Annotated in this window: 53 protein-coding genes and 1 pseudogene; 27 read left to right on the top strand and 27 right to left on the bottom strand. The window is 69.9% G+C overall.

All coding sequences use genetic code 11. The features are described 5' to 3' along the window. Positions 1 to 82 precede the first annotated feature (82 nt). The 3 genes from CS1GBM4_RS00275 (at position 83) to CS1GBM4_RS00265 (ending at position 5772) form a co-directional block, all read left to right on the top strand. Positions 83 to 2587, top strand: coding sequence for a methyl-accepting chemotaxis protein (locus CS1GBM4_RS00275; RefSeq protein ID WP_186416683.1), 2505 nt, complete (start codon positions 83 to 85; stop codon positions 2585 to 2587). Between the two features lie 124 nt (positions 2588 to 2711). Beyond that, complete coding sequence (locus tag CS1GBM4_RS00270) at positions 2712 to 4895, top strand: methyl-accepting chemotaxis protein (protein ID WP_186416682.1); 2184 nt, start codon at positions 2712 to 2714, stop codon at positions 4893 to 4895. 73 nt (positions 4896 to 4968) lie between these two features. Continuing rightward, entirely contained in the window at positions 4969 to 5772 is an 804-nt protein-coding gene (locus tag CS1GBM4_RS00265) for an RNA methyltransferase (RefSeq protein ID WP_186416681.1), read from the top strand. Between the two features lie 65 nt (positions 5773 to 5837). Here the strand turns inward: CS1GBM4_RS00265 and CS1GBM4_RS00260 are convergent, their stop codons facing one another. Beyond that, a complete protein-coding gene (locus CS1GBM4_RS00260) occupies positions 5838 to 6479 on the bottom strand; it encodes an IMP cyclohydrolase (protein WP_186416680.1) in 642 nt (213 codons plus the stop codon). A gap of 163 nt (positions 6480 to 6642) precedes the next feature. Beyond that, the gene (locus CS1GBM4_RS00255) at positions 6643 to 8913 is read right to left on the bottom strand and encodes a TonB-dependent hemoglobin/transferrin/lactoferrin family receptor (RefSeq protein ID WP_186416679.1); all 2271 of its coding nucleotides are present in this window, start codon (positions 8911 to 8913) and stop codon (positions 6643 to 6645) included. Positions 8914 to 9272: 359 nt separating this feature from the next. Between CS1GBM4_RS00255 and CS1GBM4_RS00250 the strand changes: the two genes are divergently transcribed. Next, the gene (locus CS1GBM4_RS00250; protein WP_244606983.1) at positions 9273 to 10565 is read left to right on the top strand and encodes an NAD(P)/FAD-dependent oxidoreductase; all 1293 of its coding nucleotides are present in this window, start codon (positions 9273 to 9275) and stop codon (positions 10563 to 10565) included. 18 nt (positions 10566 to 10583) lie between these two features. Here the strand turns inward: CS1GBM4_RS00250 and CS1GBM4_RS00245 are convergent, their stop codons facing one another. Continuing rightward, entirely contained in the window at positions 10584 to 11534 is a 951-nt protein-coding gene (locus tag CS1GBM4_RS00245; protein ID WP_186416677.1) for a helix-turn-helix domain-containing GNAT family N-acetyltransferase, read from the bottom strand. Between the two features lie 146 nt (positions 11535 to 11680). On the opposite strand from CS1GBM4_RS00245, the gene murI reads away from it, so the two are divergent. The 5 genes from murI (at position 11681) to CS1GBM4_RS00220 (ending at position 14790) form a co-directional block, all read left to right on the top strand. After that, entirely contained in the window at positions 11681 to 12550 is an 870-nt protein-coding gene (gene murI, locus CS1GBM4_RS00240) for a glutamate racemase (protein ID WP_186416877.1), read from the top strand. A gap of 64 nt (positions 12551 to 12614) precedes the next feature. Next, positions 12615 to 12839: a hypothetical protein gene (locus CS1GBM4_RS00235; RefSeq protein WP_186416676.1), complete on the top strand. Its 225-nt coding sequence runs from the start codon at positions 12615 to 12617 to the stop codon at positions 12837 to 12839. Between the two features lie 185 nt (positions 12840 to 13024). Continuing rightward, positions 13025 to 13642 carry a 30S ribosomal protein S4 gene (gene rpsD, locus CS1GBM4_RS00230; protein ID WP_186416675.1) on the top strand — a complete coding sequence of 206 codons (618 nt, stop codon included), beginning with the start codon at positions 13025 to 13027 and terminating at the stop codon, positions 13640 to 13642. 154 nt (positions 13643 to 13796) lie between these two features. Continuing rightward, positions 13797 to 14378, top strand: coding sequence for a LysE family transporter (locus tag CS1GBM4_RS00225; protein ID WP_186416674.1), 582 nt, complete (start codon positions 13797 to 13799; stop codon positions 14376 to 14378). Between the two features lie 166 nt (positions 14379 to 14544). Further along, complete coding sequence (locus CS1GBM4_RS00220; protein ID WP_186416673.1) at positions 14545 to 14790, top strand: hypothetical protein; 246 nt, start codon at positions 14545 to 14547, stop codon at positions 14788 to 14790. A 91-nt stretch (positions 14791 to 14881) separates the two neighbouring features. Here the strand turns inward: CS1GBM4_RS00220 and CS1GBM4_RS00215 are convergent, their stop codons facing one another. Further along, complete coding sequence (locus CS1GBM4_RS00215; protein ID WP_186416672.1) at positions 14882 to 15529, bottom strand: Spy/CpxP family protein refolding chaperone; 648 nt, start codon at positions 15527 to 15529, stop codon at positions 14882 to 14884. A 235-nt stretch (positions 15530 to 15764) separates the two neighbouring features. Between CS1GBM4_RS00215 and CS1GBM4_RS00210 the strand changes: the two genes are divergently transcribed. Beyond that, positions 15765 to 16763, top strand: coding sequence for a P1 family peptidase (locus CS1GBM4_RS00210; RefSeq protein ID WP_186416671.1), 999 nt, complete (start codon positions 15765 to 15767; stop codon positions 16761 to 16763). Between the two features lie 34 nt (positions 16764 to 16797). Next, a complete protein-coding gene (locus tag CS1GBM4_RS00205; protein ID WP_186416670.1) occupies positions 16798 to 17163 on the top strand; it encodes a VOC family protein in 366 nt (121 codons plus the stop codon). 60 nt (positions 17164 to 17223) lie between these two features. On the opposite strand, the gene CS1GBM4_RS00200 is transcribed toward CS1GBM4_RS00205, so the two are convergent. Next, a complete protein-coding gene (locus tag CS1GBM4_RS00200) occupies positions 17224 to 17481 on the bottom strand; it encodes a YjhX family toxin (protein WP_186416669.1) in 258 nt (85 codons plus the stop codon). A gap of 378 nt (positions 17482 to 17859) precedes the next feature. Here CS1GBM4_RS00200 and CS1GBM4_RS00195 point away from each other — a divergent pair, with 378 nt between their 5' ends. Further along, positions 17860 to 18648 (top strand): ATP12 family protein, encoded by a 789-nt coding sequence (locus CS1GBM4_RS00195; protein ID WP_186416668.1) that lies wholly within the window; start codon positions 17860 to 17862, stop codon positions 18646 to 18648. Between the two features lie 17 nt (positions 18649 to 18665). On the opposite strand, the gene CS1GBM4_RS00190 is transcribed toward CS1GBM4_RS00195, so the two are convergent. From CS1GBM4_RS00190 to CS1GBM4_RS00180, 3 genes are all read right to left on the bottom strand, one after another. Further along, positions 18666 to 19274, bottom strand: a complete 609-nt coding sequence (locus CS1GBM4_RS00190) for an ATP-dependent Clp protease proteolytic subunit (protein WP_186416667.1) — start codon at positions 19272 to 19274, stop codon at positions 18666 to 18668. Between the two features lie 232 nt (positions 19275 to 19506). Next, on the bottom strand, positions 19507 to 19851 hold the full coding sequence (locus CS1GBM4_RS00185; RefSeq protein WP_186416666.1) for an SRPBCC domain-containing protein: 345 nt from the start codon (positions 19849 to 19851) through the stop codon (positions 19507 to 19509). Beyond that, positions 19848 to 20162, bottom strand: coding sequence for a metalloregulator ArsR/SmtB family transcription factor (locus CS1GBM4_RS00180; RefSeq protein ID WP_186416876.1), 315 nt, complete (start codon positions 20160 to 20162; stop codon positions 19848 to 19850). Before CS1GBM4_RS00180 ends, CS1GBM4_RS00185 begins: the two co-directional genes overlap by 4 nt. Positions 20163 to 20335: 173 nt before the next feature. On the opposite strand from CS1GBM4_RS00180, the gene CS1GBM4_RS00175 reads away from it, so the two are divergent. Continuing rightward, complete coding sequence (locus CS1GBM4_RS00175; RefSeq protein WP_186416665.1) at positions 20336 to 21865, top strand: acyl-CoA carboxylase subunit beta; 1530 nt, start codon at positions 20336 to 20338, stop codon at positions 21863 to 21865. 152 nt (positions 21866 to 22017) lie between these two features. On the opposite strand, the gene CS1GBM4_RS00170 is transcribed toward CS1GBM4_RS00175, so the two are convergent. From CS1GBM4_RS00170 to CS1GBM4_RS00160, 3 genes are all read right to left on the bottom strand, one after another. After that, positions 22018 to 22425 carry a type II toxin-antitoxin system VapC family toxin gene (locus tag CS1GBM4_RS00170; protein WP_186416664.1) on the bottom strand — a complete coding sequence of 136 codons (408 nt, stop codon included), beginning with the start codon at positions 22423 to 22425 and terminating at the stop codon, positions 22018 to 22020. Positions 22426 to 22428: 3 nt separating this feature from the next. Then, positions 22429 to 22686, bottom strand: coding sequence for a type II toxin-antitoxin system Phd/YefM family antitoxin (locus CS1GBM4_RS00165; protein ID WP_186416663.1), 258 nt, complete (start codon positions 22684 to 22686; stop codon positions 22429 to 22431). Between the two features lie 66 nt (positions 22687 to 22752). Further along, positions 22753 to 23649, bottom strand: a complete 897-nt coding sequence (locus CS1GBM4_RS00160) for a LysR family transcriptional regulator (RefSeq protein ID WP_186416662.1) — start codon at positions 23647 to 23649, stop codon at positions 22753 to 22755. A 103-nt stretch (positions 23650 to 23752) separates the two neighbouring features. Here CS1GBM4_RS00160 and CS1GBM4_RS00155 point away from each other — a divergent pair, with 103 nt between their 5' ends. Next, a complete protein-coding gene (locus CS1GBM4_RS00155; protein ID WP_186416661.1) occupies positions 23753 to 24742 on the top strand; it encodes a zinc-dependent alcohol dehydrogenase family protein in 990 nt (329 codons plus the stop codon). Positions 24743 to 24799: 57 nt separating this feature from the next. Here the strand turns inward: CS1GBM4_RS00155 and fabF are convergent, their stop codons facing one another. Both fabF and CS1GBM4_RS00145 read right to left on the bottom strand, forming a co-directional pair. Further along, positions 24800 to 26065, bottom strand: coding sequence for a beta-ketoacyl-ACP synthase II (gene fabF / locus CS1GBM4_RS00150; RefSeq protein WP_186416660.1), 1266 nt, complete (start codon positions 26063 to 26065; stop codon positions 24800 to 24802). Positions 26066 to 26074: 9 nt separating this feature from the next. Beyond that, positions 26075 to 26590: a helix-turn-helix domain-containing protein gene (locus CS1GBM4_RS00145; protein ID WP_186416659.1), complete on the bottom strand. Its 516-nt coding sequence runs from the start codon at positions 26588 to 26590 to the stop codon at positions 26075 to 26077. A 144-nt stretch (positions 26591 to 26734) separates the two neighbouring features. On the opposite strand from CS1GBM4_RS00145, the gene CS1GBM4_RS00140 reads away from it, so the two are divergent. Together CS1GBM4_RS00140 and CS1GBM4_RS00135 are read left to right on the top strand one after the other, a co-directional pair. Next, positions 26735 to 27070: a DUF1778 domain-containing protein gene (locus tag CS1GBM4_RS00140; RefSeq protein ID WP_186416658.1), complete on the top strand. Its 336-nt coding sequence runs from the start codon at positions 26735 to 26737 to the stop codon at positions 27068 to 27070. Then, positions 27058 to 27588 (top strand): GNAT family N-acetyltransferase, encoded by a 531-nt coding sequence (locus CS1GBM4_RS00135; RefSeq protein WP_186416657.1) that lies wholly within the window; start codon positions 27058 to 27060, stop codon positions 27586 to 27588. Before CS1GBM4_RS00140 ends, CS1GBM4_RS00135 begins: the two co-directional genes overlap by 13 nt. A 51-nt stretch (positions 27589 to 27639) precedes the next feature. On the opposite strand, the gene CS1GBM4_RS00130 is transcribed toward CS1GBM4_RS00135, so the two are convergent. The 6 genes from CS1GBM4_RS00130 to CS1GBM4_RS00105 form a co-directional block, all read right to left on the bottom strand. Continuing rightward, the gene (locus CS1GBM4_RS00130) at positions 27640 to 28782 is read right to left on the bottom strand and encodes an ABC transporter permease (protein WP_186416656.1); all 1143 of its coding nucleotides are present in this window, start codon (positions 28780 to 28782) and stop codon (positions 27640 to 27642) included. Next, entirely contained in the window at positions 28779 to 29711 is a 933-nt protein-coding gene (locus CS1GBM4_RS00125; protein ID WP_186416655.1) for an ABC transporter ATP-binding protein, read from the bottom strand. Before CS1GBM4_RS00125 ends, CS1GBM4_RS00130 begins: the two co-directional genes overlap by 4 nt. After that, the gene (locus CS1GBM4_RS00120; protein WP_186416654.1) at positions 29708 to 30664 is read right to left on the bottom strand and encodes an HlyD family efflux transporter periplasmic adaptor subunit; all 957 of its coding nucleotides are present in this window, start codon (positions 30662 to 30664) and stop codon (positions 29708 to 29710) included. The genes CS1GBM4_RS00125 and CS1GBM4_RS00120 overlap by 4 nt, the downstream gene beginning before the upstream one ends. Then, positions 30661 to 31332, bottom strand: coding sequence for a CerR family C-terminal domain-containing protein (locus CS1GBM4_RS00115; RefSeq protein ID WP_186416653.1), 672 nt, complete (start codon positions 31330 to 31332; stop codon positions 30661 to 30663). The genes CS1GBM4_RS00120 and CS1GBM4_RS00115 overlap by 4 nt, the downstream gene beginning before the upstream one ends. 173 nt (positions 31333 to 31505) lie before the next feature. After that, a complete protein-coding gene (locus CS1GBM4_RS00110; protein WP_186416652.1) occupies positions 31506 to 31751 on the bottom strand; it encodes a hypothetical protein in 246 nt (81 codons plus the stop codon). A gap of 204 nt (positions 31752 to 31955) precedes the next feature. Next, entirely contained in the window at positions 31956 to 32663 is a 708-nt protein-coding gene (locus CS1GBM4_RS00105) for a GntR family transcriptional regulator (protein WP_186416651.1), read from the bottom strand. 170 nt (positions 32664 to 32833) lie between these two features. Here CS1GBM4_RS00105 and CS1GBM4_RS00100 point away from each other — a divergent pair, with 170 nt between their 5' ends. The 5 genes from CS1GBM4_RS00100 to dksA all read left to right on the top strand — a co-directional run bounded on the left by CS1GBM4_RS00100 (position 32834) and on the right by dksA (position 37940). Then, positions 32834 to 33808: a tripartite tricarboxylate transporter substrate-binding protein gene (locus tag CS1GBM4_RS00100; protein ID WP_186416650.1), complete on the top strand. Its 975-nt coding sequence runs from the start codon at positions 32834 to 32836 to the stop codon at positions 33806 to 33808. 36 nt (positions 33809 to 33844) lie between these two features. Further along, positions 33845 to 34921, top strand: a complete 1077-nt coding sequence (locus CS1GBM4_RS00095; protein ID WP_186416649.1) for a tartrate dehydrogenase — start codon at positions 33845 to 33847, stop codon at positions 34919 to 34921. A 95-nt stretch (positions 34922 to 35016) separates the two neighbouring features. Next, a complete protein-coding gene (locus tag CS1GBM4_RS00090; RefSeq protein WP_186416648.1) occupies positions 35017 to 36390 on the top strand; it encodes an MBOAT family protein in 1374 nt (457 codons plus the stop codon). Further along, on the top strand, positions 36365 to 37369 hold the full coding sequence (locus tag CS1GBM4_RS00085) for a hypothetical protein (RefSeq protein ID WP_186416647.1): 1005 nt from the start codon (positions 36365 to 36367) through the stop codon (positions 37367 to 37369). Before CS1GBM4_RS00090 ends, CS1GBM4_RS00085 begins: the two co-directional genes overlap by 26 nt. Before the next feature lie 148 nt (positions 37370 to 37517). Next, positions 37518 to 37940: an RNA polymerase-binding protein DksA gene (gene dksA, locus CS1GBM4_RS00080; RefSeq protein WP_186416646.1), complete on the top strand. Its 423-nt coding sequence runs from the start codon at positions 37518 to 37520 to the stop codon at positions 37938 to 37940. 123 nt (positions 37941 to 38063) lie between these two features. Here the strand turns inward: dksA and katG are convergent, their stop codons facing one another. Then, positions 38064 to 40328, bottom strand: a complete 2265-nt coding sequence (gene katG, locus CS1GBM4_RS00075; protein WP_186416645.1) for a catalase/peroxidase HPI — start codon at positions 40326 to 40328, stop codon at positions 38064 to 38066. 96 nt (positions 40329 to 40424) lie between these two features. On the opposite strand from katG, the gene CS1GBM4_RS00070 reads away from it, so the two are divergent. Beyond that, the gene (locus CS1GBM4_RS00070; protein ID WP_186416644.1) at positions 40425 to 41393 is read left to right on the top strand and encodes a hydrogen peroxide-inducible genes activator; all 969 of its coding nucleotides are present in this window, start codon (positions 40425 to 40427) and stop codon (positions 41391 to 41393) included. 175 nt (positions 41394 to 41568) lie between these two features. On the opposite strand, the gene flgH is transcribed toward CS1GBM4_RS00070, so the two are convergent. The 4 genes from flgH to flgF are packed head-to-tail and all read right to left on the bottom strand — an operon-like array spanning position 41569 to position 44941. Then, positions 41569 to 42309 carry a flagellar basal body L-ring protein FlgH gene (gene flgH, locus CS1GBM4_RS00065; RefSeq protein WP_186416643.1) on the bottom strand — a complete coding sequence of 247 codons (741 nt, stop codon included), beginning with the start codon at positions 42307 to 42309 and terminating at the stop codon, positions 41569 to 41571. Positions 42310 to 42343: 34 nt separating this feature from the next. Beyond that, the gene (flgA, locus tag CS1GBM4_RS00060; RefSeq protein WP_186416642.1) at positions 42344 to 43372 is read right to left on the bottom strand and encodes a flagellar basal body P-ring formation chaperone FlgA; all 1029 of its coding nucleotides are present in this window, start codon (positions 43370 to 43372) and stop codon (positions 42344 to 42346) included. A gap of 15 nt (positions 43373 to 43387) precedes the next feature. Further along, positions 43388 to 44176, bottom strand: a complete 789-nt coding sequence (gene flgG / locus CS1GBM4_RS00055; RefSeq protein ID WP_186416641.1) for a flagellar basal-body rod protein FlgG — start codon at positions 44174 to 44176, stop codon at positions 43388 to 43390. Positions 44177 to 44197: 21 nt separating this feature from the next. Further along, positions 44198 to 44941, bottom strand: a complete 744-nt coding sequence (gene flgF, locus CS1GBM4_RS00050) for a flagellar basal-body rod protein FlgF (protein WP_186416640.1) — start codon at positions 44939 to 44941, stop codon at positions 44198 to 44200. 287 nt (positions 44942 to 45228) lie between these two features. Here flgF and fliL point away from each other — a divergent pair, with 287 nt between their 5' ends. Genes fliL through CS1GBM4_RS00030 form a run of 4 tightly spaced genes read left to right on the top strand, consistent with a single transcriptional unit; the run spans position 45229 to position 48160 of the window. After that, the gene (gene fliL, locus CS1GBM4_RS00045) at positions 45229 to 45741 is read left to right on the top strand and encodes a flagellar basal body-associated protein FliL (protein WP_186416639.1); all 513 of its coding nucleotides are present in this window, start codon (positions 45229 to 45231) and stop codon (positions 45739 to 45741) included. Between the two features lie 31 nt (positions 45742 to 45772). After that, the gene (fliM, locus tag CS1GBM4_RS00040) at positions 45773 to 46900 is read left to right on the top strand and encodes a flagellar motor switch protein FliM (RefSeq protein WP_186416638.1); all 1128 of its coding nucleotides are present in this window, start codon (positions 45773 to 45775) and stop codon (positions 46898 to 46900) included. Between the two features lie 16 nt (positions 46901 to 46916). Beyond that, positions 46917 to 47363 carry a DUF6468 domain-containing protein gene (locus CS1GBM4_RS00035; protein ID WP_186416637.1) on the top strand — a complete coding sequence of 149 codons (447 nt, stop codon included), beginning with the start codon at positions 46917 to 46919 and terminating at the stop codon, positions 47361 to 47363. Continuing rightward, on the top strand, positions 47360 to 48160 hold the full coding sequence (locus CS1GBM4_RS00030) for a hypothetical protein (RefSeq protein ID WP_244606982.1): 801 nt from the start codon (positions 47360 to 47362) through the stop codon (positions 48158 to 48160). Before CS1GBM4_RS00035 ends, CS1GBM4_RS00030 begins: the two co-directional genes overlap by 4 nt. A gap of 67 nt (positions 48161 to 48227) precedes the next feature. Here CS1GBM4_RS00030 and CS1GBM4_RS00025 read toward each other — a convergent pair whose 3' ends face one another. Then, entirely contained in the window at positions 48228 to 49346 is a 1119-nt protein-coding gene (locus tag CS1GBM4_RS00025; RefSeq protein WP_186416636.1) for a hypothetical protein, read from the bottom strand. Between the two features lie 220 nt (positions 49347 to 49566). Here CS1GBM4_RS00025 and CS1GBM4_RS00020 point away from each other — a divergent pair, with 220 nt between their 5' ends. Next, on the top strand, positions 49567 to 52962 hold the full coding sequence (locus CS1GBM4_RS00020) for a hypothetical protein (protein WP_186416635.1): 3396 nt from the start codon (positions 49567 to 49569) through the stop codon (positions 52960 to 52962). A 102-nt stretch (positions 52963 to 53064) separates the two neighbouring features. On the opposite strand, the gene fliP is transcribed toward CS1GBM4_RS00020, so the two are convergent. Together fliP and CS1GBM4_RS00010 are read right to left on the bottom strand one after the other, a co-directional pair. Next, entirely contained in the window at positions 53065 to 53829 is a 765-nt protein-coding gene (gene fliP, locus CS1GBM4_RS00015) for a flagellar type III secretion system pore protein FliP (protein ID WP_280177668.1), read from the bottom strand. Between the two features lie 115 nt (positions 53830 to 53944). Further along, positions 53945 to 54519: pseudogene (locus CS1GBM4_RS00010) on the bottom strand (hypothetical protein); the annotation flags it as partial.

The raw sequence follows: 54519 nt of genomic DNA, 5'->3' as shown, positions 1-54519 counted from the left end.
CTGCCAAACCTGCAGGGCCCGCATCGCGCGCGGGGCCAGGGCGGCGCCCCTGTCCCGCGCCCAGTAAGCCCGGACAGACCTCGTGAACCTCTTCCCCGCCTCGATCAGGAACTATCTCGTCGCCACCATGGCGTGCCTGTGCCTGCCCGGACTCGGCGCGCTCGCCTTTCTCGCCGAGCAGGCGGCGGAGGATGTCCAGACCGGCCGCCGCCTCGTCGGGCTCGTCGCCGCCGACGAGGCCCTTCTCGTCGCGGGCAACACGATCCGCTCCAATCGCGGGCAGGCGCAGACCGCCATCCAGGTCGCGGATGATCCGGCCGCGACCCTGCGCAAGATCGAGCAGGCCAATCGCGACGAGCTGGCGCGCGCCAGGGCGCGGCTGCGGGCGACCGATCTCGCCGAGCGGGAGGCCCTGGCCGAGGCGATCGCCCAGCAGGAGAAGGCCGCCGAAGCCAGGCTGCCCGAGATGTATGCCGAGGCGGCCAAGCCGAAGGGACAGCGCAGCCTCGCCGCCACCATGCCCTGGTACAACGGCATCGGCGAGATCGAGACCGTGATGACCCGGGCCTCTGATGCGACGTCGACGGCGGTCCGCCTGTCCGATCCGGCGCTGGCCGACCTGCAGAACTTCAAGGCCGCCGCCTGGCGCGTGCGCTCGAGCTACGGCACGCAATGCTCGGTGCTGCGCCCGGTCTTCGGCAGCAACAAGCCGATGGATGCGGCGCAGCTGCGCCGGCTCGGCGAGATGCGCGGCGCCTCCGACGCCGGCGTCGCGCAGCTGAAGCAGCTCGCGGCGCGGCCGGGCGTTAGCCCCGAGCTGGTCGGCAAGGTCGGCGCCATGAATGCCGAGGTCGAAGCCGCCAACCGGCTGATGGACGAGCAGATCGGCCGCGTCGGCCAGGGCAGCGGCCCGGTCGTCGGCGCCGAGGAATGGACCAGGCAGTGCAACGGCCCGTTCAACATCATCCTCGCCGCCGTCGCCCAGTCCTTCGACGAGATGGAGAAGACGACGCAGGCGACGCTGGCGCGGGCCGGGACCCGGCTCGCCGTCACCGGCGGCCTGTTCCTCGCGCTGCTCGCCATCTGCCTGTTCAGCTGGCGCGGCCTGCAACGCCGCCTCACCCGGCCGCTGGTCTCGCTGAAGACGGCGCTCGACGGCATGCAGGCCGGCGACTTCGCCCAGAAGATCCCGGCCCCGCCCTGTCCCGACGAGATCGGTGCGCTCAGCGGCGCGCTCGAGGAATACCGCCAGAACGCGCTCGCGCTGGAGACCAACCGGCGTGACCGCGAGGTCGCCATGCTGGCCGACGCCGAACAGGCCGCCAAGGTGCGCACGCTGGTCGGCGAGGTCGCCGGCATCGTCGCCGCCGCCCGCGCCGGCGACTTCTCCGGCCGCGCCGAGGCCGGCGAGGTCGACGGCCCGCTGCGCGAGCTGGTCGAGGGCGTCAACGAGATCAACGCGGTGGTCGACGCCGCGACGACCGAGTTCGCGCAGGCGATGCAGGCGCTCGCCGCCGGCGATCTCACCCACCGCGTGACCACCGGCTATCGCGGCCGCTTCGCCGCGCTGCAGGAGGCGATCAACCGGACCGCCGAGCGGCTCTCGACGACGCTGCGCACCATCCAGGCCAATGCCTCCGATGTCGGCCTCTCTGCCCGCGAGATCTCGACCGGCGCCGACGACCTCTCGAAGCGCACCGAGGAGCAGGCCTCCTCGCTCGAGGAGAGCGCAGCGACCACCGAGGAGCTCGCCGCCTCGGTCAAGGCTTCGGCCCAGGCTTCGCAGCAGGCGGTGCGCCAGGCCGGCGAGGCGATGCAGGTCGCCCAGGACGGCGGCGCCATCGTCGGCGAGGCGGTCTCGGCCATGGCCCGGATCGAGGACGCCTCGAAGAAGATCTCCGACATCATCCGCGTCATCGACGACATCGCCTTCCAGACCAACCTGCTGGCGCTGAATGCGGCGGTCGAGGCGGCGCGGGCCGGCGATGCCGGCAAGGGCTTCGCCGTCGTCGCCTCGGAGGTTCGCACCCTGGCCCAGCGCTCGGGCGAGGCGGCCAAGGACATCTCCGCCCTGATCTCGTCCTCGAACGTCGAGGTCGAGGCCGGGGTCAAGCTGGTGCGCCAGGCCGGCGACGCGCTGACCCGCATCGTCGCCGCCTCGCAGGGCGTCCAGACGACGATCTCCGAGGTCGCGACCGCCTCGACCGAGCAGGCCAACGGCATCGAGGAGATGAGCCAGACCGTCGCCCATATGGACGAAATGACCCAGGCCAACGCGGCGCTCGCCGAAGAGAGCGCCGCCTCGGCGAACGCCCTCGCCGGCAAGATCGCCGAGCTCAACGCCCTGGTCGCGGCCTTCCGCACCGGCGACGAGATCGCGCCGGCCGCCGTCGCCAGCGCCCATTATGCGCCGTCCCGCCGCCCGGCCTCCCATATGCACGCCGCGGCCGCCGCCGGCGGCGAGCCGGAGCGCCTGCGCAAGCTCGCCGAAGCCGCCTTCGACCAGCACCGGACGGCGCCGCAGGGCGCTCCGGCCCGCAGACGCGTCAACGCCCGCTCGGACGACGCCGGCTGGGAGGAGTTCTAGCCGCACATCGTCGAGACCGATCGGAAGGGCGGGCCTCGCTTCGGGCGGGCCCGCCCTTCGCGTTTAGCGGAACGTTAAGCATGATTTCGTAGGCTCCTGCCTGCTTTCCGGCAGGCGAGAGGTCATGGCGTTGAAGTTCGCAAGCTCGCGCGCGGCCACGTCGCGCTTGACCATCCAGCTCAGGATCGCGCTGGTCAGCGTCGTCTTCGTCCTCGGCCTCGTGCTGATCGGCATCGCCTCCTGGACGGGCGGCGGCCGGCTCACCGCCGCCTTCGAGGACCACAAGGCCTATTCCGCTCTGGCTGCGCGCTCGCGCGAGGTGCGCGCCGCGAACTTCGCGCTGAAGGCCGCCAGCCGCGATGTCCGCTTCCGCCAGGAGAGCACCGATCTCGAGGATTTCGGCGTCGGCCTGGAAGCGCTGAAGCAGGCGGTCGCGCGACTGGACGCCGCCGCCGGGGCGGAGCGGGTCCGCGACGGCATCGCCGCGCTCGACGCGCCGCTGAAGGCGATCGAAGCCGATTTCGCCGTGATCGGCACGATGCAGCGCGCGCTGCGTGCCGCCGCGCCGGATGGTCTCGCCGCCCGGCTCGAAACCGCCGGCGACGCGCTGCAGACCGCGGTGCGCTCGCACAGCACCGGCTCCGACTCGCCCGACCTCGCCCGGCTTCCCGGCATCCTCGCGGCGCTGCGCCGGATCGATGCCGCCTATCGGCTGACCCTCGACGAGAGCCTGCTCGGCCAGTGGGAGGTCGAGCAGGGGCGCTTCGAGCGCGCGCTCGGCCGCCCGAGCGTCCCGGCCGAGGCGAAGGCCGAGATCGAGCCGGCGTTCAAGACCTATGCCGGGCTCGTCCCCGACTGGAGCAAGGCCGAGAAGGAGTTCATGCTCGCCGCCGAGAAGCTCTCCGGCCAGTTCGACCTGATCGCCCCGCCGCTGCGGGAGCTCGAGGGCCGGCTCTCGGCGCAGGAGGCGGAGGCCGGCACCCGCCTCGCCGAGGCGCAGTCCTGGACGCAGGCGGTTATCCTGGCGACGATCGCGGCGGCGCTCGTGCTCGGCCTGATCGCCGCCTTCATCGTCGGCCGCACCACCGCCCTGCCCCTGCGCCGCCTGCGCGACGCCATGCTGATGCTCGCGGCCGGCGATTACGAGGTCGCCATCGCCGGTCTCGCGCGCCGCGACGAGATCGGCCAGATGGCGCAGGCCGTGCAGGTCTTCAAGGAGAACGGGCTCGCCGTGCAGCGGCTCGAAGCCGAGACCAGCGCCGGCCGGGCCGAGGCCGAGCGCCAGAACCTCGCCATCGTCAGGCAGCGTGAGGAGGCCGCGGCCGCGCAGGGCGCGCTGCTCGGCGAGCAGCGCCAGGTCGTCGGGCTGCTGGCCGAGGCCCTGGCCCGTCTTTCGCAGGGCGACCTCACCGTGCGGATCGAGGACGCGGTCGCGGCCGATTACGAGGCGCTGAAGCAGGATTTCAACAGCGCGATCGAGCGGCTCGCCGCCACCGTCGATGCGATCAAGGCGACCTCCGTCGAGGTCGCGACCGCCGGCCGCGAGATCACCAGCGGCGCCGACGATCTCTCCAAGCGCACCGAGGAGCAGGCCTCCTCGCTCGAGGAGAGCGCAGCGACGACCGAGGAGCTCGCCGCTTCGGTCAAGGCCGCGGCCGACTCCTCGCGCCAGGCCGCCAGGCTTTCGCAGGAGGCGAGCGGCATCGCCCGCAAGGGCGGCGCCATCGTCGACGACGCCGTTCAGGCCATGGGCCGGATCGAGGACGCCTCCAGGAAGATTTCCGACATCACCTCGGTGATCGACGAGATCGCCTTCCAGACCAATCTGCTGGCGCTCAACGCCGCGGTCGAGGCGGCCCGGGCCGGCGATGCCGGAAAGGGCTTCGCCGTCGTCGCCTCCGAGGTGCGCACCCTCGCCCAGCGCTCCGGCGAGGCCGCAAAGGGCATTTCGGCCCTGATCCAGGCCTCGAACGCGCAGATCGGCGGCGGCGTCGAGCTGGTGCGCTCGGCCGGCGCGGTGCTGAGCGAGATCGTCGAGGCCTCGCAGCGCGTCGCCACCACGGTCGCCGAGGTCTCCGCCGCCGCGGCCGAGCAGGCCAGCGGCATCGACGAGATGAGCCAGACCATCGCCCATATGGACGAGATGACCCAGGCCAACGCCGCGCTCGCCGAGGAAAGCGCCGCCTCGGCCGCTGCCCTCGCCCAGCAGATCGCGCGGCTGAACGGCCTGGTCGCGGCCTTCCGGACGCAGCCCGGCGGCCATGCCGGCAACGTCGTCGACCTCGCCCGCGAGCGCCGCCGCGCCTGATCGAGGCAGACCGGTTGACGCAAGCCGCACGGCCGGCGCATGGCTGCGCCCTTGTTCAGGAAGCAGCCTTCTCATGACCGGATCCGGCACCGACCGCACCCGCCCTCCCGTCGCCGGCAGCGGCCCCGTCATCATCCTCGTAGAGCCGCAGCTCGCCGAGAACATCGGCATGTGCGCCCGCGCCATGGCGAATTTCGGCCTGACCGAACTGCGCCTCGTCGCGCCGCGCGATGGCTGGCCGAGTGGCGGCGGCCTCAAGAAGGGCGCGACCGCCGCCGCCTCGGGCGCCACCCACATCCTCGACAATGCCCGGCTCTTCACCGATGCCGCCAGTGCGATAGCCGACCTCAACCATGTGCTGGCGACGACGGCGCGCGAGCGCGGCCAGATGAAGCGCGTTTTCACCCCGGCCGAGGCGATGCCGAATCTCAGCGAGCGCATCGCCTCGGATGAGCGCGTCGGCATCCTGTTCGGGCGCGAGCGCATCGGCCTGACCAATGAGGAGATCAGCTTCGCCGACGCGATCCTGACCTTCCCGGTCAACCCGGCCTTCGCCTCGCTCAACCTGGCGCAGGCGGTGCTGCTCTGCGGCTATGAATGGCTGAAGGCCAGCGGCGGCGAGCCCGGCTTCCGCGAGAACAATCCCTCGCCGCCGGCGACGCGCGCCACCATCCTCTCGATGTTCGACTATCTCGAGGGCGAGCTCGCGCGCTGCGGCTTCTTCCCGCCCGGCAAGAAGCCGATCATGACCGCCAATCTGCGCGACATCCTGCACCGGCTCGGCATGACCGAGCAGGAGGCCCGCACCCTGCGCGGCGTGTTCAAGTCGCTGGCCGAGGGGCCGAAGGCGGGACGGGGCGGCGAGCCGAAAGCCTGAGGCAGCTGCGCATCCCGCGCCGGCGGGCAGAGCGCTTCAGCCCGCTTCCCCGAGCGGAAGTCCTTTCATCGGCCGGGGTTCAGCGTCCCGACCTCGATGCCGTTTTCGCGCATGACGGCAGCCGCCGCACAGACTGGTTGCTCGAACTGTTCGAAGACCGAATTCTTCATCACATGCTCGCAGATCCTGCCAGCTTCGGCTGCGCGAAAAGACCTATCAAGCTGCTCCGACGATGGCATCGGAAACTCATAGGTGGTGATATAGGCCATCTGACCCGGCTCCACCGCCACGGGCGTGACGCAGAGCGACTGCGCCGTCACGCTTCCCAGCCAAAGCCGATCTGCCGCGACGTCCAGCAACCCGCAGATGCGAGGGGTGTCGTTGTCGTCGAACTCGCGATCCAGCCCCGCCAGAACGGCCAGCATCGCGTCCCTCGGCGTATTGCCCGCCTTCAGCCTTTCGAAGACAGGCCTGGTGTGAGTGCCGTTGCTGACGACCGCGAACCGGTCGTTCCAGACGATGCATTCGTACGCGATGTAGGGACTGTCGGAAGCCTCATCCAGGCTCCCGGCATGCGGCACGATCTGGATGGAACGCCCTGACTGCCTCGCCGCCCTGTTGGGAAAGGACCGACTGGAAATGCGATAGGCAACGGCCTGTCGTCCTTCGGGAGTGCGCCCAACACCGACAATTCGACCGACGTACATGCCAAGCCCTCTATCGCTCGGCTCGGGGCTTACATGCGGCAGGATGGAGGTTCAATTGTCTGTCCGTCTCCGCACGGCAGCCATGCGCTCGCCGCGGCCCCAGCCCTCCACAAAAAAGCCGGCCCCGCAGGGCCGGCCGAAGTGAGTCTCGAAACAATGGCGCTCAGAACTGGTATTTGAGCGTCGCCTTCACCGTGCGGCCCGGCTCGCTGTAATAGTCGCGCGCCTGCGCCAGCACGCCGGTCGGGACATTGGCCGCGTCGAAATACTTGCGGTCGAAGATGTTGTAGACGCCGAGCTGCAATTCGAGGTCCGCGATCTGCGGCAGCGGCCGCCACCAGGCGCTCGCGTTGAAGATCGCGTAGCCCGGCGCCTTGAAGCCGGCATTGGTGCCGGCCGTCGCCGCGACGTGGTCGCGCCGGCCGGCGAGCTTGGTCGAGAGCTCGGCGCCCCAGACCTCCGTGCCATAGGCGATCGCGACGATGCCCTGCATCGGCGGGATCGAGTTGAGATAGGTGTGGTCCGTGGTGTTCTTGCCGCGGGTATAGGCGAAGGAGCCGCGCACCAGCCAGTTCGGCGCGAAGGCGTACTGCATCGTCGCCTCGACGCCGGAGATCTCGGCGCGCGGGATGTTGCGGTAGCTGGTGATGCCGCCCTGCGGGTAGAGGCCGCCGACGCCCGGGGCCTGGGTCTGCAGCTGCTCGATGAAGTTGCGGTAGTTCGTGTAGAAATAGGTGACCGAGCCGCCGAGCTGCTTGTCGCCGAAGCGGACGCCGGCATCGACGCCGCTGCCCGTCTCCGGGCGCAGCAGCGGATTGCCGGTGCGCAGATAGGTGCTCGGCCCGCCGAAGCGGCCGTAGAGCTCGTCCGCGGTCGGCGCCCGGAAGCTCTTCGCCCATTGCGCGAAGAGGGTGACGTCCTTGACCAGGGGCGCGTTCTTCAGCACGTCGTATTCGAGCCGGATGCGCGGCGACCAGCCGGATTCGCTCGAGGACGGCGGCAGGCCGGCCGGGCGCGAGCCGCCGAGCGAATAGGCCGGCGTCTGCTGCGGCTTCTCCTCGTACCAATCGAAGCGCACGCCGGGCGTGAGGCGCAGGCGGTTGTCGAGCAGGCCGATCTCGTCATGGACGTAGAGGCCGACGAGCCTGCCGTCGACCTTGGGCTGGTCGGCCTGGTTGGTGAACAGGTTGTTGCAGGCGGTGAACGCGCCGGTATAGGAGCCGCTCGCCGGCCGCGGCGGGCAATTGTCGACGCCGGACGAATACTGCTCCAGCGTCGACATGCGCAGCTCGGTGCCGAAGGTCAGGCGGTGCGAGGCCGGCCCCGTCTGGAAGCTCTTCACGCCATAGGCGTTGAAGCCGTAGGCGTTCTCCTCGTTCTCGTTGTCGCGGGCATAGGGCCCGACGATGCTGGTATAGCGCCAGGCGTTGACGAGGTCGTTGCGCTTCAGCCGCTGCCAGTAGAGGTTGGCGTGCGCCTCGTCGAGGAAGCCGCCGGGCTGCCTGTAATCATAGGTCAGCGAGACGCGGTTGCGCTCGACATCCTCGCCGGTCCGATAGGAGCCCGGACGGAAATTGCCGGTCAGCGAGACCGTGCTGGTGCGGGTCTGGACGCGGTCGGCGCGCTTGAACAGCTCTGCGGTCAGGCCGAAGCGATGCGCCTCGCCGAGCTGCTGGTAGAGCTTGCCCAGGAAGCTGTACTGATTGAAATCGGCCGGGTTCGGCGCCGTGCGGGTCGCGCCGATCGAGTTGAGGCTGCCCCGGTTGTCGATCTCGTGGCCGTTGCGGAAGCCGGCCTGCAGCAGCACCGAAGTGCCGCCCATGCGGGCTGCGGCCGCCGCGCTGCCGAACCAGGCCCGGTCGGTGCTGTCATAGCCGGTCTTGGCGAGCGCTCCATAGGAGCGGCCATTGCGGATGATGTCCTCGGGGTCGAGCGTCCGGACAGCGAGCGCGCCGCCGAGCGCCCCGCCGCCCAGTGTGGCGCCGCCGCTGCCGCCGCGCAGCAGGTCGAGCGACGACAATGAATCGAAGTCGAAGGCGTTGGCGCCGGCGCGGCTGAGCCGGGTGTCGATCAGGAAGGGCTGGCGGATGCCGTCGATCGTCGTCAGCACGCGCGCCCCGTCGAGTCCGCGAATGTTGAGCGAGCCGTTCTGGCGGTTGAAGGTGATGCCGGCCTCGACCCGGTTGGAGAGGTCCGTCAGGCTCTGGACCTGCTGCCGGTCGAGCTCGGTGCGGGTGGTGGTGGTCGTCGTCGGCCCCTGGACCAGCGGCGCCGCCTCGTGCTCGCCCTGCACCGTGATCTGGTCGAGCACGACCTGGTCGGTCGTGGCCGGCGGAGCCGGGCTGCGCTGCTGCTGAGCGATGGCCGGCCCTGCCGCCAGCATCAACACGCCAAGCGCCACGCCATGGCGCAGCCCGCTGCAATCAGTCCCCATCGCCCGTATCCCGTCGCTGAAGGCGTCCGCCACCAAGTGGAGAGACAATCTACAATCGTTGAAAACTAAAGCGAATGCCTTAGTTTCACCATCAGCGGTTAGTTAAATGCAATTTGACTGTCAATAGACTCCGAGAAGACGGAATAACTACTTAGATATTGGATTTCTAAACAAAGATTATCCTTATTCTAAAGCGAACCGCCGGCAGTCCTCGCCGCATCGCTCACGCTTCGATCGCAAAGCTGTGATGGCCCTGCTGCGGCCCCAATCGCGGCAGCTTATTGCAGCGCGAAGCGCGGCTGGCATCATGCCGTCACCGCCATGGATCACGCTGCATGCTCGATCGCCGGAGACTGTTGATGGGTGCGGGCGCGCTGCTGGCGAGCACCGCCGGCGCACGCTCTCCCGCCCGCGCCTCCGAACCCGACGTCATCGTGATCGGGGCCGGCGCAGCCGGCATCGCCGCCGCAAAGCAGCTCCAGGCCGCGGGCCGCCCGACCATCGTGCTGGAGGCGCGAGACCGGCTCGGCGGCCGCACCTTCACCGATTCCTCGCTCGGCCCGTCCTATGATGCCGGGGCGATGTTCATCCACTGGGCCGAGCGCAACCCCTGGACCGAGATCGCCCGCGAGCTCGGCGTGGCGACGCCGAACGAGAGCTGGGGCGGCGGCTTCCAGCTCTTCCAGAACGGCAGCCCGATGCCCGCCGGCGACCGCGCCCGGCGGCGCGGCGCCTTCGGCGAGATCGACCGGCGGCTGGAGAGCGCCGACCTGCGCCAGCGCGATCTCTCGATCGCCGACTTGCTGAGCGGCCTCGGGCCGGAGCTCGCGCCCGTCGCCTCCTCCGGCCTGCTGCTCTCGATCGGCGAGGAATCGGCGCGCATCTCGGCCCGCGACTACCAGCGGCTCTGGTCCGGCGAGGATTACGTCGTGCCGAGCGGCTACGGCAATCTCGTCGCCCGCTACGGCGCCGGGCTCGACATCCGTCTGAATCAGCCGATCACGGCGATCGACTGGAGCGGCCCCGGCGTCGCCGTCACCACCGCCGCGGGCACATTGCGGGCGCGCGCCTGCATCGTCACCGTCCCGGTCGGCGTCCTGAAGGGCGGCGCGATCCGCTTCAAGCCCGAACTCCCGGCCCGCAGCCGCGACGCGCTCGCCGGCATCGGCATGGGCGCGCTGACCAAGATCGCGCTCAAGGTCGAGGGCGACCGCTTCGGCGTGGCGCCGGGCACCACCTATTTCGAGGCCGGCGCGGCCGAGCGGCTGATCAGCTTCGAGCTGTTCCCCGACGACCGCGATCTCGTCATCGGCTATTGCGGCGGCGACTATGCCCGCGACCTGTCGCGCGCCGGCCCGGCCGCGGCGCGCGAACAGGTCGTCGATCTGCTCGCCGGCATGGTCGGGGGGGCCTTCCGCAAGGCGGCCGGCCCGGTCTCCTTCCCGGCCTGGTGGACCGACCCGTTCTCGCTCGGCTCCTATTCGGTCTGCCTGCCCGGGCACGCGGCGGCGCGCGACATCCTGGCGGAGCCGGTCGGCGGGCGGCTCTGGTTCGCCGGCGAGGCGACGGCCGGCGGCGGCGCGATGACGGCCGGCGGGGCGACGCTCGCGGGGCGGACGGCCGCCGCCGCGGTGGCGCGCCTCAAGGCGTGAGCGGCCCCGACATCCTGCTCAGGGCGAGAGATCTGCGTCCTCATGGAGCTCGCGCTCCCAGTTCTGTCCGACCAGATCCTTCCCGAAGGAATGGTGCTTCTCCTCCGCCACCAGCCTGAAGCCCTCGGCGATGTAGATGGCGCGGGCGGCGTGCAGGATGTCGTTGGTCCACAGCACCATGCGGCGATAGCCGGCGGCGCGGGCGAAGGCGAGCGCCTCCCGCACCAGGCGCTTGCCGAGCCCGAGCCCGCGCGCCCGCGCCTCGACCAGGACCAGCCGCAGCTTCGCCACCTCGTCGCTCTCGCGCACGACGAAGGCCGAGCCGACCGGCGTGCCGTCCAGCTCGGCGATGAAACAGCGTTCGCCGCCCGGCCGGAACTCGCGCAGGAACTTCGCCGCGATCTCGGCGACGAGCGCCTCGAAGCTCATGTCCCAGCCATATTCTTCCGCGTAGAGCCGGCCATGAGCGGAGATCACCCAGCCGATGTCGCCGGGGCGATGCTCGCGGATCAGCACCGCGGGCCGCGGGCTCGCCGCGCCCGACAGCAGCGCCTGCGCCCGTTCCAGCGCGCCGACCAGCGCCGCCCGCTCGCCGGCCCCGAGCCGCGCCAGGATCGCGCCGGCCTGGCGGCGCGAGGCTTCGTCGAGCGGCGCGAAGGCCTCGTGCCCGGCTTCGGTCAGCCGGAGCTCATAGGCCCGGCCATCGCCGCCGGCCTTCGCCCGCTCCAGCCAGCCGAGGGCGGCGAAGCGCTTGAGCAGGCGCGAGAGATAGGCCGGATCGAGCCCGAGCTCGCGCGCCAGCTCGCCGGCGCGCCAGCCGTCACGCTGGGCCAATTCGTAGAGCACGCGCCCCTCGGTCAGCCCGAAGCCGGAGCCGTGCAGGTCGCCACCGAGCGCGCCGACGAAGCGCGTATGGAAGCGGCCGAATCGACGGATCGTCGCAATCGCGGGCACGTCGGCGGCTGGCATGGCTGGCTTCCTTTCAATGCCAGCAGGACGCCAGTTAATGGACCAAGTCAACTAAATTCCCGCTTTGTGCTTGGCCCCGGATTCACCGCTCCTTAACCGGGCGGGCGCCCAATCGCAGACACGCGGACGCCACGAGCATGAGTGCGATGCAGGTCGATCTTCTGGCCGGAGCCGGCTATGCCGCGCCGGTGCTCTCCTTGCGAACCCCGACCGTCCTGGTCTTCGACTCCGGCCTCGGCGGCCTGACCGTGCTGCGCGAGGTCATGCGCCAGCGCCCCGATGCCGACATCGTCTACGCCGCCGACGACGCCGCCTTTCCCTATGGCCGCCTCGACGAGCCGGCGCTGATCGCGCGCGTGCTCGATGTGATGGAGCGCCTGGTCGAGCGCTTCCATCCCGATCTCGTCGTGATCGCCTGCAACACCGCCTCGACCCTGGTGCTGCCGGCGCTGCGGGCCCGCTTCGCCCTGCCCTTCGTCGGCACGGTGCCGGCGGTGAAGCCGGCGGCCGAGCACACGCGCAGCCACCTGATCTCCGTGCTGGCGACGCCCGGCACCGTCGCCCGCGACTACACCCACGACCTGATCGAGCATTATGCCGGCGCCTGCGAGGTCACCCTGGTCGGCGCGACCCGCCTCGCCGGCCTGGCGGAAGCGGCGCTGACGGGCGAGCCGGTCGCCGACGCCGAGATCGCCGCCGAGATCGCGCCCTGCTTCGTCGCCCGGGGCGGACGGCGCACCGATGTGGTGACGCTCGCCTGTACGCATTATCCGCTGCTGCTGCCGCGGCTGCAGCGTCTCGCGCCCTGGCCGGTCGAGTGGATCGACCCCGCCCCGGCGATCGCGCGGCGGACGGCGCAACTGCTCGGGCCGGCGCGGCCGCGCCCCGGGCCGGCCTCGACCCGCGCCGTGTTCACCGGCGGCGCGCGTCTCTCGGGCCCTGCGTATATCGCGCTCGCAGGCTTCGGCCTGGCGCGGATCGAGACGCTGCCGCTTCCATCCGCGCTCCCGGCCTGATCCGGAACCGTTCCGGGCCGGAGGCGTTGATGCTGCCACAATCGGCATCGAGAGGGAGAGTTCGATGAGGAAGCTGATCCTGGCCGCCATCCTCGGCTGCGGCGCCATGCTGCTGGGACCGGGCGGCATCGGCGACGCCCAGGCCAAGCCGAAGGGCTGGCACGGGCACAAGGGCCATCATTACGGACACGGCTACGGCCCACGCCGGCATTACGGCTGGCAGCGCGGCCGCCATCTCGGCTGGTACAAGCACCCGCATCATCGCCGCGGCGCCTATTGGCGCTATTGATGCCGGCTCATTGACATCCGCGGCCATTTCCCCCATAGGCACCTCCGTCGCGCGGCTCCTCACGGGGCCGCGTGGCGTTTTCCGCACCCGTGATCCGCTTCTCTTCGGAGGCCGGATCTGTCGCCCCGGAAACGGGGACAGGAGGGCGCGGTCCTCAACACTCGCGAACCAAGAGGACACGCGACATGTCGAAGCGCCATGAGGCGAAGTACAAGATCGACCGCCGGCTCGGCCAGAACATCTGGGGCCGCCCGAAGAGCCCGGTCAACCGCCGCGAATACGGCCCCGGCCAGCACGGCCAGCGCCGCAAGGGCAAGCCGTCCGATTTCGGCACCCAGCTGCGCGCCAAGCAGAAGCTGAAGGGCTATTACGGCTCGATCTCCGAGAAGCAGTTCCGCCGCTACTACGCCGAGGCGATCCGCCTCAAGGGCGACTCCGGCGAGAATCTGGTCGGCCTGCTCGAGCGCCGTCTCGACGCGGTGATCTACCGCGCCAAGTTCGTCCCGACCGTCTTCGCCGCCCGCCAGTTCATCAACCACGGCCACATCACCGTGAACGGCAAGCGCGTCAACATCGCCTCCTACCAGGTCAAGCCGGGCGACGTGATCGCGGTCAAGGAGAGCTCGCGCCAGCTCGCCATCGTGATCGAATCGGCCGCGCTCGCCGAGCGCGACGTGCCCGACTACATCGACGCCGACCACACCAAGTTCTCGGCCACCTACACCCGCACCCCGACCCTGTCGGACGTGCCCTATGCGGTGCAGATGGAGCCGAACCTGGTCATCGAGTTCTACTCGCGCTGATCCGGAACATCAGCCGGAGCGCGCAAGCCTCTGGCGGGATTCATGGAACGGGCGGCCCCGCAAGGGCCGCCCGTTTCGTTTCGCCGGCCCCGCGAACGCCGGCGGGCTGATCGAGATCAAGGCGCCTCGACGGGCTCGCAGCCATGGTCGAGCGATGAGCAGCCTCGCCTTCGTCCTCGCCACGCTCTCCCTGCTGGCCACGCCCGGCCCCACCAATACGCTGCTCGCCACCGCGGGCGCCGAGGCGGGCCTGCGCCGGTCGCTGCCGCTGCTGGCGGCGGAGCTGGCCGGCTATCTGCTCGGCATCCTGCTGCTGCGCTTCGCCCTGGGGCCCGTCGCCGCCGCGCAGCCGGTCTTCCTGCATCTCCTGCACGGCCTGGTCGCCGCCTATCTCGGCTGGCTCGCCCTCTGCCTGTGGCGGCGCGGCGCATCCCTCGCGCCGGCCGGCCGCTCCGTCACCGTCCGCCGCGTCTTCGTCACCACCCTGCTCAACCCGAAGGCGATCATCTTCGCCTTCGCCATCCTGCCGGCAGGCGGTGGGCCCGTCGCGCTCCTGCCCTGGCTCTGGGCGCTCGCCGGCCAGATCATGCTCGTCGGCTTCGCCTGGACGGCCGCCGGCAGCGTCTTCCAGGAGCGCCTGCGCAGCCCTGCCGGCAGCCGGCTCGGCTACAGGACCAGCGCCGCCCTCCTCGCCGTGATGGCCGGCGCGATGGCGACGCGCGCCTTCGCGATGTGACCGGCGCCGCCCCCCGATCGCTGGCGCTGCCCTCCCAGGCCGCGTGCGTCACGCCCTGCAGGCGTTCGCCCGCGATCAAGGAGCCGGGCATGTTCCGCAAAAGTGGTTCCCACTTCTGCGGAACATGCTCTAGCCTCCATCCTCCCGCCACTGGGATCATCGCGCCATGAAGACGCTCATCCTCGCCGTTCTCGCCCTCGGCCTCTCGGCTCCGGCCTTCGCCCAGAGTCCGAGCTGCAACCTCCAGGCCACCGAGAAGAAGCTCGCCGGTGCCGCCAAGACCAGCTTCCTGACCAAATGCGAGAAGGACGCAGGTGCGGCCTGCGACAAGCAGGCGGCCGACAGGAAGCTCTCCGGCGCCGCCAAGACCAGCTTCACGACGAAATGCGTGAAGGACGCGGTCGGCACCTGAGGATCGGCCGGAGACCGGACGAAGCCCGAGGGCCCGCAAAAAAGGGCGGCCCTGCCGGACCGCCCTTCGTCTTACCGGATCGTCCGGACCGTCAGGTCCGGTCGTCGTCCTCGTGCCAGCGGTCGCGCCAGCGGCGCGGGCCGCGATCGTCGTCGCGATCGTCGCCGCGGCCGTGCCATTCCATCCAGCGTTCGCGCATCTGCATCATCCGGCCGCGCCCATCCGACATGGCCTGGCGCACGGCCCGGCGGGCCACGGTCTTCTGCTCGTCCGACAGTGTCGACCAGAGCGGGCGCACCGCGTCCGCCATCTCCTTGCTGCGGGCGGCCCGCTCGGCCTGGCGGCTCGCCATCATGTCGAGGCGCTCCATGATGTCGGCGTCGCGGAAATTCTCGCGCTGCTCGCGCATCCTGGCGAAGCTCTCGCGGCGCTGCTCGGCATGGCGCTTGATCAGCGCCTCGACCTTCTCGAAGGCGGACACCTGGTCCGGCTTCAGCTTCAGATCGGTCCGCAGCTGGGCGAGGCGCTCGTTCATACGGGCCGTGGCGCGCTCGGCCTGGCGCTGGCGCCATTCCTCGCGGCGGTCGGCCCGGTCGCCGCGCTCGCCACGCGGTTCGCTGCGCTCCTGTGCCGGCGGGGCGCTGCCGGGCGCGGCCGGGATCGGCTGCGGCTGGGCGATCGCCAGCGTCGCGGCGACGGCCGCGGCGCCGGAAGCGGCGATGAGGGCGATGCGTTTCATGGAAGCTCTCCGTCTGCTCTTGTCGAATACGGGTCGCTGGCGGGTCTCGAAGCCGGGTCGCGATGATGCCAGGGTGCGGGAGCCGACCTGACCCGGCTGTGGCGCGAGGATGACAAGATCGTAATGTCGGCACGACGCGCCGGCGAGCGGGAAGTTCCCCGAGTCGCCCCCCTGCGCCGAATCGGCGCACGATGCCTTCAGGACCGGAAGCGGACGATCGGCAATGACTGCAGCCATGCGCAATCTCATCACCGATGTTCGTGGCGTTATCGTGGGCAATGCCGACGACGCGGCCGCCGCGACCGGGGTGACCGTCGCCCTGTTCGAGCGGCCGAGCATCGCCTCGGTCGCCGTGCTCGGCGGCGCGCCGGGCACGCGCGACACCGCCCTGCTCGAGCCGGGCATGACGGTCGAGCACATCGACGGGATCGTCCTCTCCGGCGGCTCGATCTGGGGGCTCGCCGCCGCCGACGGCGCGATGAGCTGGCTGGCGCGGGAGGGACGCGGCTTCCCGATCGCCGGCTACCACGTGCCGATCGTGCCGCAGGCGATCCTGTTCGACCTCGCCAATGGCGGCGACAAGCCCTTCGCCCGCGGCGAAAGCGAGGCGCCCTATCGTCGGCTCGCCGCCGCGGCCTGCTCGGCCGCCGCGTCCGAGTTCGCGCTCGGCAGCGCCGGTGCCGGCTACGGCGCGACCACGGCCACCCTCAAGGGCGGGCTCGGCTCGGCCAGCGCGATCGCCGCGACCGGCCAGATCGTCGGCGCCCTGGTCGCGGTCAATGCGGTCGGCTCGGCGACGATCGGCGATGGCCCGCATTTCTGGGCCGCGCCTTACGAGCACGATCGCGAATTCGGCGGCCGCGGCTGGCCGGCGGCGATCCCGGCCGAGGACCTCGCCTTGCGCTTCAAGGGCGGCCCCGGCGCCAACACCACCATCGCCCTGGTCGCGACCGACGCCGCCCTCACCAAGGCGCAGGCCAAGCGCATGGCGCTCTGCGCCCATGACGGGCTCGCCCGCGCGCTGCGGCCCGTCCACGCCCCGCTCGACGGCGACGTCGTCTTCGCCGCTGCCACCGGCCGCAGCGGCGCCCCGTCCGACGCCTTCGCCCTGACCGAACTCTGCGCCACCGCCGCCGATGTTCTGGCCCGCGCCGTGGCACGGGCGGTATACTGCGCCGGTGCCCTGCCCTTCCCGGGCGCGAAGCCGGCCTGGCGCGACAGGTTCGGCGCATAGCCGGCGACGCCGCCGCAATACGAAGGAGCGAGCGATGGCCAGCGTCCGTTATTTCGTGGTCGAGGTCGACGAGGCGGTGCGGTTCTATGTCGACCGGCTCGGCTTCGCGCTGAAGCAGCAATTCGGCCCGGCCATGGCGATCCTCGAACGCGGCGACCTGACGCTCTGGCTCGCCGGCCCCGGCGCCTCGGCCTCGCGGCCGATGCCGGACGGCGGCAAGCCGATCCCCGGCGGCTGGAACCGCTTCGTCATCGAGGTCGAGGATCTGGCCGGGCTGGTGGAGGCGCTGCGCCGCAAGAGCGTGCCTTTCCGCAACGAGATCGTGACCGGGCCGGGTGGCAAGCAGATCCTCTGCGAGGACCCCTCTGGCAATGTGATCGAATTGTTCGAACCGGCCTGAGCGCTCTCGCGGCCCCTCGCTCCAGATGGAGACGGGAGGGCTCGCGCCCTCCCGCATCCGTCAGCGGTTGTCGGCCTGCGAGCGGACGGCGAGCCGCCCCCGTCGCGAGATCCGGTAAGGCCCGCCCTGGCGCGACTCGATCAGCCGTTTCCGCCTGAGGCCGGCGAAGATGGCGAGCGTGCAATCGCTCAGGACGTAGCCTTCATGGGTGAAGCAGTCGATGTGATGGATGCGGCCGTCCTCGCCGCGAAGATGGCGGATCTGCCCGCCACGGGCCAGCACGTGCAGCACGCGCTGCTCGCCCCGCGAAATGTTCATGTTGGTAGAGCCTGTGCATGGAACCATGACAAGCGCAGGAGTGACAGCGGGCCCGAGCATGCTTCGCAAAAGTGGGAGCCACGTTTGCGAAGAGACCTTGCTCTACGTCGAGTCTGCGCGAATTCCTCTCGTTCGACCGGTCCGGTCGAACGGAATGCGCGCTGGGCTCCGCTCGTTCACACGGCGCTGGATCAGGTCTCGCCGTAGCGAAACCTCACCGGGTTCCCACAGTCTCCAACATGAAACCCTCTTGCGGATCGCGCGGACGCCTCGCATCCGGGGAGCAGGCGTTTAGGCCGCCGCCGGGCGCGCGTCAATGCCACGCGGCCGCCCGACGCCGGCTTCGCTCCGCCATGCGGATGCGCTATGGAGCTCGGCATGTCGACCGATGATTTCCTCTCCCGTTTCGGCGCCGCCGGCCAGCGCCAGCCCGACCCCGTCGCCGCCGCCCAGCAGGCGATGCGCAATCCACTGCCCAGGCGCTTCTACGAGAAGGCCGAGCTTGTCGAGCGCGACGGGCTGTTCCACGTCGCGCTCGACGGCCGCACCGCCCGGACCCCGGCCCGCAAGCCGCTCGCCGTCGCCTCCCGGGCCGTCGCGGAGGCGCTGGCCGCCGAATGGGACGCCCAGACCGAGCAGGTCGACCCCGCCCGCATGCCGCTGACCCGGCTGGTCAACTCCGCGCTCGACGGCGTCGCCGACCAGCACGAAGCCGTCCGGGCCGAGATCGTCCGCTATGCCGGCAGCGACGCGCTCTGCTACCGCGCCGGCGAACCGGAGGCGCTGGTCGAGCGACAGGATGAGGTCTGGAACCCGCTGATCGCGGCGCTGGAAGAGCGCATCGGCGGCCGCTTCGTCATGGCGCAGGGCGTCGTCTTCGCGCAGCAGCCGCAGACCGTTCTGGATGCGGTGGGCGAGCGCGTCGCTGCGATCCCCTCCCCGGTCGCGCTCGCCGGTGCCCACAACGTCATGACCCTGACCGGCTCGACCATCCTGATGCTCGCCCTCGCGGAGGGGCTGATCGACGCCGAGGCCGCCTGGGCCGCCGCGCATCTCGACGAGGACTACCAGAGCGAGATCTGGGGCCAGGATGAGGAGGCGGCCGAGCGCCGCGCCATCCGCCGCACGGAATACGACGCCGCCGTGCTGCTGCTGACGCGGGGGTAGAGCCGCCGGCTGCCCGATCATGCTCCAGCTGCCGTCGGCTCGCTCAGCACACGGTCGATCAGCCCCCACTCCCGGCCCTCCTCGGCGGTCATGAAGCGGTCCCGATCGAGCGTGCGCTCGACCTCCTCCTCGCTGCGTCCGCAATGCCCGGCATAGAGCCGGATCAGGCGCCGCTTGGTCTTCTGGATCTCCTCGGCATGGATCAGGATGTCGGAAGCCTGCCCCTGCGCGCCGCCGAGCGGCTGGTGCACATGCAGGCTGGCATTGGGCAATGCCGCGCGTTCGCCCGGTTCGCCCGCCATCAGCAGGAAGGAGCCCATCGAGCGGGCCGTGCCCATGCAGAGCGTGTGCACGGGCGAGCGGATGTATTGCATCGTATCGTAGATCGCGAAGCCGCTGGTGACGACGCCGCCCGGCGAGTTGATGTAGAAGTGAATCGGCCTTTTCGGGTTCTCGGCCTCGAGGAACAGCAATTGCGCGCAGACCAGCGCGGCGCTGGCATCGTTGACCTCGCCGTTGAGAAAGACGATCCGCTCGCGCAGCAGGCGCGAATAGATGTCGAAGGAGCGTTCCCCGCGGGTCGACTGTTCGACGACCATGGGGACGAGTTGCATCGTGCCGTGCATCGACGACCTCCTCGGTTCTGAAGGCTTGTAGACCTAGTTCGGGTGCGAGGGGCCCCCGCTCAGGACACTCCCGAGCCCTCGCCATCAATCACCGTGTCATCCCGGACGGTGCGCAGCCGAGATCCGGGGTCCCTCCCTGAGCCTTCCCGAACGAGGTTCAGGAATGGCCCCGGATCTCCCTCCGGTTGCCCGGGACGACCCGCGCCGCTTCCGAGAAAGCCCCCGAATCATTTCAAGCCGCGCGTGCCATAAGCGGCTGATTGCTGTTCGCAGGCGGCGGCCGCTGCTCGGCGAGCCTCGCATCGGTGAGGCCATGGATGATCCGCAATTCCGTCCCGCCCTCGCTCGGCGCAAGCCGGAAGGTCACGACGCTTTCGAGGAAGGGCGGCTCCTCCTCCCTCAGCCGGTAGCGCACCTCCTCGCCCGGCACGGCGGAGAGCGCCTCGGCCCGCGCCGGCAGCCAGCGCTCGCGGAAGGCCGGAATGCTGAGCGCCCGCCAGACCTTCTCGGGCGGCGCATCGAGCTGGTATTCGAAGACCAGTTGCCTGGTCGGATCCTGCGTGTCGCTCTCGCTCATTGGTCCATGTCCCGCAGCAGATCCTTGAGGGCGTCGATCCGCGCCGGCCAGTAGGCGCGGTATTTCGCCAGCCAGTGCGCGATCAGGGCGAGCCCGTCCGGATCGACCTCGTAGTTGATGAAGCGCCCCTGCCGCTCCTCCCGCACCAGCCCGGCCTGGCGCAGCACGGCGAGGTGCTGCGACATCGCCGGCTGGCTGATCGCCATGCCCTCGCGCAGGGCGCTGGCGTTCATGCCGCCGGCCGCCAGCTTCTCGAAGATCGTCCGGCGGGTCGGGTCGGCCAGCGCCCTGAAGATGTCCTGTTCCATCACGGAATAAACATAAGCATACACTTATCTGACGTGCAAGCGGTCCCGTCGCGGCTGCGTTCGCCGGGCAGACCCGCGCAGCCCGCCTTGCACCAAAGCCGCAGGCGCGCGCGATGGACAGTCCGGCCTTCCGCGCTTAATCCGGAAAGCCACATCGTTCGGCTCGCGGGGGCTCCATGAAGGACATTCTCGAACAGCTCGAAGGCCGGCGCGCAGGCGCGCGTCAGGGCGGCGGTGAGCGCCGGATCGAGGCGCAGCACAAGCGCGGCAAGCTGACGGCCCGCGAGCGCATCGAGCTCCTGCTGGACAAGGACTCCTTCGAGGAGTTCGACATGTTCGTGCAGCATCGCTGCGTCGATTTCGGCATGGACAAGGCCGAGAAGATCCCCGGCGACGGCGTCGTCACCGGCTGGGGCACGGTCAATGGCCGCACCGTCTTCGTCTTCTCCAAGGACTTCACCGTCTTCGGCGGCTCGCTCTCCGAGACCCACGCCCAGAAGATCACCAAGATCCAGGACATGGCGCTGAAGATGCGCGCGCCGATCGTCGGCCTGTTCGACGCCGGCGGCGCCCGCATCCAGGAAGGCGTCGCGGCGCTCGGCGGCTATGGCGAGGTCTTCAAGCGGAACGTCCAGGCCTCGGGCGTGATCCCGCAGATCTCGGTGATCATGGGCCCCTGCGCCGGCGGCGACGTCTACTCGCCGGCGATGACCGACTTCATCTTCATGGTGCGCGACACCTCCTACATGTTCGTCACCGGCCCGGACGTGGTGAAGACTGTCACCAACGAGACCGTGACGTCGGAAGAACTCGGCGGCGCCAAGGTCCACACCTCGAAGTCCTCGGTCGCCGACGGCTCCTTCGAGAACGACGTCGAGGCGCTGCTGCAGGTGCGCCGGCTGATCGACTTCCTGCCGGCCAACAACACCGTCGGGGTGCCGGAATGGCCGAGCTTCGACGTGCCCGACCGCGTCGACATGAGCCTCGACACGCTCGTCCCGGACAATCCGAACAAGCCCTACGACATCAAGGAGCTGATCCTGAAGGTCGTCGACGAGGGCGATTTCTTCGAGATCCAGGAAGCCTACGCGAAGAACATCGTCACCGGCTTCGCCCGCATCGAGGGCCGCACCGTCGGCGTCGTCGCCAATCAGCCCATGGTGCTGGCCGGCGTGCTCGATTCCGACGCCAGCCGCAAGGCGGCGCGCTTCGTGCGCTATTGCGACGCCTTCGAGATCCCGATCGTCACCTTCGTCGACGTTCCCGGCTTCCTGCCCGGAACGGCGCAGGAATATGGCGGTCTGATCAAGCACGGCGCCAAGCTGCTCTTCGCCTATAGCGAATGCACCGTGCCGCTGGTCACGATCATCACCCGCAAGGCCTTCGGCGGCGCCTATGACGTCATGGCATCGAAGCATATCGGCGCCGACGTCAACTATGCCTGGCCGACGGCGCAGATCGCGGTGATGGGCGCCAAGGGCGCGGTCGAGATCATCTTCCGCGGCGGTGATGCCGAGACGATCGCGCGCCAGACCAAGGAGTACGAGGACCGCTTCATGTCCCCCTTCGTCGCGGCCGAGCGCGGCTATATCGACGAGGTGATCATGCCGCACTCGACCCGCCGCCGCATCGCGCGGGCACTGGCGATGCTGCGGACGAAGTCGGTCGAGCGGCCGTGGCGCAAGCACGACAATATTCCGCTGTAGTTGCGGGCTTTCCCCGCGCGGGACTGCAGTTTAGCCGGCGAAACTGCACAATTCCTGATGACGCGCGCAGCCTGACCCGAGAGGCAGCGCACTTCGACCGGCCCTTCGCATCCCGATCAATCCGATCGGTTCCATGTCAAGCTGCCCATCGCTCAGGCGGCTGAAAACGGGTTGAGGAGAGGAACGTTCAGCCCCTCGAAATCTCGGATATTGCGCGTGACCACCGTCAAGCCGTGAACGGCGGCGGTTGCTGCGATCATCGCATCCTCGATGATCTCGTCTGACTTTCGGTGCATCAGCTTGGCCCAAGCACGAAAGACATCGGCATTCATGTCGAGGATATTATAGGTTTGCGCGACCTGCTCTAACCAAGCCTCGATTTCCGCTGCCTTTGCAGCGTCCTGCTCGCGGGTCAACTCGATACCCGCCTGTATCTCTCCCACGCTGACAGCAGAGAGATAAAGATCGGCATCCGCCACGCCTTCCAACCAAGCCAGCACGGCGCCATGTGGCCGCGGCCGTCGCAATTCGGAGACGACATTGGTATCGAGGAGGTACATGCGTCACCCGAGCTCCCCCGCCTCGCGCCGGCGGAGTCGACCGCGCCTGGGCAAATCCAGATCGACGCGGGCCTCATCTGCGAGCAGCAATTCCTTCAGTGTCGGCTTCGCATTGCGCCGAAGTCGCTCCCACTCCTTCAGTGGGACCAGAACCGCCGCGTCGGCTCCTCGCTTGCTGACAATCTGGGGACCTTCCTTGAGACAGGTCTCGAGCAACTCGCTGAAGCGCGCCTTCGCATCCTGCACCGGCCAGCTTTTCATTCGTCTCTCCACGTGCGAACCAGCCTAGTCAGATAACTAGTCTCTTCTTCTTATTGCACAAGTGCCTCACATCAGCCCCGGCAGCTCCGCCGCCAGCGCGTCGATCGCGACGCGCATCTTCGGCGGCAGATGCGGCGTCTGCAGCCAGAGCGCGTGCACGTCATAGGGCAGCCGCCCTTCCTCCGGCAGCAGCTCGACCAACTCCCCGGATCGAATCCGCCCGCGCACCAGCCATGACGGCAGCCAGGCCAGGCCCGTCCCGAATGCCGCCGCATCGGCGATCGCCCCGAGATCGTCGAGCCGCAGCCGGTGGCGCGGCATGAGTTCGGCCGGCGGCCCGCTATCGCGGGGGAACAACCAGGGCCGCACGCGGCCGGAGCGGCGATAGACCACCGCGTCGTGATCAGCGAGATCGGCAAGCTCCGCCGGGCGGCCATGGCGCTCGAGATAGGACGGCGCGGCGCAGACGACCATGCGCTGGCGCGCGAGGCGGCGCGTCACGAGGTGGGCGGCGTCGTGCAGGTCGCCGGTGCGGACGGCGAGATCGTGGCCGCCCTCGGCGAGATCGACGAATCCGTCGGCGAAGGAAAGATCGAGCTCCAGCTGCGGGTGGCGGCGCGCCAGATCGAGCAGGATCGGCAAGACGCAGTGCCGCCCGAACAGCACCGGCAGCGCCACCCGCAATCGGCCGCGCGGCTCGCCCAGCTGGTCGGCGGCAAGCGCGTCCGCCGCCTCGGCCTCGGCGAGCACGCTCCGGCAGCGCTCGTAATAGGCGCGGCCGAACTCGGTCAGGCTTTGGCGCCGCGTCGTGCGGTTGAGCAGGCGCAGGCCGAGGCGCTCCTCCAGGAAGCGGACATGCTTGCCGACCATCGGCGCCGACAGGCCGAGTTCGGCCGCGGCCGCCACGAAGGAGCCGAGATCGACCGCCCTGACGAAGACGGCCATGCTGGTGAGGCGGTCCATCATTCGAAATCAATGGTTCCGATTATCGGTGACGGAGCGCAATTTATCGCAGGGAGGCGCGCAGCCATAGCTCATTCATCCCCTTCGTTTTGGAGTTTCGAGCATGGCCCGCACGATCCGTTTTCACCGCCATGGCGGCCCCGAAGTCCTGAGGATCGAGGATATCGACGCCCCGCCGCCCGGCCCCGGCGAGGTCCGCATCCGGACCAGGGCGCTCGGCCTCAACCGGGCCGAGGCCCTGTTCCGCGCAGGGAGCTATATCGAGCAGGCGCAGTTTCCCTCCGGCATCGGCCTCGAAACTGCCGGCCTCGTCGAAAGCGTCGGCGCCGAGGTCGACTGCGTCTCTCCAGGCGACGCCGTCAGCCTGGTGCCGCCGCGCTCGATGCGGCGCTGGCCGGTGCATGGCGAACTCGTCACCGTTCCCGCCGAATTGGCGGTCAAGCACCCGCCGACGCTCGGCTGGGAGGCGGCCGCGGCGAGCTGGATGCAGTATCTCACCGCCTATGGCGCGCTGATCGACATCGCCGGGCTCGAGCAGGGCGAGCACGTCGTGATCACCGCTGCATCGAGCAGCGTCGGCCTCGCTGCGATCCAGATCGCCAACCGGATCGGCGCGATCCCGATCGCGGTGACGCGGACCTCGCGCAAGGCGCAGGCGCTGCGCGAGGCCGGTGCCGCCCAGGTCGTCGCATCGAGCGAGGACGATATCGAAGCGCGGCTGAAGGAGATCGCCGGTGAGGCCGGCATTCGCGTGGTGCTCGACGCGGTCGGCGGCCCGGCCTTCCTGCCGTTGACCGCCGCGATGGCGCGCGGCGGCACGCTGATCAACTATGGCGGCCAGAGCCGGGAGGCGACGCCCTTCCCGCTGTTCGACGTGCTCCGCAAGAGTCTGGTGCTACGCGGCTTTCTCGTCCACGAGATCACCGGCGACGCCGCGCGCCTCGCCGCCGCCAAGGCCTTCATCCTCGACGGTCTCGGCGACGGCTCCCTGAAGCCGGTCATCGCCCGCATCTTCCCGTTCGAGGAGATCGTCTTGGCGCATCGCTACCTCGAATCGAACGAGCAGTTCGGCAAGGTCGTGGTGACGCTGTGAGGCTCCCTCCGGTCGCCTGGGACGAGCCGCGTTTTCCCGACAGGCTCCAAAGGTCGCTCAGGCCCAGCGCTTGAACACCACGCTGGCATTGACGCCGCCGAAGCCGAAGCCGTTCGAGATCGCGTATTCCATCGCCAGCGGGCGTGCCGCCTTCGCCACCAGGTCGAGCCCGGCCGCCTCCTCGTCCGGATTCTCGAGATTGAGCGTCGGCGGCGCGATCTGGTCGCGCAGGGCGAGGACCGTGAACACCGCCTCCAGCCCGCCGGCCGCGCCGAGCAGATGGCCGGTCGCGGCCTTCGTGGCGCTGATCGCGATGCCGCCATCGCTGCCGAACACCGCCTTGACCGCGGCGAGCTCGCCGCGGTCGCCGACTGGCGTCGAGGTCGAATGCGCGTTGAGATGGGTCACCTCGCCGGGTTTCAGGCCCGCCTGCTTCAGCGCCGTCTCCATGGCACGGCGCGCGCCCGAGCCATCCTCGGGCCCGGAGGTGATGTGGTAGGCGTCGGCGCTGGTGCCATAGCCGGTCAGTTCGGCGAGAATCGTCGCGCCGCGCGCCTGCGCATGCTCCAGCGACTCGATCACCAGGATCCCGGCGCCCTCGCCCATGACGAAGCCGTCGCGGTCGCGATCGAACGGGCGGGAGGCCTTTTCCGGCTCGTCGTTGAAGCCGGTCGACAGCGCCCGCGCCGCGGCGAAGCCGCCGAGCGCGACGAGATCGACGCAGGCCTCGCTGCCGCCGCAGAGAGCGATGTCGACCTCGCCCGCCCGGATCATCCGGGCCGCATCGCCGATCGCCTGCACGCCGGCCGCGCAGGCGGTGACCGGCGCGCCGATCGGCCCCTTGAAACCATGGTCGATCGAGACATGGCCGGCAGCGAGATTGACCAGGAAGGACGGCACGGTGAAGGGCGAAAGCCGGCGCGCGCCGCGCTCGTCGGTGGTCCGCACCGCCTCGGCGATCGCCGGGAAGCCGCCGATGCCGGAGGCGATCACCGTCGCGGTGCGCTCGCGCTGCGCCTCGTCCTGCGGCCGCCAGCCGGCCTGGGCCAGCGCCTCCTTGGCGGCGACCAGCGCGAACTGGATGAAGCGGTCCATCTTGCGCTGGTCCTTCGGCGCGATCGCCACGTCGGGGTCGAAGCCGCCCTCATTGTCCTCGGCCTTGCCCGGCACGAGGCCCGCGACCTTGGCCGGCAGGGTCCCGGCGACGGCGTCGGGCAGGCGGCGCAGGCCCGAGCGGCCGGCGAGCAGGCGCTGCCAGGCGAGTTCGGCTCCGCAGCCCAATGGCGAGACGACGCCGAGTCCGGTGACGACGATGCGACGCATGGCGAGCTCCTAATCGGGATGGGTCGAGGCCGCGGCATTCCGCGCCGCGACGAGGGCGAGGCGCCTGTGCATGCCGGCGCTGGCGCGCGGCCCGGCGACGACGGCGACGCTCTCGGAGGTGATCGGCCGCAGGCTCGCGGCGTCGACCATGATCGGCATGAGCGGCGCCCCGGTCTCGCGCTCGGCCAGCAGCAGCGCCTCCCCCTCGGGAGCGAGATGGCGATTGCCGAAGGCGACCAGCGCCGCGACCACCGGGAAGAAATCCCTTCCCTTCCCGGTCAGGACGTAGTCGTAGCGCTTCGGCCGCTCGCTATAGAGCCGCCGCTCGAACAGGCCGCTCTCGGTCAGGTGCTTCAGCCGCCGCGCCAGCATGTTCGGCGCGATGCCGAGGCTGCGCTGGAACTCGTCGAAGCGGGTGAAGCCCTGCAGCGCGTCGCGCAGGATCAGGATGCTCCACCACTCGCCGACGGTCTCGACCGCGCGGGCGCAGGGGCATTCGGCGAGCGGAGCGAGCTTGGGCTGCATGGCCCGGGCTCGCTAGCGCAGTAACTATCGTTTTGCAAGTAACTTTGGCCGCGCTGCACTTTCGTCGATGCGCCGGCAGCCGGGCCAGGACATCGACAGAGAGCTGCATTGACGTTGTAGTTACAGCGCCCCATCTTCAGGGCCATGCCGAAGACCCGCACATCGCAGCCTCGAGGGCCGGCCGCCGTTGCGACGGCGGAGCGCCCACGCGTCTCCAGGGGCAAAGGCAGCATCAATGTCCGAATAGAGGCCCATACGCGGCAGCTGATCGACGACGCCGCAGCGGTTCTCGGCAAGACGCGCACCGAGTTCATGATCGAGAGCGCTCGCCGCGAGGCGATCGATGTCTTGCTGGACCAGCGGCTCTTCGCCCTGGATGCCGACCAGTACGAAGCCTTCACGGGCGCGCTCGACAATCCGCCGGCGCCGGGCCCGAGACTGCGATCACTGCTGCGCCGGGTTCCGGCATGGCAGAAGTAGAGAACGAGCCGGAACCGGCATCGTCTCGGCTGTCTGCGCCCGCCCCGCTTGCCGCAGCGCACGATCTTTCAATCTTCGACTGCGGCGATCAAACCTTGAACGACTGGTTGCGCAATCGAGCCGTCGAGAACGAAAGCCGCTTCTCGCGCACCTATGTGGTCTGCGAAGGCAAGATCGTAGTCGCATACTTTTGCATCTCGGCGGGGGCGATCGAACGCAAGGCCGTGCCCGGTAGACTCCGGCGCAACCCCCCGGACACGATACCTGTCTCGGTGATCGGCCGGCTCGCCGTGGATCGGCGATATGCGGGCAAGGGCCTCGGTGCCGACCTTCTATCGGACGCACTGCGCCGTATCGCGGTCGCGTCTCGGACCATTGGCATCGGCGCGGCGCTGGTGCATGCCAAGGATGAGGCCGCCAAGCGCTTCTACATGCATTGTGCCGAGTTCATCCCCTACCCGGACAACGGCCTGACCCTGTTTTTGCCGATCGAGACCATCATCGCGGCTTTTGACTGAGGCTTCAGGGCGTCATTGATGCGACCGACGCTCCCGTTGGGCGGGCTCCCGTCAATCCAGCGTGCTCCTGAACCGCATCAGCGCGATGCCGGCATAGAGCGGCACGAAGGCGGCGAGGTAGATCACCTCCAGGCCGATATCGCCGATATCCGCGCCCTTCAGCATGATCGCGCGCACCACCCGCAGGAAATGCGTCAGCGGGAAGATCTCGCCGAGCCACTGCGCCCAGAGCGGCATGCCGGCATAGGGGAACATGAAGCCGGAGAGCAGCAGCGAGGGCAGGAAGAAGAAGAAGGTCAGCTGCATCGCCTGGAGCTGCGTGCGCGCCAGGGTCGAGATCGTGTAGCCGAGCAGCACCAGCGCCAGGACGAAGATCAGGACGCAGCTCAGCAGCAGCAGGAGGCTGCCGAGAAACGGCACGCCGAAGAGCAGCTTCGCCGCGCTCAGCACCACCGCGACCTGGACGCTGCCGACGACGAGATAGGGCAGCACCTTGCCGAGCATGATCTCGCCCGGCGTCGCCGGCATGGCGAGCAGGTTCTCCATGGTGCCGCGCTCGATCTCGCGGGTCAGCGCCATCGCCGTCATCATCACCATGGTCATCTGCAGGATGACGCCGAGCAGGCCGGGCACGATGTTGTACTGGGTGATGCCCTCCGGATTGTAGCGCCGGTGCACCACGAAGGAGAGCGCGCTGTCGCTCTGCTCGCGCTTGATCTCCTCGGTGCCGAGCGCCCGCGTCAGCGCCCGGTTGGCGATGGTCTGCAGCGCGCCCACCGCATTGCTCGACGCGGCCGGGTCGGTCGCATCGGCCTCGACCAGGATGCGCGGCTCGTCGCCGCGCTCGACCCGCATGCCGAAATCGCTGGGAATGGTGACGAGGAAGGAGATCGCGCCGCGCGCCATCAGGCTCTCGGCCTCGGCCGCGCTCTCCGGCCGCCTCACGAAGCGGTAATAGCCGGAGACCTCGAGCGCCGCGACGACCGAACGCGTGTAGCGGTCCTGCCCGAGCGCCAGAACGGCCGCCGGCAAGCCCTTGGGATCGTTGTTGATCGCATAGCCGAACAGCAGCAGCTGGATGATCGGCACCACCAGCATCATCGCGAAGGTGATGCGGTCGCGCCGCATCTGCACGAACTCCTTGGCCAGCACGGCGCCGAGCCGGGCGGGAGACAGCAGGACCGCCGCGCTCATGCCGCCCGGCCCTCCGCCTGGGCCCGCGCCATGAACTGGATGAAGACGTCCTCCAGGCTGGTCGCGCCGGGCTCGACGCGGACGTCGGCACGGCCCCTCAGATGCGCCAGCGCCTGCTCCAGCCTGCCCCTGTCGGTGCCGACGACATGCAGCGTCGCCCCGAACGGCGCGACCTGCTCGACGCCTTCGGCGTTGGCGAGCGCGGCGATCTCGGCGGGTCTCAGGTCGCCGTGGACGACATAGGTCGAGAGGCCAGATCCCTTCACCACCTCCTCGACCGTGCCGGTCGCCAGCATCCTGCCATAGGCGATGTAGCCGATGCGGTGGCAGCGCTCGGCCTCGTCCATGTAGTGGGTCGAGACCAGCACGGTCAGGCCTTCGCCGGCGAGCCGGTGGATCTCGTCCCAGAACTCGCGCCGCGCCTTCGGGTCGACGCCGGCGGTCGGCTCGTCCAGCAGGAGCAGCCGGGGCTGGTGCATGATGCAGGCGGCGAGCGCCAGGCGCTGCTTCCAGCCGCCGGAGAGCGTGCCCGCGAGCTGGTCCTTGCGCGAGGTCAGGCCGAGCCCGTCCAGCGTGCGCGCCACGGCCGCTTCGACCGGCTTCAGCGCATAGAGCCGCGCCACGAAGGTCAGGTTCTCCTCGATCGTCAGATCCTCGTAGAAGGAGAACCTCTGCGTCATGTAGCCGACCTGGAGCTTGATCTGCGCGCTCTGCGTCCGGACATCGAGCCCCAGCACCGTGCCCTCGCCGGCATCGGGCGTGAGCAGCCCGCAGATCAGCCGGATCGTCGTGGTCTTGCCGGAGCCGTTCGGCCCGAGGAAGCCGACGATCTCGCCTTCACGCACGGTCAGATCGACCTCGTCGACGACGGTACGCCCGCCGAAGCGCTTGGTCAGGCCGCGCACGTCGATGACGTTGCGCTCGCTCACTTGCGGCCCCGCAACATGACATCGACGATCTGGCCGGGCTGGAGCTGCGCGGCCGGCCCGCCCTCGGGCCGCGCCTCGACGAGATAGACCAGCTTCTGCCGGGTCTCGGCCGAATAGATCACCGGCGGCGTGAATTCGGGCTCCTGCGAAACATAGGAGACGGTGGCGGAGAGCCCTTGCGGGCAGCCGGAGCAGCGCACGTCGAGCCGCGTCCCGACGGTGGTGCCCGAGAGCAGCGCCTCCGGCACATAGATCATCAGCTTGACCGCGCCGTCGGGCAGGATGGTCAGGGCCGGCGCCGAGGGGCCGGCGAGCTCGCCGGGATGGCGGATCAGATCGGTCACGATCCCCGCGGCCGGCGCCGTCAGCCTGCGCTGGCCGAGCCGCCACCTCGCCTGGTCGAGCGCGGCCTGCGCCTGCGCCACCTGGTTGCGCGCCGCCCTGATCTCCTCCTCGCGCGCGGCGAGCCGGGCGACGTTCAGATTGGCGGTGGTCTCGCGCACCCGCGCCGTCGCGACGTCGCGCGCCGTCTGCGCCTGGTCGAGATCGGCCTGGGTCGAGACACCGCGACGGAAGAGGTCGTGCCGCCGCTCCAGCGCACGCTCGGCCTCGCGCTCCTGCGCCTTGGCGGAGGCCGCAGTCGCTTCGATCACGGCGATCTCCTCCGGCCGCTTGCCGCTGAGCAGATTGGCGAGCTGCGCCTGCGCCTGCACCAGCCGCGCCTCGCTCTCGGCGACGGCGTTGCGGGCATCGTCGGCCTGCAGCTCGGCGAGGACGGCCCCCGGCGCGACCCGTTCGCCGCGCCTGACCGCGACGCTTTCGATCCGCGCCGTGTCGATCGGCCCGAGCCGGACATATTCACCCTCGACATAGCCGACGACGCGGGTCGCCGGCGGTGCGCACAGGCCGAGTGAGGCGGCGACGGCGAAGGAGCAGACGAAATCGAGGATCATGACGCCTCTCCCCTGCAGGCGAGGATGCTGGCACGAACCGAGCGCCGGACGGCGTCGGCGATGGCGCGCGCCTCCTGCGGGCCGATCCCGTCCCAGCCCATGCGCCGCGTGATCGCCGGCCGCGCGATGCGGAAATAGAAGAGCTGGCCGATCGCGGCGAAGACGGCGAGCCTGGTCGCCGGCGCCTCGGGCGCCATGCCGGTCGCCGCCGCCCAGACCTGGCAGACCCGGCGGTGCACCGGCTCGAACAGCCCGCCATAGATCGTCTCGAAGGCCGGGCTCGGCGTAAGCATCTCGCGGACGACGAAGCGCGCGATCATCTCGCTGTCCGGCACGGTCGTCAGGAAGACGACGATCCGGTCGATCAGCGACAGCAGCTGCTCGGTCGCCATGTCGCGGTCGGAAGCATCGGCCGCGATGGCGACGGCGGGGGCACCGCCCGCCAGCACGGCCTGCATCCGCGCGATGATCGCCTGGGCGCAGGCCTGCCGCAGCCCGTCCTTGCCGCCGAAATGATAGGCGATGCCGGCGCTGTTGACCTTCGCCGCCTGGGCGAGCTCGCGGATCGAGGTGGCGTCGAAGCCGTTGCGGCCGAACAGGTCGAGCCCCGCCCGGATCAGCGCCTGCCGCGTGCCCTCGGCGTCCCTGAGGATGGATGTGCGTGCCATGGCGACGGCCAATAGCACGGCTACCCGCTTCAATCAATCGATTGATTGAATAGCGCGTGAGATCCAGCGCCCGCTCGCGGTTCGCCACGGGCCGCACGGAGCCCGTCGCCGTCTTCGTCGCCCCGGCGCAGCCCCGGCTGCGGCCCGGGACAGCTTCCTGCGCCCCCTGCCTCTCAGCGGCGCCCGCTAGCTGCCGGGCGCTGGTGCCCGATGGAAAGGAACCGCATGAACCCCGGCGGAATCTCGGTGAAGCCGATATCGTGCTGGCGGATATCGAAATCCGCGATAGCCTCGGTCAGCATTTCGAATTCCCGCTCCCCCTCCGAACCTCTGGAGGACGAGATGAGCTCTGCGGCTCGCAGCACAGCAGCCTTCCGCTGTTCATAAGACGAGATCGTCACGGCGTCGGCGTTCGGCATGACACCACCTCAGCGCTACGCAACTCACGCCGGCTAAGCTAGCGCTCCGGCCGCCGGAATACGAGTCGCTTGTGATGATTGGCCGGTCTCGGCCCCGGACCTCCGGAATGTGCCGAACCGGCCCGCCGACACCAATGCGGCCGCCGTGACGAGGCCGAGACGCGCGGAGCCGGCATGACCGCGGGCACCGCGGCCGCCGGCCGCTCAAAGCTGGCGCAGGCCGATATGCTCGATCAGGGGGACGATCTCGTCGCGCGCGGCGACGCGGTGGGCGCGGGCACAGCGATGCGCCTCTCCGGCGTCGCCGGCGCGCACCGCCGCGATGATCAGGCGATGCGCCTGCGCCGAGCCCGCCGGCCGCGCCCGCAGCTTCAGGGTCAGCATGCGCGCCCGATGCGCCTGGTCCGTCACCGTCTGGGCGATGCGGCGCAGGCGGCCATTGCCGCAACGCTCGACCAGCAGGCGATGGAAGAGGTCGTCGGCCTCGGCCCAGCCTGGCAGGTCGTCGTGCGCCAGCGCCTCGTCCATCGCGGCCGCCGCGGCTTCCAGCTCGTCGGCCGCCGCCGCGCGCACCGGCTCCGGCAGCGCGGCCAGCAACTCCGCCGCCATCGACTCCACCGCGATCACGACCTCGTAGATCTCGCGCATATCCTGCGGCGCCAGCGGGCAGATCAGCACGCCGCGCTTGGACAGGACGCGGACCAGACCGTCCTCCTGCAGCCGGATGATCGCCTCGTGCACCGGCGTGCGGCTCATCCCGAGCCTGACGGCGATCTCCTGCTCCGAGCCCTGATAGCCGGGCGGGAAGACGGTGTCGCGGATTGCCCGCTTCAGCGCGGCATAGGCCTCGTCGACCAGCGAGCCGCGTCGGGCTCCGGCCTCCGACGGGTCCGCGCGCGCAAGCTCGACCATGGCTCCCTCCGACACTCGACCACAGCTGCGAGATTATTCCATGCAAGCAGGAATGGAAGCTTGACATGGCCGACCTCCGTGCAAGGATAAACCATGCAAACTTCCATGGAAGATAAATGGAAGAGTGACCCGAGGCGCCGCCGAACGGCGCCGGCTCGAGGGAGGGAACGATGAAGCGAATGCTGTTCGCGCTGGCGCTCGGGCTGGCGGCGACATCCCCGGCGGCGGCGCAGGCGCCCTATCCGGTCCGCGCGATCACTCTCGTCGTGCCCTTCGCGGCCGGCGGCACCACCGATATCGTGGCCCGGCTGATGGCCGATCACATGGGCCGCACGCTCGGCCAGTCGGTGGTTGTCGAGAACGTCGCCGGCGCCGGCGGCACGACGGGCGCGGCCCGCGTCGCCAAGGCGGCGCCGGACGGCTACACGCTGCTGATGGGCAATCTCGGCACGCAGGCGGCGAGCGTCGGGCTCTATCCCAGGCTCGCCTATGACCCCCGCACCGATTTCGAGCCAGTGATGAACTCGGCCTCGACGCCGATGCTGGTGGTCGCCAGGAAGGACCTGCCGGTCAAGGATTTCCGCGAGTTCGTCGCCTATCTCAAGGCCAATGCAGAGAAGCTGAACTACGGCTCCGGCGGCGTCGGCTCGACCTCGCATCTGACCTGCCTCTTCCTCGACTCGCTGCTCGGCACCAAGCCGCAGCACGTCCCCTTCCGCGGCTCCGGTCCGGCGCTGAATGCACTGCTCGGCGGCCAGGTCGACTATGTCTGCGACCAGACCGTCGCGATCGTGCCGACCGTGCAGGCCAGGGAAGGCAAGGGCCTCGTCGTCGCGGTGAGGGACCGGCTTTCGGTCATCCCCGACGTCCCGACCTCGGCCGAGCAGGGCCTGCCGCAATTCCAGGCCACCGGCTGGAACGCGATGTTCGCCCCCAAGGGCACGCCGAAGGAGATCGTCGACAAGCTGAATGCCGCGGCCCGCGCCGCGCTCAGGGACGGGCCGACGCGCAAGCGCTTCCTCGAGCTCGGCGCCGAGCTGCCGGACGAGGCCGGCCAGACGCCGGCCGCGCTCGGCGAGCTCGTCCGCGCCGAGATCGACAAATGGGTGCCGGTCATCCGCAATGCCGGCGTGACGGCGCAGTAATCCCACGGCAACAGCACGACAGCATTGGACGAGAGCATGCGCACGCACAGGATCGCCGCCATCGGCGGGGACGGGATCGGCCCCGAGGTCATCGCCGCCGGGCTCCAGGCCCTGGAGGTCTGCGCCGAGCGCGATGGCGGCTTTCGCCTGGCTGTCCAGGCCTTCGACTGGGGTTCCGACTATTATCGCAGGCACGGCGTGATGATGCCGGCCGACGGGGCCGACCAGCTGCGCGCCTTCGACGCGATCTATTTCGGCGCCGTCGGCGCGCCCGACATCCCGGACCATCTGACGCTCTGGGGCCTCAGGCTCGCCATCTGCCAGCCGCTCGACCAGTATGCCAATGTCCGGCCGACGCGCATCCTGCCGGGCATCACCAGCCCGCTGCGCCATGTCTCCGGCCCGGAGCTGGACTGGGTCATCGTCCGCGAGAACTCCGAGGGCGAGTATTCCGGCGTCGGCGGCCGCGTGCACAAGGGCCTGCCCGAGGAGGTCGCGACCGACGTCGCCATGTTCACCCGCGCCGGCGTGACCCGCATCATCCGCTACGCCTTCGAGATCGCCCGCTCGCGGCCGCGCAAGCTCCTGACCGTCGTCACCAAGTCGAACGCGCAGCGCCACGGCATGGTGATGTGGGACGAGATCGCCGCCGAGGTCGCGGCGGGCTTCCCGGACGTGACCTGGGACAAGATGCTGGTCGACGCGATGACCATGCGCATGACGCTGAAGCCGGAGACGCTCGACACCATCGTCGCGACCAATCTCCACGCCGACATCCTCTCCGACCTCGCCGCGGCGCTGGCCGGCTCGCTCGGCATCGCCCCGACGGCGAATCTCAATCCCGAGCGCAAGAGCCCGTCCATGTTCGAGCCGATCCACGGCTCCGCCTTCGACATCACCGGCAAGGGTATCGCCAACCCGGTCGCGACCTTCTGGACCGGTGCGATGATGCTGGAGCATCTCGGCGAGACCGCTGCCGCCGCCCGGCTGATGCGCGCCGTCGAGCGCGTCACCGCCGATCCCGCCCTGCACACCCCGGATCTCGGCGGCAAGGCGACGACGGCCCGGGTGACGGAGGCCGTCTGCACGGCGCTGCGGGGCGACAACATCTGAGGACGGAGCCATGGTGAGGGCGGCGTGCCACGCCGCCCATGACAGCGCGGCGATAATCGTCTAAGGCGCGCTCTCCCGCCGCCCGCGCCCGCCCGATGCTGTTCAACTCCTTCGCCTTCCTGCTCGGCTTCCTGCCGCTGGCGCTCGCCCTGCACTGGCTGGTCGAGCGCTTCGTGCCGGCCTGGCGGCTGCCGCTCCTGGTCGGGCTCTCCTTCGCCTTCTACGGCTGGTGGGACTGGCGGTTCGTGCCGCTGCTCGCCTTCTCGGTCCTGCTCAACTGGCTGATCGCGGAAGCCTTCCTCAAGACCAAGCGCAGGGGCCTGATCACGCTCGCCATCGCGATCAACCTCGCCATCCTGGCGCTCTTCAAATACTTCAACTTCTTCGCCGATCTCGCTGCGATGATTCCGGGATTGCCGACGACGAAGCTCGACCTCGCGCTGCCGCTCGGCATCTCCTTCTTCACCTTCCACCATGTGATGTACCTGACCGATCTGCGCCGGGGCGAAGCGCCGCGCTACGATCTCGTCCGCTACGCGCTCTACATCGCCTTCTTCCCGCAGGTGCTGGCCGGGCCGCTTGTGCGCTGGCGCGAGATCATGCACCAGCTCGACGAACGGCCCTATCTGCGGCCCGACGCCGCCGAGCGCATCGCCCGCGGCATCATGCTGCTGACGCTCGGCCTGGCGAAGAAGGTGCTGCTCGGCGATCCCCTGGCCGAATACGCCAATCCGGTCTTCGCGGCGGCCGCCGCCGGCGAGGTCCTGAGCATGGCGCAGGCCTGGCAGGGCACCCTCGCCTTCACCTTCCAGATCTATTTCGACTTCTCCGGCTATACCGACATGGCGCTGGGCCTCGCTCTGCTCTTCGGCATCGTGCTGCCGCAGAACTTCGACGTGCCCTATCGCGCCGTCAGCCTGCAGGATTTCTGGCGGCGCTGGCACATGACGCTGTCGCGCTTCCTGCGCGACTACCTCTACATCCCGCTCGGCGGCTCGCGCCACGGCCTGCCACTGCAGCTCTGGGCGCTGTTCGCCACCATGGCGCTCGGCGGGCTCTGGCACGGCGCCGGCCTCAACTTCGTCGCCTGGGGCATGGCCCATGGCGCCGCGCTCGCGGTCGGCGTGCTCTGGCGCCGCGCCGGCCTGCCGATGCCGAAGCTGCTCGGCTGGGCGCTGACCTTCCTCTTCGTCGCCTTCTCATGGGTGCTGTTCCGCGCCACCTCCTTCGACGCGGCGCTGGCGGTCTATAAGGCCATGCTCGGCCTCGGGCCGGTCGGCACCGGCTTCAAATGGCGCGCTCTGCTGCCGGCCGTCGCGGTCGCGATGCTCGGGCCGACGGCCTGGGCGGCGGTGCACCGGGCGCCGCCGGCGCGCTGGCTCGCCGTCCTCACCGCCATTCTCTTCGTGCTGGTCCTGTTCAAGATCGGCGACGACGCCAATTATGAGTTCATCTACTTCCAGTTCTGACGCACGCTGGCGCGGCTTCGGCCGCACCTTCCTCGGGGCGGCGATCCTCCTCGCCACCGCGCTGCTGGCGCTCGCCTTCCTCGTCGACCCCTATGACAGCGGCCGCTCGCCGCTGGCGCTCAAGGCCGGCGTCAGCCCGCAGGGGCCGCGCACCGCCGCCGCCAGCCGCGGCCGCGACCCGCATTTCGCCGGCGCGATCTTCGGCAATTCGCATATCCAGCTGGTCTCGCCCGAACAGCTGACGCGGCAGACCGGCATTGCCTTCGTCTCGCTGATCGCCCCCGCCACCGGCCCACGCGAGGCGCTCGTCCTGCTCGACTGGTTCCTGCGCCACCGCCGCGAGCCGGCCGGGGCGCTGGTGATCGGCATCGACGTGCGCTGGTGCACGCCCGATCCGACGCTGGCGACCGAGAAGCCCTTCCCCTTCTGGCTGTTCGAGCGCTCGACCGCGCGCTACCTCGCCGGGCTGATGCGCTTCGACGTGCTCGAGGAGACGCTGCGCCGGCTGCGCTACCTGACGGCGAAAGCGCCCGAACGCGCCAGGCCCGACGGCTACTGGGACTACGAGGCCGGCTACGAGGTCCAGGGCTTCCACAGCGACCCCGCCCGCCGGGCCAGGCTGCTCGAGCCGCTCGACACCAGCGGCGGCAATCTCGCCGGCCCCTTCCCGGCGGCCGCCGCGCTGCGCGCACTGCTCGACAGGCTGGCGCCGGACGTCCCCCTCGTGCTGGTGCGGCCGCCGAACTACGTCTCCGCCCTGCCCGTCCCCGGCACGCCCGGCGCGGTTGCCGACGCCGCCTGCCGCGACGCCTATGCGCGGCTCGCCGCGAGCCGGCCGCGCACCGCCCTGGTCGACTGGCGCATCGACCGGCCGGAGAATCGAGAGCCGGACAACTATTTCGACCACACCCACTACCGGCGGAAGATCGCCGTGCCGCTCGCCGCCGACATCGCCGCGGCGGTCATGGGATTGCGCTGATTTTCCAGCGATTTGCCGGCTCGTCCGCAGCCGCGCGAAAGCGATTGTTCCCGATGTGACCAATCGCTATAAGGGCCACCAAATCGGCGGCCTCGACACGGCAATGCCGTCGGGGCCTTCGAGCGGACGTTCATGCAGAAGGCCTGCCATGTCGAAGCAGATCAGTCTCGACCCTGACTACAAGCCCTCCGACAGCGAGCCGTTCATGAACGAGCGGCAGCGCGAATATTTCCGCGGCAAGCTGCTCGCCTGGAAGGAGGAGATCCTCAAGGAGGCCAAGGAGACCCTGGTCACCCTGCAGAGCGAGAGCGAGAACCATCCGGACATCGCCGACCGCGCCTCCTCCGAGACCGACCGCGCCATCGAGCTGCGCGCCCGCGACCGCCAGCGCAAGCTGATCTCCAAGATCGACGCCGCGCTCGCCCGGATCGAGGACGGCTCCTATGGCTATTGCGAGGAGACCGGCGAGCCGATCTCGCTCAAGCGCCTGGAGGCTCGCCCGATCGCGACGCTTTCGCTCGAGGCGCAGGAGCGTCACGAGCGCAACGAGCGGGTCTTCCGCGACGATTGAAGCCATCGCGAAAACCTTCGCCAGCAAGAAGGCCCCGCAGCGACGCTGCGGGGCCTTTTGCATCGGGACGACGGCCTCCGGCTCGACGGCCGCTGCACGCGACGGCCGTCGAGCCCTTCTCGCTCAGGCGATGTCGAAGCGGTCGAGATTCATCACCTTGGTCCAGGCCGCGACGAAGTCGGTCACGAACTTCGCCTTGGCGTCCTCGCTGGCATAGACCTCGGCCAGGGCGCGCAGGACCGAGTTCGAGCCGAAGACGAGGTCGGCGCGGGTGCCGGTCCATTTCGGCGCGCCGGTCTTGCGGTCGGTCCCCTCGAACACGTCCTTGGCCGCGGAGACCGCCCTCCACTGCGTGCCCATGTCGAGCAGGTTGACGAAGAAATCGTTCGTCAACACGCCCGGCCGGTCGGTCAGGATGCCGTGCTTCGATCCGTCCGCGTTGATGTCGATGGCGCGCAGGCCGCCGATCAGCACCGTCAGTTCCGGCGCGGTCAGGCTCAGAAGCTGCGCCCGGTCGATCAGCGCCACCTCGGCCGGCACCCCGGTGCCGGGCCTCTGGTAGTTGCGGAAGCCGTCCAGCATCGGCTCCATGACCGCGAAGGAATGGACGTCGGTCTGCTCCTGCCTCGCGTCGGTGCGCCCCGGCGTGAACGGCACCTTCACCGCCTGGCCGGCGGCCTTCGCCGCCTGCTCGACGCCGACATTGCCCGCCAGCACGATCAGGTCGGCCAGCGAGATCTTCTGGTCGCCGTCGGCCTCCTTGTTGAACTGGCGCCGGATGCCGTCCAGCACCTCGATCACCTTGGCGAGCTGGGCCGGCCGGTTGACGTCCCAGTCCTTTTGCGGCGCGAGGCGGACACGCGCGCCATTGGCGCCGCCGCGCTTGTCGCCGCTGCGGAAGGTCGCGGCCGAGGCCCAGGCGGTGCCGACCAGCTCGGAGACGGTCAGGCCCGACGCCCCGATCTTGTCCTTCAGCACGGCGATGTCGGCTTCGCCGACCAGCGGATGGTCGACCGCCGGCACCACATCCTGCCAGATCAGCTCTTCCTTCGGCACTTCCGGGCCGAGATAGCGCGAGCGCGGGCCGAGGTCGCGATGGGTCAGCTTGAACCAGGCGCGGGCGAAAGCCTCGGCGAAGGCCTGCGGATTCTGCAGGAAGCGGCGCGAGATCTTCTCGTAGACCGGGTCGAAGCGCAGCGACAGATCGGTCGTCAGCATCGTCGGCCTGCGCTTCTTCGACCGGTCGTGCGCGTCGGGAATGATCGCCTCGGCATTCCTGGCGACCCATTGATGCGCGCCGGCCGGCGACTTCTCCAGTTCCCATTCGAAGCCGAAGAGGTTCTCGAAGAAGAAGTTGCTCCACTGCGCCGGCGTCTGCGTCCAGGTGACCTCGAGGCCGCTGGTGATGGTGTCGCCGCCCTTGCCGGAGCCGAAGCTGCTGCGCCAGCCGAGGCCCTGCGCTTCGAGGTCGCTGGCCTCCGGATCGGCGCCGACATTGTCGACCGGCCCGGCGCCATGGGTCTTGCCGAAGGTGTGGCCGCCGGCGATGAGCGCGACGGTCTCCTCATCGTTCATCGCCATGCGGGCGAAGGTCTCGCGGATGTCCCGTGCGGCGAGCAGCGGATCGGGGTTGCCGTCCGGCCCTTCCGGGTTGACGTAGATCAGCCCCATCTGCGTCGCGGCGAGCGGGTTTTCGAGCTTGCGCGAATGCACGTCGCCGTCGGCATTGTCCTCGGACACGAGCACGGGTTCGTCGACGGGCTTCGCCACGCCCTCCGAGCCGTGGGCGTAGCGCAGATCGCCGGCGAGCCAGGTGCTCTCACGGCCCCAGTAGACGTCCTGGTCCGGCTCCCAGCTGTCGGCGCGGCCGGCGGCGAAGCCGAAGGTGCGGAAGCCCATCGTCTCCAGCGCGACATTGCCGGCCAGGATCATCAGGTCGGCCCAGGAGATCGCCTGGCCGTATTTCTGCTTGATCGGCCAGAGCAGCCGGCGCGCCTTGTCGAGGCTGACATTGTCCGGCCAGCTGTTGAGCGGCGCGAAGCGCTGCTGGCCCCGCCCGCCGCCGCCCCGGCCGTCGGCGAGCCGATAGGTCCCGGCGCTGTGCCAGGCCATGCGGATGAACAGCGGGCCGTAATGCCCGAAATCCGCCGGCCACCACTCCTGCGAGTCGGTCATCAGCTTGCGCAGGTCGCCCTTCAGCGCCTCATAGTCGAGCTTCGCGAACGCCGCGGGATAGTCGAAGCCCTCGCCGAGCGGATCGGACTTGGCCGAGTGCTGGCTCAGCACGTCGACGCGAAGCTGGTTCGGCCACCAGTCGCGGTTCTGGCGGGGGCTGCCGCCATGGGCGACGGGGCACTTGCCCGTGCTGTCCTCGGTCTTCGTGGTCATGTCTGTCTCCGGTGAGGCTGGCTGCTGGAGCGGTCTTAGCAAAGCGGCTTCATTATTTTAATTCCGATTTTCTGATCGCGACGATAAGTTGGGATTATGACAAATCTGACTTTCAAGCAGCTTCGCTACTTCGAGGCGCTGGCCCGGCACGGCCATTTCGGCCGCGCGGCCGACGCCTGCGCCATCTCGCAGCCGGCCTTGTCCATGCAGATCAAGGCGCTGGAGGAAGAGCTCGGAGCCGAGCTGTTCGAGCGGGACAGGCGCCGGGTTCGCCTGACCGGCTTCGGCGAGGAGATCGCTCAGCGCTCCAAGGACATCCTGCTGGGGCTCGACGAGCTCGAAGGCTATGCGCGCGCCTCGCGCAGCGGCCTCGTCGGAAAACTGCGCATCGGCGTGATTCCGACCGTGGCGCCCTATCTGCTGCCGAGTCTGATCGGCGACCTCACCCGCCTCCATGGCGGCCTCGACCTGCATGTCCGCGAGACGCTGACGCCGAAGCTCGTCGAGGAGCTGAACGACGGCCGGCTCGACCTGGCGATCGTCGCCCTGCCGGTCTCGGAGCCGTCGTTGGACGAGATCGCCCTGTTCACCGAGGGCTTCGTCCTCGTCAGGCCGCGAGCGGATGCGGGAAAGCCCGTTCCCGATCGCGAGGCGCTTCGCGAGATGCGGCTCCTGCTCCTCGAGGAGGGCCATTGCTTTCGCGAGCAGGCGCTGTCGTTCTGCAATGCCAAGCCGCGCACCATGCCGCCGCGCGACCTGCTCGACGCGAGCTCGCTGTCGACGCTGGTGCAGATGGTCGATGCCGGCCTCGGCGTCACCCTGATCCCGGACATGGCCGTCGCGGTCGAGACCCGCTCGGCCTCGGTGTCGGTGGCGCGCTTCGGCGAGCCCGAACCGTCCCGCACCATCGGCATGGTCTGGCGCAAGACCAGCCCGCTGGCGAAGCAATTGCTCGGGATCTCCGACATGGTCCGCCGGTCGGCCGGCGCGCTGCGGCAGGCCGGTGACGCCTCGGCAGCCGCTCCGGCCCGGGAACCCGCGGAAGGATCCCCGCGCCCGGAGTGAGAACGAAAAGCCCCGCGCGGGAGAGCGCGGGGCTTCTGGCCGCCAGCCTTGGATGGCTTGGGGAGCGTGGCGGGCGGCCGGGAGGAAGGGCGGCTCGGGAGAGACCGCCGGCCCGGCGCGAAGGCGTTGAACGTGGGGAGCGTCGCCGTCGCGCCGGGAGTCCGGGAAGGGCCGGTCAGAAGGGCAGCAGGATATCCATCACCTGCTGGCCGTAGCGCGGCTGCTGGACATCGGTGATCTGGCCGCGGCCGCCATAGGCGATGCGGGCCTGGGCGATCTTGGTCGACTCGATCGTATTGTCGGATTCGATGTCCTCCGGCCGGATCACGCCGGCGACGATCAGTTCGCGCACCTCGAAATTGACCCTGATCTCCTGCTTGCCCTCGATGACGAGATTGCCGTTCGGCAGGGTTTGGGTGACGACGGCCGCGACATTGGTGGCGAGCTGCTCGGCCCGGCGGACCGAGCCGGAGCCCTCGCTGGAGGAATCCGAATCCAGCTTCAGCAGCGCGCTGGGATCGGCGTTCTTCTTCCACTTGCTCTCGGTTCCGAAGAAGTTCTCGGCACCGAAATCCTCGCCGTTCTTGCGGCTGCGCTTGGTGGTGTTGTCGAGCTGGGCCCGGTCGGTGACCTTGACCTTGACGGTGACGAGATCGCCGACGAGGCGCGCGCGCTGGTCCTTGAAGAAGGCGCGCGAGCCGGTGCGCCAGAGCGAGTTGGGCGCGAAGGAGGCATGCTCCACCGCCGGCATCGGCATCTGCACCGGCTTGTAGCCCTTGACCGCGGTCGGGTCCTCGATCGGCGACAGCGCCGGCGCCTGGCCGACATTGGCGAGCCGATCGGCGGCGCCGCAGGCGCCCAGGAGCAGGCAGAGGCCGAGGGTCGCGGGGATGGCGAGAGGGTTGGTCCGGGTCATGGCTACGGTCCGCAACTGGAGCGATCGGGTGGGGTCAGCGGGCGGCGGCGATCAGGCCGCCGCCCTGCGGGCTGACATTGACGCGCCCGGGACCGGTGACGGTTCCCTGCAGCACGCGCTTCGACTGGGGGTTGGTGATCGAGATGACGTCGCCGATCGCGCCGGCCTCGTTGGCGCGGCCGCGCATGCTGATCGCGACGCCGCGTGCCTCGTAGACGATGGTGACGATCTCGCCGCGTCCGACGACCTCCTCGCGCTGGACGTCGCCGCTGCGCAGCACCGAGCCCGCGACGAGCATGCGCTTGGCGACCTTGCCGATCGCCGCCTTCGTCTCGCCGAGCGCGTCGTTGAACTGCGTATCGCGCGGGCGGCGCTCGAGGGTGACGTCGCCGGCGTTCAGCGTCTCGCCGCGGGCGATCGTGCGCAGCGGCACCACGACCTCGGCGGTCTCGACCAGCTGTCCGGAAACGCGCACCGGCTTCAGCCGCGTCGCGGCGCTGCCCGGCATGGTCAGCCGGCCGGTGACGCGGCGGCTGCGCGCATCATAGTTCAGATCGAGCGCGGTGAGGTCGCCGGTCAGCTCCGGCTCGACCACGACTGAGGGCGCGCCGCCGTCGAGCAGCAGGGCGAAGGCGCGTCCGTCGAAGCCGAAGCGCTCGAGCAGGGCCGACTTCACCGCCGCCTCGACGTCGAGCCCGGTGATCCGGCGCGCCGCCCGGGTCACCACCACCTGGGCGACGCCCTGGCTGTCGAGCTCCAGTGCGTCGCGCAGGATGCCCTGCTTCACTGCCGCGTCGACGATGCGGCCGACCTGGATGGTGCCGGTCTCGCCGAGCGCCGGCGCCCGAAAGGCCGGCAGCGCCCCGTCCTGCGGCGACAGCCCGGCGATCAGGTCGCCGAAGCTGACGATGTCGCGCGCCAGGATGAGGTCGGATTTCAGCCTGAGCTTGGCGGCGGCCGGCACCGCCGCGGAGGCGCGCTCGCCGGCCGGAGCCGCCGTCTGCGCCGGCGCCATGGCGGGAAGCGCGGTGATGGCTGCGATGAGGAGAACGGAGCGGATCATCTGGCTCATCCTTCGTCAGCGCATGATCTGCGTGGTGGACTGCATCATCTGGTCGGCGGCCGAGATCACCTTGGAGTTCATCTCGTAGGCGCGCTGGGCCGCGATCAGGGCGGAGAGCTCGGTGACGGCCTGGACGTTGCCTTCTTCGAGATAGTTCTGCTGCAGCGTGCCGAAGCCTTCCTCGCCGCCGAGCCCGTCGATCGCCGGGCCGGAGCCGGCGGTCTCGATGAACAGGTTGTCGCCGATCGATTCGAGCCCGACCTTGTTGATGAAGCGGGTGAGCTGGATCTGGCCGAGCTGCTGCGGCGCGGTCTGGCCCGGCAGGCTCACCTCGACCGTGCCCTGCGCATTGATCGAGACGCCGGTCGCGTTGTTCGGGACGGTGATGCCCGGCTGGACGACATAGCCGTCGCGGGTGACCAGGCGGCCCTGGCTGTCGAGGTCGAAGGAGCCGTCGCGCGAATAGGCGGTGCGACCGTCCGGCAGCTGGATGCGGAAGAAGCCCTCGCCACGGATCGCGACGTCGTACTGCTTCTCGGTCGGCGTCAGGTTGCCCTGGCTCATAACCCGCCCGGTCGACGAGGTCTTGACGCCCGAGCCGACGAAGGTGCCGGCGGGAAGCTGCGTGTTCTGGTCGGAGGTCTGCGTGCCGGCCCGGCGGACATGCTCGTAGAGCAGGTCCTGGAAATGGATGCGCTGGCGCTTGTAGCCGGTGGTGCGCACGTTCGCGATATTGTTGGAGATGACCTGGACGTTGAGTTCCTGGGCCATCATGCCGGTGGCGGCGGTGTAGAGGGCGCGCATGGCTTAGGGCTCCTTGCCGCGTCAGGCTTGCTGATCGGCCAGGCGGGAGATCGCCTTGGCGCGCAGTTCATCGGTCCGGCCCATCATCGCCGACAGCGTCTGATAGGCGCGCTGGACCTCGACCAGCCGGGTCATCTCGACCACGGCCTTGACGTTGGAGCGCTCGACCGCCCCGGTCTCCAGCCGCGCCTGCGGGCCGGCGGGCTGGGCCGCGGTGGCCGAGGAGAACAGGTTGCTGCCGTCACTGGCGAGAGCGGCGGGATTGTCGAAGCGCACGATGCGCAGCTTGCCGCGCTGGCCCTGGTCGGAGGACACCGTGCCGTCGGTGGCGATGCGCAGGTTGCTCTCGGTCGAGCCGAAGACGATCGGCCCGCCATCGCCCAGCACGGCGTGGCCCGCCTGCGTCGCCAGCTGGCCGCGGCCGTTGATCTCGAGGGAACCGGCGCGGGTGTAGCGCTCGCCCTGCGGGGTCTGGACGACGAGGTAGTTGTCGCCCTGCAGCGCGACGTCGAGCGGGTTGCCCGTGCGCTCGATCATGCCCTGCGACAGGTCGATCGGCGTGCCCTTGTCGATGACGTAGGAGAGCCGGCGGTCCTGCGTCGGGAAGGTGTCGGCGCGCGCCGTCGGCGACATGTATTCGGCGAAGCGCGCCGAGCGCGCCTTGAAGCCGTTCGTGCCGACATTGGCGACGTTGTTGGCGATGACGTCGAGCTCGCGCGCCAGAGCCATCTGGCGCGACAGGCTGACGAGAAGCGCGTTTTCCACGGCTCCTGCTCCCGATCTGTCCCGTGACCGCCCCGACGCTCCCCAGCGCGGTGGCCACGACAATCGGGTGGCAAGCGACATGCCAACATGGTTAATCGCGATATGTGTTTGATATCGCTCGATATCCCGCCAGATCACCCCTTGTCCGCCGCCGGGTCGGACTCGTCCGCCCGGCAGAAACGACTGGGCAAGAATTGCCCGGCTTAACGGGCCGTTAACCGTAATTGGGCAGGGTCGGCGGAGAGAGGCGGGCCCGGACGGCGCCCGCTCCGGGTGGGCGAGTCGAGATGGCCAAGAAGGCGAACAAGGACGACGAAGCCGCCGAGGGCGGCGCCGAGGAGGCGCCGAAGTCCGGCAAGAAGAAGCTCGTCATGATCGGCGGCGCCGTGGCGCTCGTCGCCATGCTCGGCGGCGGCTGGTTCTTCTTCATCAAGAAGAAGCCCGCCGAGGAGATGAGCGCCGAGGCGGCGGCCGCGGCGGCCAAGAAGCAGATCACCTTCGTCGAGATGAAGGACATGATGATCGGCATCTCGGCCGGCCCGCAGCAGGACCGCCAGCCGATCGTCAAGATCAAGGTCGTCCTCGAGATCGCCGACCCGAAGACCTCCGATCAGGTCAAGCCGCTGCTGCCGCGCGTCGAGGACGCCTTCCAGGTCTTCATGCGCGAGCTCCGCCCGTCCGATCTCGAGGGCTCCGCCGGCATGTACCGGCTCAAGGAGGAGCTGCTGCGCCGGGTGAACGTCACCGTCTACCCGGCCAAGGTCGACGCCGTCCTCTTCAAGGAACTGCTGCTGCAATAGCGGCCGCCCACCCCGTCCAGAGCAGACCGCCATGGCCAGCAACGATCTCGAAGCGCCGGACAAGGACAAGGCCCCGCTGACGCCGGAGGGCATGGCCGCCGAATGGGCGGCCATGCCCGACATCGTCGACGAGAGCAGCGAGACCGAGGCCAATATCGACCGCCTGATGACTCAGGACGAGATCGATACCATGCTCGGCTTCTCCATCGGGGATGACGGCCGGGGCGGCCGCAACGGCATCCAGGCGATCGTCGATTCGGGTTCGGTCACCTATGAACGCCTGCCGATGCTCGAGATCATCTTCGAGCGTCTGGTCCGGCTGCTGTCGACCAGCCTGCGCAACCTGTTCAGCGACAATGTCGAGGTGACGCTGGAGGGCATCCGATCGGTGCGCTTCGGCGACTACATCAACTCGATCTCGCTGCCGGCGATGCTCGCCGTGTTCAGGGCAGAGGAATGGGACAACTTCGGCCTCGTCACCATCGAGTCCGCCCTCACCTACTCCGTGCTCGACACCATGCTCGGCGGCAAGCGCGGCCAGGCGGCGTCCCGCGTCGACGGTCGCCCCTTCACCTCGATCGAGATGAGCCTGCTGCGCCGCGTCATCGGCGTCGTGCTCGGCGATGCCGAGGCCGCCTTCCGGCCGCTCTCGCCGGTGAACTTCAAGATCGACCGGATCGAGTCCAACCCGCGCTTCGTCTCGATCTCGCGCCCCGCCAACGCCGCCATCCGGGTCGAGCTGCGCTTCGACATGGAGGGCCGCGGCGGCTCGCTCCACCTGCTCCTGCCCTATGCGACCATCGAGCCGATCCGCGAATTGCTGCTCGAGAGCTTCATGGGCGAGAAGCTCGGGCGTGACCCGATCTGGGAAAACCACCTCGCCACCGAGGTCTGGCAGGCGGACGTCCCGGTCAGATGCGTCCTGCACGAATGCACCATGCCGCTGAAGCGGGTGATGAAGCTCGAGATCGGCGACACGCTGATGTTCGACGCCCGCCCCGACTCGGTCGCCTCGCTGCGCTGCGGCGACTTCATCGTCAGCGAGGGCCGGATCGGACGCGTCGACGACAAGATCGCCGTCCAGGTCGTCAGCCCGCTGCGGCGCTCGAAGACGACCATGGCGGCCTTCGACACCAGCCATCTCAATCCGGCGTCCTGAGCAGGGAGACCTCCGCATGACCATCAACCTGATCGCGGACGTGCTGGTCGCCTGCCTGCTGGTCGCCACCATCGTCACCAGCTTCGTGCTCGCCAAACGCATCGAGCGGCTGAAGGCGGACGAAAGCGCGATGCGCCAGACCATCGGCGCCCTGATCTCGGCCACCGACACGGCCGAGCGCGCCATCGCCGGCCTGAAACTGACCCTGGGCGATTGCGACCGCACCCTGGCGGAGCGCCTGCGCACCGCCGAGCGCTACGCCGCCGACCTCGCCCAGCAGATCGAGGCCGGCCAGAGTGTGATGGAGCGCATCGGCCAGATCGTCGGCGCCGCCAGCATGGTGGCTCCGAAGGCCGAGCCCGCGCCCGAGAAGCCGGCCGTCTCGCGCATGGCCGGCGCCGCCGACGCGGCCGCCGCGATCCGCGCCCGCGCCGCCCGCAGGCTGGAAGGTCAGGCCGCGTGATCCAGTCTCCCCGCCTCATTCCGGCCGTCATCCTCGGCGCCATGGGACTCCTGGCGCTGAAGCTGCTCGGCTGGGTGGCGGAACCCGCTCCGGGCAAGATCCCTGCCAGCCCCCCGGTGTTCACCGCGAAGCCGGAGAAGGAGGTCTGGGGCCTCGCCAAGATCATCGCCAAGGCCCATCAGCCCGACGTCTTCATGGACCCGGAGACCACCGGGACAATCGATCCGCCGGCGCAGAAACTCCCGCCCGAGGAACAGGCCAAGCGCGACGCAGCTCCGAACAACAAGGCTGGCCTGATGAACGGCACCGCGCAGCCGGTGTCGCCGGCCGAGAAGGCCCTGCTCGAGCGCCTCGGCCAGCGCCGCGAGGAGATCGAGGCGCGCATGCGCGAGCTCGACATGCGCGAGAAGCTGCTCGACTCGGCCGAGAAGAAGCTCGGCGGCCGCGTCGACGACCTCAAGGCGCTGGAAGAGAAGGTCGAGGGCCCGCGCAAGCAGGAGGGCGAGGAGAACCAGGCGGTCAAGAACCTGGTCATCATGTACGAGGCGATGAAGCCCAAGGACGCCGCCCGCGTCTTCGACCGCCTCGCGCTCGACATCCTGGTCCCGGTCGTCCAGAAGATGAGCCCCCGCAAGATGTCGGAGGTCCTCGCCGTCATGTCGCCGGAGGCGGCGGAGCGGTTGACCGTCGCCCTCTCCCTGCGCGGCCGGCCGGCCGCCACCCAGGGCGAGCGCGCCCCGGCTCCGGCACCGGCGGGCAGCGAGCTGCCGGCGATCGAGCCTGCGCCGCGGCGCTGACGACGACCTCGCCATCCGCTCCGCCCGGACAGGGCGGGCGGCGACAGCGCGCTCCGGGACGCCGATCTCAGCGGTACCGGATCGCACGCGCCACCATCGCGTCGGTCTCGTGGTGGATGACGAAGGCGAGCTTGTCGACGAAATCGAACTCGAACAGCATGGCCTCCCCGCCCTCGAACCGGTAGCCGCGCTTCCTGAGCGTCTCGAAACCTTTGTCCCGGATGGCTTTTTTCCATTCCAGGGACTTCGACGAACTGTACAGGAAGCCGATGTTCACCGCGTAGTTCTCATAGACCTCCGCGACCTGGAGGATGTACGGCAGCTTGAGGGTGCCTGCGGCGTCGCCCAGCCCGCGGACGCGGAAATGCGAGACCCGGTTCAGCAGGTTCGATTTGACCTCCTCCTCGGTCCAGCCCATCACGCCGGCGGCCACACCCTTCGCGAAGCCTTCCTTGATGAATTTCGTCTGGATGCGCCGGATCGCGTCCCGCACGGCGACCTTGTCTGCGATCGCCAGCACGACGTCGGGAATGAGCGAGGCGAGGCTGGGAGCCGCGAACGCATCTATCAGCCCGGTCTTGAACGCCGCTTTCGCAGCGAGCAGGCTCGCTTTCAGGCCGTTGAGCGAAAGCAGGCGCGCCGCCGGGGCCGCGTCGCGCAGCAGCTGGCGGGCGACCATCACGTCTTCCGGCCCGGGAGAGGCCGGGATCGATGATTCCGGGGCGATCCTGACGCCCTGGGCCCTGGCCCGCCGCGCCAGCGCGTCGTCGAGGGTGAAGAGCTCGGCATCGAGCGCCTTCGCTTCGGCTGCGACGAACACGTCGCCGGGCCGGCTCTTCAGGCCGGTCACCGGATCCCTTCTCCCGCCGTATTCGGTCATCGCTCCGGGCGCGTTCCTGGGCGGGTCGGCGGCGATCTGGATATTGTCGGCGTAGACGTCGCCTCTCGGCTTGATCATATCCGCCCGCCGCGAAGCGGGCGGCACCCGGATATCCAGATCCTCCAGCAACTGGCGGTACTGCTGGTTCAGCGGCGGATCGATGCCGTGGACGACCTCGTTGTAGGCCGCCGTCGCGATATAGACCTTGCGGCCGGACGCCAGCATCTTCCTCAGGGCCTCGGCCGCGCTGCGATTGCCGCGCCCGATATGCCTCAGCGTATTCGCATCGATGATGATGTCACTCATGACGGGCCCTCGGGTTCTGGCGGCCGAGCCGGTCGCGCTGTGCGCTTGCAGGCGACAGACGGGTTATTGCCGCCGCGGCGCTCCCCTCGCGCATGGCGGCGGCGAGCCGCCGCGCACGAAGGGCCCCTTAACCGCCCGTTATCCTTGGCGGGCTAGCCTCCCCGCGAGTCGGAGCGGCGCCTCGCCGCTTTCGCCAATCGCGTCGGGTTGAGTTGCGGTCTTGCGTATCCTGCGGTCCCTGAGCTTCGGCATCGGCCTGGCGGCGCTGAGCCTCGCTGCCGGCCTTTCCGCGCCGGCCGCCGCCGCCACCGCGACCTTGCGCGGCGAAGCCATGCGCGCCGGCTTCGGGCGCCTCGCCTTCACCTTCGACGAGCCGGTGACGACGCGGGTGCGCGTCGCCAACGGCGTCGTCGTGATCGGCTTCAGCCAGCCGGTGCAGCTCGATCCGAGCCGGCTCGCCGCCGAGCTTCCCAATTATGTCTCGGTGGTGCGGGTCGATCCCGACCAGCGCGGCCTGCGTCTCGCGCTCGCGCGCCCCTATCGCGCCAACCTGCTCGAGGCGGGCGACCGCGCCTTCGTCGACCTCCTGCCCGAAAACTGGACCGGCCAGCTGCCCGGCCTGCCGCCGGACGTCCTCGCCGAGCTGACGCAGCGCCTGCGCCTCGCCGAGGCGCGCGCCCGCGAGATCGCCCGCATGCCGGCGCCGGTGCCGAAGCCCCTCGGCTTCCGCAGCGCCCGCCTGCCGACGCTCGACCGGCTGATGTTCTCCGCCCCGCCGGAAGCCATGCTGACGCCCGTGCTCGACGACGGCAGGCTGACACTGAGCTTCGACCAGGCTCTGGCGGTGACGCCGTCGCAGATCCGCAGCCTGCTGCCGGCCGACTTCACGCTCGAGCAGGCGACGATCCGGCCGGATGCGACGCAGCTCGTCTTCACCGTGCCGAAGGACCGCCAGCTCCGCAGCTTCCGCGACGAAGGCGGCTGGATCGTCGACCTCTCGCACCCGGGCGCCGCCATGCCGCTCTCCCTCGCCGACCTGCAGGCCGCCCCGCCGGGCGACGGCAAGCCGGCGGAGCAGAAGCCGGCGGAGCAGAAGCCGGTCGCGCAGCCCTCGCCCGCCGCCCCGAAGGCGGAGGCGCCGCAGGCCCAGCCCAAGCCGGTCGCGGCGATCGCCGCCGACGCACCGCCGCAGGACATCCAGATCGCCGCCACCGCCGATGGCGGCGACGGCCGCATCGATTTCCGCTTCTCGCGCCCGACGGGCGCCGCCGCCTTCGCCGAACCCGGGCGCGTCACGCTCGTCTTCGATACGCGCGACCGGCTCGAGCCCGACAAGCTGAAGGACGTCCTCCCGGCCCTGATCCAGGACGTGACCGTGACGCGCGAGGCCAAGGTCACCGTCGTCAGGCTGAAGACGCGCCGCCAGCAGATCGTGCGGTTGTCCGACGACGGGCCGCAATGGTCCCTGAGCTTCGGCGACAACGGTGGCAAGCCGGCCGGAGCCTTCAGCCCGCGCCGCGACGCGGACGAGCGCGGCCAGACCATCGTCGCCGTGCCGGTGCCGGGCCTGACCGGCGTGCACTGGCTCGACAATGGCGAAGGTGGCCCCGCGCTCGCGGTCGCGACCGCGCTCGGCCCGACGCGGGCGGTCTCCAAACCCTATCGCTTCGTCGAGTTCGGCCTGCCGCAGAGCGCCCATGGTGTCGTCGTCAGCGCCGTCGCGGACGACCTGGCCGTCCGTGCCGACACCGAGCAAGTGGTGATCAGCCGCGGCAACGGCCTGCTCGTCAGCCTCGACGCCGGCACGCCGAGTGAGACGGAGCAGAAGGCTCCCCCGGCGGCCCCGCTGCTCGACAGCGCGAGCTGGACCGCCCTGCATGTGGGCGACATTCGCGACCAGGCCGCGGCCCTGCTGCGCGACGTCGCCAGCGCGTCGCGCGCCCGCAAATCCGAGGCCCGGCTGCGGCTGGCGCGTTTCCTCACCGTCAACGGCATGGCGGCGGAGGCCGCCGGGCCGCTCAACGCGCTGCTGGCCGACGACGCCGCCATGCGCGGCAATCGCGACGCGCTCTTCCTGCGCGGCGTGATCGCGACCCGAATGAACCGCAGCACCGAGGCGCTCAAGGCCTTCGATGCCGCCCCGATCCGCGACGAGGCCGAGATCGGGCTCTGGCGCGCCCTCTCCGAGCACCGCCTCGGCCGCAACGCCCAGGCGCTGGCCGGCTTCCGGCGGGCGGAAGCGATCCTCGACCGCTACCCGGCCGACCTCCAGGCCGAGTTCCGTCCGGCGATGGCGCGGGCGGCGCTCGCCATGGGCGAACCGACCGTGGCGGAGAAGCAGATCGCCCGCCTCGGCGAGATGCCGGACGAGCTGGTGAATGCCGAGGAGCTCGCGCTGCTGCGCGCCAGGCTCGACGACGTCAGCGGCCGGCCGGACGCCGCGCTGGCGGATTACCGCCCGCTCTTCGACGCCAAGAGCCGGCCGGTCGCGGCCGAGGCGCAGCTGCGCGCCGTCAAGCTCGCCCGCGCCGAGAAGCGGGCCGACCTGCCGGCCGACGAGGCCATCGCGCGGCTCGAGACGGTCTCAGCGATCTGGCGTGGCGGCGAGATCGAGATCGAGGCTCTGGCCGAGCTCGGCCGCCTCTACGTCGAGCAGCAGCGCTGGCGTGACGCCTTCCAGACCGCGCGGCGCGCCAACGAGGTCTTCCCGGAGCATCCCGCGACGCGGCTGATGCACGACGAGACCGCCCAGCGCTTCGAGGCTCTGTTCAGCGACCCCAATCTCGAGCAGCTGCCCCGGTTCGACGCCCTGGCCCTGTTCTACGACTTCAAGGAATTCCTGCCGATCGGCCGGCGCGGCGACGAGATCACGCGCCTGCTCGCCGACCGGCTGGTCGAGCTCGACCTGCTCGACCAGGCCAGCGAGATCCTGCAATATCAGATGGACCGGCGCCTGACCGGCGCCGCGCGCTCCACCGTCGCGGCGCGGCTGGCGATGATCCGGCTGATGAACGGGCAGCCGGCGGAGGCCCTGCAGGCGATCGTCTCGACCCGCCTCGCCGAACTGCCCGGCGACGTCAAGCGCGCCCGCCTCCTGCTCGAGGCCAAGGCCCTGTCCGATCTCTCGCGCACCGATCAGGCGCTCGATCTGCTGGAAGGCGAGAGCGGGCCGGAGGTCGACCGGCTCCATGCCGACATCCTGTGGAGCGGCCGGCGCTGGCGCGAGGCGGGCGAGGCGCTCGAACGCATCCTCGGCGAGAGCTGGCGCGGCCAGACGCCGCTCGGCGACGGCGAGCGCGGCGACGTAATGCGCGCCGCGATCGCCTATGTCATGTCGGACGAGGCGCTCTCGCTCGACCGCCTGCGCACCAAGTTCGCCGCCAAGATGGCCCAGGGTGCCGATGCCCGGCTGTTCGGCTTCGTCACCGGCGCGAGCCGCGCCAGCGCCGCCGACATCCGCGAGGCCGCGCGCTCGGCCGCCGGATCCGACACCATGACCGACTTCCTCAAGGAATACCGCAAGCGCTACCCGGCCTATTCCAGCACGGTGCGCGAACGCCGCAAGCCGGGCGCGACCGATGCGGCCAATGCCGGCCCGAAGCCGGGCCAGGGCTGAGGCTCGCCACAAGGGCGAGCATGACGCGCTGGACCAGCGTCAATGTGCATCGGCCTCGGGCTTGCCCCCGCGCAGCGCCCGGAACGACGTGGGAATCACGCTTCAACTGCCATAGCTCTTGACCAGCGAGCCCGCGACCAGGCCCCAGCCGTCGACCAGGACGAAGAAGATCAGCTTGAACGGCAGCGCCACGGTCACCGGCGGCAGCATCATCATGCCGACCGACATCAGGATCGAAGCGACCACCAGGTCGATGATCAGGAACGGCACGAACAGCAGGAACCCGATCTCGAAGGCGCGCCTCAGCTCCGAGATCATGAAAGCCGGCACCAGCACCTGGATCTGGATGTCCTGCGGCCGCTCCGGCCTCGGCTCGCGCGACATCTCCATGAACAGGGCGAGATCCTTCTCGCGCACATGCCTCAGCATGAAGTCGCGGAACGGCACGATGCCGCGCTCGAACGCCTCCTGCGGCTGCATCTGCCCGGCGATCAGGGGCGCTCCGGCGACGCGATAGGCCTCCTTCAGCGTCGGCGCCATCACGAATCCGGTCAGGAACAGCGAGAGCCCGACGATGACCGCATTGGGTGGCGCGGTCTGCGTTCCGATCGCCGAGCGCAGCAGCGACAGCACCACCGCGATGCGGGTGAACGAGGTCACCATGATCAGGATCGACGGCGCCAGCGACAGCACCGTGATCGCCGCGATGAGTTGCAGCGCCCGCTCGGTGACGCCGCCCTGGCCGAGATCGAGCGAGAGCGTCTGGGCCTGGACCGCGGCGGCGGCTCCGAGCACGCCGAGCCCCGCGGCGAGCCCCGCCAGCCGACGCAATCGCAATTCCGATCCGGTTGGTCTCCGCCTGCCCATCATCCGTCCCCGCCCGAATCAAGGCGCGGGCTGGCAGAACGCTAGAGCAAGGCCCGCCGGCGGGCGAAGAGGGTTTGCGGCGCTATCCCCGGCGCCTTTTCACCGGGCGACCGGCTCAGCCCTTCGGCTTGGGGTCGCGCCCGAGCAGGCGCGCGAACTCCGCCTCGATCGCGTCGACCGAGAACGGGTCGTCCTCCGGCGGCTTGGCGGCAGGCTTCGGCTCCGCGGGCTTGGCCTCGGCCGGCTTGGTTTCGGCCGGCTTCGCGTCGAGGGCGGGCTCGGCTTCGGCGGCAGGTTCGGCTTCGGCGCGACGAGCCTCGACGGGTTTGGCTTCCGCCGGCTTGCCGTCGCTCCGGGCTGCCGGCGCCTCCGGCGCATCGGTGTTGGCCGCCTTCGGCGCCTCGTCGAGCATGTCGTCGAAGACGGGCGCGAACTTGGCGGGCCTGGCTTGATCCGCGGCGGGAGCCGGCGGCGCCTGCTCCTTCGCCGGGGCGGGCTTCCTGTCTTCCGCCTTGACGGGCTCGGTCGCCGGGGGTTTCGGCGGCGCGAAGACCGGCGGGGCGACCAGCGGCGCCTCGGCGGCGGCCGGCCGGGCTGGCGCGGGCTTCAGCCCCAGCGCCATTTCGAGCTCGGCCTCCATGTCGAGCGCCGGGCGCGCCGGCGCCGGAGCGGCCGGCTGCGGCTTGGCTC

It is taken from the genome of Allobosea sp. CS1GBMeth4 (genome assembly GCF_900185715.1).
Classification (GTDB): domain Bacteria; phylum Pseudomonadota; class Alphaproteobacteria; order Rhizobiales; family Beijerinckiaceae; genus Allobosea.
This window is presented reverse-complemented; position numbering and strand designations above follow the sequence as displayed.

Excerpts from the sequence above, each read along its gene's own strand:
- CS1GBM4_RS00270 (WP_186416682.1), top strand. The coding sequence starts at position 2,712 with ATGGCGTTGAAGTTCGCAAGCTCGCGCGCGGCCACGTCGCGCTTGACC.
- CS1GBM4_RS00265 (WP_186416681.1), top strand. The coding sequence starts at position 4,969 with ATGACCGGATCCGGCACCGACCGCACCCGCCCTCCCGTCGCCGGCAGC.
- CS1GBM4_RS00260 (WP_186416680.1), bottom strand. The coding sequence starts at position 6,479 with ATGTACGTCGGTCGAATTGTCGGTGTTGGGCGCACTCCCGAAGGACGA.
- CS1GBM4_RS00255 (WP_186416679.1), bottom strand. The coding sequence starts at position 8,913 with ATGGGGACTGATTGCAGCGGGCTGCGCCATGGCGTGGCGCTTGGCGTG.
- CS1GBM4_RS00250 (WP_244606983.1), top strand. The coding sequence starts at position 9,273 with ATGGGTGCGGGCGCGCTGCTGGCGAGCACCGCCGGCGCACGCTCTCCC.
- CS1GBM4_RS00245 (WP_186416677.1), bottom strand. The coding sequence starts at position 11,534 with ATGCCAGCCGCCGACGTGCCCGCGATTGCGACGATCCGTCGATTCGGC.
- murI (WP_186416877.1), top strand. The coding sequence starts at position 11,681 with ATGCAGGTCGATCTTCTGGCCGGAGCCGGCTATGCCGCGCCGGTGCTC.
- CS1GBM4_RS00235 (WP_186416676.1), top strand. The coding sequence starts at position 12,615 with ATGAGGAAGCTGATCCTGGCCGCCATCCTCGGCTGCGGCGCCATGCTG.
- rpsD (WP_186416675.1), top strand. The coding sequence starts at position 13,025 with ATGTCGAAGCGCCATGAGGCGAAGTACAAGATCGACCGCCGGCTCGGC.
- CS1GBM4_RS00225 (WP_186416674.1), top strand. The coding sequence starts at position 13,797 with ATGAGCAGCCTCGCCTTCGTCCTCGCCACGCTCTCCCTGCTGGCCACG.
- CS1GBM4_RS00220 (WP_186416673.1), top strand. The coding sequence starts at position 14,545 with ATGAAGACGCTCATCCTCGCCGTTCTCGCCCTCGGCCTCTCGGCTCCG.
- CS1GBM4_RS00215 (WP_186416672.1), bottom strand. The coding sequence starts at position 15,529 with ATGAAACGCATCGCCCTCATCGCCGCTTCCGGCGCCGCGGCCGTCGCC.
- CS1GBM4_RS00210 (WP_186416671.1), top strand. The coding sequence starts at position 15,765 with ATGCGCAATCTCATCACCGATGTTCGTGGCGTTATCGTGGGCAATGCC.
- CS1GBM4_RS00205 (WP_186416670.1), top strand. The coding sequence starts at position 16,798 with ATGGCCAGCGTCCGTTATTTCGTGGTCGAGGTCGACGAGGCGGTGCGG.
- CS1GBM4_RS00200 (WP_186416669.1), bottom strand. The coding sequence starts at position 17,481 with ATGAACATTTCGCGGGGCGAGCAGCGCGTGCTGCACGTGCTGGCCCGT.
- CS1GBM4_RS00195 (WP_186416668.1), top strand. The coding sequence starts at position 17,860 with ATGTCGACCGATGATTTCCTCTCCCGTTTCGGCGCCGCCGGCCAGCGC.
- CS1GBM4_RS00190 (WP_186416667.1), bottom strand. The coding sequence starts at position 19,274 with ATGCACGGCACGATGCAACTCGTCCCCATGGTCGTCGAACAGTCGACC.
- CS1GBM4_RS00185 (WP_186416666.1), bottom strand. The coding sequence starts at position 19,851 with ATGAGCGAGAGCGACACGCAGGATCCGACCAGGCAACTGGTCTTCGAA.
- CS1GBM4_RS00175 (WP_186416665.1), top strand. The coding sequence starts at position 20,336 with ATGAAGGACATTCTCGAACAGCTCGAAGGCCGGCGCGCAGGCGCGCGT.
- CS1GBM4_RS00170 (WP_186416664.1), bottom strand. The coding sequence starts at position 22,425 with ATGTACCTCCTCGATACCAATGTCGTCTCCGAATTGCGACGGCCGCGG.
- CS1GBM4_RS00165 (WP_186416663.1), bottom strand. The coding sequence starts at position 22,686 with ATGAAAAGCTGGCCGGTGCAGGATGCGAAGGCGCGCTTCAGCGAGTTG.
- CS1GBM4_RS00160 (WP_186416662.1), bottom strand. The coding sequence starts at position 23,649 with ATGGACCGCCTCACCAGCATGGCCGTCTTCGTCAGGGCGGTCGATCTC.
- CS1GBM4_RS00155 (WP_186416661.1), top strand. The coding sequence starts at position 23,753 with ATGGCCCGCACGATCCGTTTTCACCGCCATGGCGGCCCCGAAGTCCTG.
- fabF (WP_186416660.1), bottom strand. The coding sequence starts at position 26,065 with ATGCGTCGCATCGTCGTCACCGGACTCGGCGTCGTCTCGCCATTGGGC.
- CS1GBM4_RS00145 (WP_186416659.1), bottom strand. The coding sequence starts at position 26,590 with ATGCAGCCCAAGCTCGCTCCGCTCGCCGAATGCCCCTGCGCCCGCGCG.
- CS1GBM4_RS00140 (WP_186416658.1), top strand. The coding sequence starts at position 26,735 with ATGCCGAAGACCCGCACATCGCAGCCTCGAGGGCCGGCCGCCGTTGCG.
- CS1GBM4_RS00135 (WP_186416657.1), top strand. The coding sequence starts at position 27,058 with ATGGCAGAAGTAGAGAACGAGCCGGAACCGGCATCGTCTCGGCTGTCT.
- CS1GBM4_RS00130 (WP_186416656.1), bottom strand. The coding sequence starts at position 28,782 with ATGAGCGCGGCGGTCCTGCTGTCTCCCGCCCGGCTCGGCGCCGTGCTG.
- CS1GBM4_RS00120 (WP_186416654.1), bottom strand. The coding sequence starts at position 30,664 with ATGATCCTCGATTTCGTCTGCTCCTTCGCCGTCGCCGCCTCACTCGGC.
- CS1GBM4_RS00115 (WP_186416653.1), bottom strand. The coding sequence starts at position 31,332 with ATGGCACGCACATCCATCCTCAGGGACGCCGAGGGCACGCGGCAGGCG.
- CS1GBM4_RS00110 (WP_186416652.1), bottom strand. The coding sequence starts at position 31,751 with ATGCCGAACGCCGACGCCGTGACGATCTCGTCTTATGAACAGCGGAAG.
- CS1GBM4_RS00105 (WP_186416651.1), bottom strand. The coding sequence starts at position 32,663 with ATGGTCGAGCTTGCGCGCGCGGACCCGTCGGAGGCCGGAGCCCGACGC.
- CS1GBM4_RS00100 (WP_186416650.1), top strand. The coding sequence starts at position 32,834 with ATGAAGCGAATGCTGTTCGCGCTGGCGCTCGGGCTGGCGGCGACATCC.
- CS1GBM4_RS00095 (WP_186416649.1), top strand. The coding sequence starts at position 33,845 with ATGCGCACGCACAGGATCGCCGCCATCGGCGGGGACGGGATCGGCCCC.
- CS1GBM4_RS00090 (WP_186416648.1), top strand. The coding sequence starts at position 35,017 with ATGCTGTTCAACTCCTTCGCCTTCCTGCTCGGCTTCCTGCCGCTGGCG.
- CS1GBM4_RS00085 (WP_186416647.1), top strand. The coding sequence starts at position 36,365 with ATGAGTTCATCTACTTCCAGTTCTGACGCACGCTGGCGCGGCTTCGGC.
- dksA (WP_186416646.1), top strand. The coding sequence starts at position 37,518 with ATGTCGAAGCAGATCAGTCTCGACCCTGACTACAAGCCCTCCGACAGC.
- katG (WP_186416645.1), bottom strand. The coding sequence starts at position 40,328 with ATGACCACGAAGACCGAGGACAGCACGGGCAAGTGCCCCGTCGCCCAT.
- CS1GBM4_RS00070 (WP_186416644.1), top strand. The coding sequence starts at position 40,425 with ATGACAAATCTGACTTTCAAGCAGCTTCGCTACTTCGAGGCGCTGGCC.
- flgH (WP_186416643.1), bottom strand. The coding sequence starts at position 42,309 with ATGACCCGGACCAACCCTCTCGCCATCCCCGCGACCCTCGGCCTCTGC.
- flgA (WP_186416642.1), bottom strand. The coding sequence starts at position 43,372 with ATGATCCGCTCCGTTCTCCTCATCGCAGCCATCACCGCGCTTCCCGCC.
- flgG (WP_186416641.1), bottom strand. The coding sequence starts at position 44,176 with ATGCGCGCCCTCTACACCGCCGCCACCGGCATGATGGCCCAGGAACTC.
- fliL (WP_186416639.1), top strand. The coding sequence starts at position 45,229 with ATGGCCAAGAAGGCGAACAAGGACGACGAAGCCGCCGAGGGCGGCGCC.
- fliM (WP_186416638.1), top strand. The coding sequence starts at position 45,773 with ATGGCCAGCAACGATCTCGAAGCGCCGGACAAGGACAAGGCCCCGCTG.
- CS1GBM4_RS00035 (WP_186416637.1), top strand. The coding sequence starts at position 46,917 with ATGACCATCAACCTGATCGCGGACGTGCTGGTCGCCTGCCTGCTGGTC.
- CS1GBM4_RS00025 (WP_186416636.1), bottom strand. The coding sequence starts at position 49,346 with ATGAGTGACATCATCATCGATGCGAATACGCTGAGGCATATCGGGCGC.
- fliP (WP_280177668.1), bottom strand. The coding sequence starts at position 53,829 with ATGGGCAGGCGGAGACCAACCGGATCGGAATTGCGATTGCGTCGGCTG.